The 57,671-nt window shown below is 52.8% G+C and carries 53 protein-coding genes, 1 tRNA gene and 1 other RNA gene (2 of these 55 only partly in view); 44 read left to right on the top strand and 11 right to left on the bottom strand.

What is annotated here, in order from left to right; genetic code table 11:
* A protein-coding gene (serA, locus tag FDW92_RS15145; protein WP_006686878.1) for a phosphoglycerate dehydrogenase crosses the window boundary here: on the top strand, positions 1-383 show its final stretch. Its footprint begins 850 nt before the window's first position; the window shows 383 of its 1,233 coding nt (coding positions 851-1,233); its start codon lies beyond the left edge, outside the window; its stop codon occupies positions 381-383.
* A gap of 380 nt (positions 384-763) precedes the next feature.
* On the opposite strand, the gene FDW92_RS15140 is transcribed toward serA, so the two are convergent.
* The 3 genes from FDW92_RS15140 to zapA all read right to left on the bottom strand — a co-directional run bounded on the left by FDW92_RS15140 (position 764) and on the right by zapA (position 1,934).
* On the bottom strand, positions 764-1,360 hold the full coding sequence (locus FDW92_RS15140) for a 5-formyltetrahydrofolate cyclo-ligase (RefSeq protein WP_042310896.1): 597 nt from the start codon (positions 1,358-1,360) through the stop codon (positions 764-766).
* Between the two features lie 19 nt (positions 1,361-1,379).
* Positions 1,380-1,563: non-coding RNA, 6S RNA (gene ssrS, locus FDW92_RS15135), on the bottom strand.
* Positions 1,564-1,604: 41 nt separating this feature from the next.
* Positions 1,605-1,934, bottom strand: coding sequence for a cell division protein ZapA (gene zapA, locus FDW92_RS15130; RefSeq protein WP_003026980.1), 330 nt, complete (start codon positions 1,932-1,934; stop codon positions 1,605-1,607).
* Between the two features lie 167 nt (positions 1,935-2,101).
* Between zapA and FDW92_RS15125 the strand changes: the two genes are divergently transcribed.
* From FDW92_RS15125 to FDW92_RS15090, 8 genes are all read left to right on the top strand, one after another.
* A complete protein-coding gene (locus tag FDW92_RS15125; protein ID WP_137349424.1) occupies positions 2,102-2,680 on the top strand; it encodes a YecA family protein in 579 nt (192 codons plus the stop codon).
* A gap of 25 nt (positions 2,681-2,705) precedes the next feature.
* Positions 2,706-4,031, top strand: coding sequence for a Xaa-Pro aminopeptidase (gene pepP / locus FDW92_RS15120; protein ID WP_042310892.1), 1,326 nt, complete (start codon positions 2,706-2,708; stop codon positions 4,029-4,031).
* Positions 4,028-5,206, top strand: coding sequence for a 2-octaprenyl-6-methoxyphenyl hydroxylase (ubiH, locus tag FDW92_RS15115; protein ID WP_042310890.1), 1,179 nt, complete (start codon positions 4,028-4,030; stop codon positions 5,204-5,206). Before pepP ends, ubiH begins: the two co-directional genes overlap by 4 nt.
* Before the next feature lie 81 nt (positions 5,207-5,287).
* On the top strand, positions 5,288-6,490 hold the full coding sequence (ubiI, locus tag FDW92_RS15110; RefSeq protein WP_042310888.1) for an FAD-dependent 2-octaprenylphenol hydroxylase: 1,203 nt from the start codon (positions 5,288-5,290) through the stop codon (positions 6,488-6,490).
* Positions 6,491-6,942: 452 nt separating this feature from the next.
* Positions 6,943-8,037, top strand: a complete 1,095-nt coding sequence (gene gcvT / locus FDW92_RS15105; protein WP_042310886.1) for a glycine cleavage system aminomethyltransferase GcvT — start codon at positions 6,943-6,945, stop codon at positions 8,035-8,037.
* A 24-nt stretch (positions 8,038-8,061) separates the two neighbouring features.
* A complete protein-coding gene (gene gcvH, locus FDW92_RS15100) occupies positions 8,062-8,451 on the top strand; it encodes a glycine cleavage system protein GcvH (RefSeq protein WP_006686886.1) in 390 nt (129 codons plus the stop codon).
* Between the two features lie 161 nt (positions 8,452-8,612).
* Entirely contained in the window at positions 8,613-11,486 is a 2,874-nt protein-coding gene (gcvP, locus tag FDW92_RS15095) for an aminomethyl-transferring glycine dehydrogenase (RefSeq protein ID WP_042310885.1), read from the top strand.
* A 78-nt stretch (positions 11,487-11,564) separates the two neighbouring features.
* Positions 11,565-12,308, top strand: coding sequence for an SDR family oxidoreductase (locus FDW92_RS15090; RefSeq protein WP_042310882.1), 744 nt, complete (start codon positions 11,565-11,567; stop codon positions 12,306-12,308).
* 93 nt (positions 12,309-12,401) lie between these two features.
* Here the strand turns inward: FDW92_RS15090 and bglA are convergent, their stop codons facing one another.
* Positions 12,402-13,835: a 6-phospho-beta-glucosidase BglA gene (gene bglA / locus FDW92_RS15085; protein WP_042310880.1), complete on the bottom strand. Its 1,434-nt coding sequence runs from the start codon at positions 13,833-13,835 to the stop codon at positions 12,402-12,404.
* Positions 13,836-13,955: 120 nt separating this feature from the next.
* Entirely contained in the window at positions 13,956-14,684 is a 729-nt protein-coding gene (locus FDW92_RS15080; RefSeq protein WP_042310878.1) for a MurR/RpiR family transcriptional regulator, read from the bottom strand.
* Positions 14,685-14,736: 52 nt separating this feature from the next.
* Here FDW92_RS15080 and yqfB point away from each other — a divergent pair, with 52 nt between their 5' ends.
* On the top strand, positions 14,737-15,048 hold the full coding sequence (gene yqfB / locus FDW92_RS15075; RefSeq protein ID WP_042310876.1) for a N(4)-acetylcytidine aminohydrolase: 312 nt from the start codon (positions 14,737-14,739) through the stop codon (positions 15,046-15,048).
* Between the two features lie 163 nt (positions 15,049-15,211).
* Positions 15,212-15,871 (top strand): hemolysin III family protein, encoded by a 660-nt coding sequence (locus FDW92_RS15070; protein WP_038633489.1) that lies wholly within the window; start codon positions 15,212-15,214, stop codon positions 15,869-15,871.
* A 91-nt stretch (positions 15,872-15,962) separates the two neighbouring features.
* Here FDW92_RS15070 and ygfZ read toward each other — a convergent pair whose 3' ends face one another.
* Complete coding sequence (ygfZ, locus tag FDW92_RS15065) at positions 15,963-16,943, bottom strand: tRNA-modifying protein YgfZ (protein ID WP_042310874.1); 981 nt, start codon at positions 16,941-16,943, stop codon at positions 15,963-15,965.
* A gap of 256 nt (positions 16,944-17,199) precedes the next feature.
* Between ygfZ and sdhE the strand changes: the two genes are divergently transcribed.
* Positions 17,200-17,466, top strand: coding sequence for an FAD assembly factor SdhE (gene sdhE / locus FDW92_RS15060; RefSeq protein WP_016154349.1), 267 nt, complete (start codon positions 17,200-17,202; stop codon positions 17,464-17,466).
* On the top strand, positions 17,447-17,854 hold the full coding sequence (locus tag FDW92_RS15055) for a protein YgfX (protein ID WP_038633481.1): 408 nt from the start codon (positions 17,447-17,449) through the stop codon (positions 17,852-17,854). The genes sdhE and FDW92_RS15055 overlap by 20 nt, the downstream gene beginning before the upstream one ends.
* A gap of 99 nt (positions 17,855-17,953) precedes the next feature.
* Here the strand turns inward: FDW92_RS15055 and fldB are convergent, their stop codons facing one another.
* The gene (gene fldB / locus FDW92_RS15050) at positions 17,954-18,475 is read right to left on the bottom strand and encodes a flavodoxin FldB (protein ID WP_038633478.1); all 522 of its coding nucleotides are present in this window, start codon (positions 18,473-18,475) and stop codon (positions 17,954-17,956) included.
* Positions 18,476-18,587: 112 nt separating this feature from the next.
* On the opposite strand from fldB, the gene xerD reads away from it, so the two are divergent.
* From xerD to lysS, 5 genes are all read left to right on the top strand, one after another.
* Entirely contained in the window at positions 18,588-19,484 is an 897-nt protein-coding gene (gene xerD, locus FDW92_RS15045) for a site-specific tyrosine recombinase XerD (RefSeq protein ID WP_042310871.1), read from the top strand.
* A gap of 23 nt (positions 19,485-19,507) precedes the next feature.
* On the top strand, positions 19,508-20,221 hold the full coding sequence (dsbC, locus tag FDW92_RS15040; RefSeq protein ID WP_042310869.1) for a bifunctional protein-disulfide isomerase/oxidoreductase DsbC: 714 nt from the start codon (positions 19,508-19,510) through the stop codon (positions 20,219-20,221).
* 5 nt (positions 20,222-20,226) lie between these two features.
* Positions 20,227-21,960, top strand: a complete 1,734-nt coding sequence (gene recJ / locus FDW92_RS15035; RefSeq protein ID WP_042310867.1) for a single-stranded-DNA-specific exonuclease RecJ — start codon at positions 20,227-20,229, stop codon at positions 21,958-21,960.
* Positions 21,961-22,051: 91 nt separating this feature from the next.
* A protein-coding gene (prfB, locus tag FDW92_RS15030; protein WP_100194817.1) for a peptide chain release factor 2 occupies positions 22,052-23,150 on the top strand; the annotation gives its coding sequence in 2 pieces (ribosomal slippage) (positions 22,052-22,126 and positions 22,128-23,150; 1,098 coding nt in all).
* Positions 23,151-23,159: 9 nt separating this feature from the next.
* Entirely contained in the window at positions 23,160-24,677 is a 1,518-nt protein-coding gene (gene lysS / locus FDW92_RS15025) for a lysine--tRNA ligase (protein WP_006686909.1), read from the top strand.
* Between the two features lie 85 nt (positions 24,678-24,762).
* Here lysS and idi read toward each other — a convergent pair whose 3' ends face one another.
* On the bottom strand, positions 24,763-25,311 hold the full coding sequence (gene idi, locus FDW92_RS15020; protein ID WP_042310866.1) for an isopentenyl-diphosphate Delta-isomerase: 549 nt from the start codon (positions 25,309-25,311) through the stop codon (positions 24,763-24,765).
* A gap of 166 nt (positions 25,312-25,477) precedes the next feature.
* Here idi and actS point away from each other — a divergent pair, with 166 nt between their 5' ends.
* Positions 25,478-26,236, top strand: coding sequence for an amidase activator ActS (gene actS / locus FDW92_RS15015; protein ID WP_042311163.1), 759 nt, complete (start codon positions 25,478-25,480; stop codon positions 26,234-26,236).
* A gap of 79 nt (positions 26,237-26,315) precedes the next feature.
* A tRNA-Gly gene (locus FDW92_RS15010) sits at positions 26,316-26,389 on the top strand.
* A gap of 146 nt (positions 26,390-26,535) precedes the next feature.
* Here FDW92_RS15010 and FDW92_RS15005 read toward each other — a convergent pair.
* Positions 26,536-27,465 carry a LysR family transcriptional regulator gene (locus tag FDW92_RS15005; protein WP_042310864.1) on the bottom strand — a complete coding sequence of 310 codons (930 nt, stop codon included), beginning with the start codon at positions 27,463-27,465 and terminating at the stop codon, positions 26,536-26,538.
* 154 nt (positions 27,466-27,619) lie between these two features.
* Between FDW92_RS15005 and FDW92_RS15000 the strand changes: the two genes are divergently transcribed.
* The 12 genes from FDW92_RS15000 to FDW92_RS14945 all read left to right on the top strand — a co-directional run bounded on the left by FDW92_RS15000 (position 27,620) and on the right by FDW92_RS14945 (position 40,902).
* Positions 27,620-28,708, top strand: coding sequence for a 4-oxalomesaconate tautomerase (locus tag FDW92_RS15000; RefSeq protein ID WP_042310862.1), 1,089 nt, complete (start codon positions 27,620-27,622; stop codon positions 28,706-28,708).
* Positions 28,709-28,780: 72 nt separating this feature from the next.
* The gene (locus tag FDW92_RS14995; RefSeq protein WP_042310859.1) at positions 28,781-30,025 is read left to right on the top strand and encodes an MFS transporter; all 1,245 of its coding nucleotides are present in this window, start codon (positions 28,781-28,783) and stop codon (positions 30,023-30,025) included.
* Positions 30,026-30,095: 70 nt separating this feature from the next.
* A complete protein-coding gene (locus FDW92_RS14990; protein WP_042310857.1) occupies positions 30,096-30,959 on the top strand; it encodes a fumarylacetoacetate hydrolase family protein in 864 nt (287 codons plus the stop codon).
* 18 nt (positions 30,960-30,977) lie between these two features.
* Positions 30,978-32,045 carry a [citrate (pro-3S)-lyase] ligase gene (citC, locus tag FDW92_RS14985; protein ID WP_042310855.1) on the top strand — a complete coding sequence of 356 codons (1,068 nt, stop codon included), beginning with the start codon at positions 30,978-30,980 and terminating at the stop codon, positions 32,043-32,045.
* Positions 32,046-32,069: 24 nt separating this feature from the next.
* Positions 32,070-32,360 (top strand): citrate lyase acyl carrier protein, encoded by a 291-nt coding sequence (citD, locus tag FDW92_RS14980; protein WP_042310853.1) that lies wholly within the window; start codon positions 32,070-32,072, stop codon positions 32,358-32,360.
* Positions 32,360-33,235, top strand: coding sequence for a citrate (pro-3S)-lyase subunit beta (gene citE / locus FDW92_RS14975; protein ID WP_038633430.1), 876 nt, complete (start codon positions 32,360-32,362; stop codon positions 33,233-33,235). Before citD ends, citE begins: the two co-directional genes overlap by 1 nt.
* A gap of 28 nt (positions 33,236-33,263) precedes the next feature.
* The gene (gene citF, locus FDW92_RS14970) at positions 33,264-34,784 is read left to right on the top strand and encodes a citrate lyase subunit alpha (protein ID WP_042310851.1); all 1,521 of its coding nucleotides are present in this window, start codon (positions 33,264-33,266) and stop codon (positions 34,782-34,784) included.
* Between the two features lie 5 nt (positions 34,785-34,789).
* Positions 34,790-35,329 (top strand): citrate lyase holo-[acyl-carrier protein] synthase, encoded by a 540-nt coding sequence (citX, locus tag FDW92_RS14965; RefSeq protein WP_042310850.1) that lies wholly within the window; start codon positions 34,790-34,792, stop codon positions 35,327-35,329.
* Positions 35,304-36,179 (top strand): triphosphoribosyl-dephospho-CoA synthase CitG, encoded by an 876-nt coding sequence (citG, locus tag FDW92_RS14960; RefSeq protein WP_042310848.1) that lies wholly within the window; start codon positions 35,304-35,306, stop codon positions 36,177-36,179. Before citX ends, citG begins: the two co-directional genes overlap by 26 nt.
* Positions 36,180-36,206: 27 nt before the next feature.
* Positions 36,207-36,755, top strand: coding sequence for an alpha/beta hydrolase (locus tag FDW92_RS14955; RefSeq protein WP_042310846.1), 549 nt, complete (start codon positions 36,207-36,209; stop codon positions 36,753-36,755).
* A 17-nt stretch (positions 36,756-36,772) separates the two neighbouring features.
* Positions 36,773-39,367, top strand: coding sequence for a bifunctional aconitate hydratase 2/2-methylisocitrate dehydratase (acnB, locus tag FDW92_RS14950; RefSeq protein WP_042310845.1), 2,595 nt, complete (start codon positions 36,773-36,775; stop codon positions 39,365-39,367).
* A 95-nt stretch (positions 39,368-39,462) separates the two neighbouring features.
* Positions 39,463-40,902 carry an anion permease gene (locus tag FDW92_RS14945; protein WP_042310843.1) on the top strand — a complete coding sequence of 480 codons (1,440 nt, stop codon included), beginning with the start codon at positions 39,463-39,465 and terminating at the stop codon, positions 40,900-40,902.
* 183 nt (positions 40,903-41,085) lie between these two features.
* Here FDW92_RS14945 and FDW92_RS14940 read toward each other — a convergent pair whose 3' ends face one another.
* Positions 41,086-41,622, bottom strand: a complete 537-nt coding sequence (locus FDW92_RS14940; RefSeq protein WP_042310841.1) for a GNAT family N-acetyltransferase — start codon at positions 41,620-41,622, stop codon at positions 41,086-41,088.
* 804 nt (positions 41,623-42,426) lie between these two features.
* Between FDW92_RS14940 and pgaA the strand changes: the two genes are divergently transcribed.
* The 6 genes from pgaA (at position 42,427) to FDW92_RS14910 (ending at position 49,350) form a co-directional block, all read left to right on the top strand.
* A complete protein-coding gene (gene pgaA / locus FDW92_RS14935) occupies positions 42,427-44,889 on the top strand; it encodes a poly-beta-1,6 N-acetyl-D-glucosamine export porin PgaA (RefSeq protein ID WP_042310839.1) in 2,463 nt (820 codons plus the stop codon).
* A 9-nt stretch (positions 44,890-44,898) separates the two neighbouring features.
* On the top strand, positions 44,899-46,920 hold the full coding sequence (gene pgaB / locus FDW92_RS14930) for a poly-beta-1,6-N-acetyl-D-glucosamine N-deacetylase PgaB (protein ID WP_042310836.1): 2,022 nt from the start codon (positions 44,899-44,901) through the stop codon (positions 46,918-46,920).
* Entirely contained in the window at positions 46,917-48,251 is a 1,335-nt protein-coding gene (gene pgaC, locus FDW92_RS14925; RefSeq protein ID WP_061382400.1) for a poly-beta-1,6-N-acetyl-D-glucosamine synthase, read from the top strand. Before pgaB ends, pgaC begins: the two co-directional genes overlap by 4 nt.
* The gene (gene pgaD, locus FDW92_RS14920) at positions 48,248-48,754 is read left to right on the top strand and encodes a poly-beta-1,6-N-acetyl-D-glucosamine biosynthesis protein PgaD (RefSeq protein ID WP_042310833.1); all 507 of its coding nucleotides are present in this window, start codon (positions 48,248-48,250) and stop codon (positions 48,752-48,754) included. The genes pgaC and pgaD overlap by 4 nt, the downstream gene beginning before the upstream one ends.
* Positions 48,755-48,835: 81 nt before the next feature.
* Positions 48,836-49,066, top strand: coding sequence for a 4Fe-4S mono-cluster protein YjdI (yjdI, locus tag FDW92_RS14915; protein ID WP_032940569.1), 231 nt, complete (start codon positions 48,836-48,838; stop codon positions 49,064-49,066).
* Between the two features lie 11 nt (positions 49,067-49,077).
* A complete protein-coding gene (locus tag FDW92_RS14910) occupies positions 49,078-49,350 on the top strand; it encodes a GNAT family N-acetyltransferase (protein WP_003033869.1) in 273 nt (90 codons plus the stop codon).
* 35 nt (positions 49,351-49,385) lie between these two features.
* Here FDW92_RS14910 and FDW92_RS14905 read toward each other — a convergent pair whose 3' ends face one another.
* Positions 49,386-50,315: a LysR substrate-binding domain-containing protein gene (locus FDW92_RS14905; protein WP_042310830.1), complete on the bottom strand. Its 930-nt coding sequence runs from the start codon at positions 50,313-50,315 to the stop codon at positions 49,386-49,388.
* 391 nt (positions 50,316-50,706) lie between these two features.
* Here FDW92_RS14905 and FDW92_RS14900 point away from each other — a divergent pair, with 391 nt between their 5' ends.
* From FDW92_RS14900 to FDW92_RS14875, 6 genes are all read left to right on the top strand, one after another.
* Positions 50,707-51,312: an ankyrin repeat domain-containing protein gene (locus tag FDW92_RS14900; protein ID WP_042310828.1), complete on the top strand. Its 606-nt coding sequence runs from the start codon at positions 50,707-50,709 to the stop codon at positions 51,310-51,312.
* Positions 51,313-51,438: 126 nt separating this feature from the next.
* A complete protein-coding gene (locus FDW92_RS14895) occupies positions 51,439-52,227 on the top strand; it encodes a DUF2877 domain-containing protein (RefSeq protein ID WP_042311162.1) in 789 nt (262 codons plus the stop codon).
* Entirely contained in the window at positions 52,205-53,752 is a 1,548-nt protein-coding gene (gene fdrA / locus FDW92_RS14890) for an acyl-CoA synthetase FdrA (RefSeq protein ID WP_042310825.1), read from the top strand. The genes FDW92_RS14895 and fdrA overlap by 23 nt, the downstream gene beginning before the upstream one ends.
* Positions 53,752-55,167 carry a DUF1116 domain-containing protein gene (locus FDW92_RS14885; protein WP_042310823.1) on the top strand — a complete coding sequence of 472 codons (1,416 nt, stop codon included), beginning with the start codon at positions 53,752-53,754 and terminating at the stop codon, positions 55,165-55,167. Before fdrA ends, FDW92_RS14885 begins: the two co-directional genes overlap by 1 nt.
* A gap of 120 nt (positions 55,168-55,287) precedes the next feature.
* Complete coding sequence (locus tag FDW92_RS14880; protein WP_038633383.1) at positions 55,288-56,838, top strand: hypothetical protein; 1,551 nt, start codon at positions 55,288-55,290, stop codon at positions 56,836-56,838.
* Between the two features lie 26 nt (positions 56,839-56,864).
* On the top strand, positions 56,865-57,671 hold the 5' portion of the coding sequence (locus FDW92_RS14875; protein ID WP_042310821.1) for a carbamate kinase family protein. Its footprint extends 144 nt past the window's final position; the window shows 807 of its 951 coding nt (coding positions 1-807); the start codon lies at positions 56,865-56,867; its stop codon lies off the right edge, out of view.

Raw genomic sequence — 57,671 nt, 5'->3', positions numbered from 1 at the left:
TCGACAACGTGATCCTGACGCCGCATATTGGTGGTTCCACGCTGGAAGCGCAGGAAAATATCGGTCTGGAAGTGGCGGGGAAACTGATCAAGTATTCCGACAACGGCTCCACGCTGTCTGCGGTTAACTTCCCGGAAGTTTCGCTGCCGCTGCATGGTGGTCGTCGTCTGATGCACATTCACGAAAACCGTCCTGGCGTTCTGACCGCGCTGAACCAGATTTTTGCCGAGCAGGGCGTCAACATTGCTGCGCAGTATCTGCAGACTTCCGCACAGGTAGGTTACGTGGTTATCGATATTGAAGCGGATGAAGATGTGGCGGAAAAAGCGCTGCTGGCGATGAAAGCCCTTCCGGGAACCATTCGCGCCCGTCTGCTGTACTAATTTCCTCTAAATGGGCAGGCGATGACCTGCCCATCCTTCCTCTGATTTCCCGGCCTCAAAATTTCTTTCTGTAACGCCTACATTCTGTTTTCGAGCCTTGCCACAATTGGCAACTAAAGGCAGTGCTGCGTGTTGTACAGCACTAAAAGAAATTTACGATAGGGGCTCAGCATAGTGCTGAAACGGGAAAGCCCCTACCGAAGCAGGGGCTCTAAAAAGGAAAGGGACGATGATGAGATACGTCATCATGCTGCTGATCCTGTTAATCATCGCTACGCCAGCATATTAACAGAGAGTACGCAGGAGGGAGGTTCGCCTCCCTCACCCTTCACCGAGGAATTTAGGTCAAAAAAACGGCGCTGTCAATCGGCAAAAAACGGCTACCACTGCCAAATTTTGGATGGTGTCACCACCGCAGGCAGTGGGATATCCCACTCTTCGACAGGCAGCTTTTCCACTAACTGGCAATCATGTGCGTAGCCCACGGGTTGGATCTTATGCTGTTGCCAGTTTTGCAACGTGCGGTCATAAAATCCGCCGCCCATGCCCAGACGCTGGCCGTCTTCATCAAACGCGACTAACGGCGTAACCAGTACATCCAGCTTTGCCAGTGGCAATACGTCGCGGACATCAAGTCGTGGCTCCTGGATCTTTAAGCGGTTGGTCACCAGCGCACTCTGTGGATGATAGTGCAGGAACAGCAGGTTGCCAGGGCTAAAGGGATGAAGAACCGGAAGGTAGACGCGCTTACCCGCTCGCCACAGCTGTTCAATCAGCGGTTGGGTGTCGAGTTCGCCATCGAAAGAGAGAAACACCGCTACGGTATGGGCAAGAACAACAGGGGGAAAACTGAGCATTCTGGTCGCGGCTTGCTGACCAAAGTGTTGTTGCTGATCGCTGGTAAGCGCACGGCGACGCTGACGAATCAGTGTGCGTATTTCTTGTCGGGATAAAGGGAGTTCAGAAAGTAGTGTCATGGCTGTTGCCAGGTAGAAGGGAATCTCCGAGATGCCGCCGCAGGCTGTAACCCTTGAACCCTTGGTTCAAGGTGAATGCGTCGTCACAGTTTTAAGGCTTCTCGGACGGGCCGAGCATGCTCACCAACCGTGGAGCGCCACATTCTTGTGGTATGAAATATCGGCTCAGGGGACTGGCCCGCTTGCAAACATCTCAGAGAAATTTTGTCTTCACGGTCACTCTACCACAGTAAACCGAAAAGTGTTATTCAAAGTTTTGGCCCGTTTTTTCGGTTATGCGACCCTGATCAAGCAACGCTTGTTCGATGGTCTGTTGCAGCATCCGAATACGTTGTTCCATGCTCGCCGCGTACTCACGCGTCTTCGCTTTTTCCTGAGTTAATTCATAGCTGATGTTCAACGCGGCGATGAAAACCAACTGCTCAGTATTTGTGACTCTAGTGCGAACTTTCAGATCTTGCAATCGCTGATTGAGATCGTCCGCAGCCTGATTCAACGCATCCCTTTGTTCAGGCGGGCAATTCACTCGCAGTGAACGGCCAAATATTTGGATATCGACGGGTTGTGCAGACATGCCACCTTCCTGCTGATTGACTGCGCTGCCTTCGTCTCCAGACCTTGGGTCCGCGAAGGGGCGACACTATAGCTACCCTGGTATCAAGATACAAGCCCTTTTCTGGTCCACCAGGGTCCAAAGTGGTAGCATATCATGAATATTCCTCCCTTTGATGACGAATGCTTATGTCTATACAGAACGAAATGCCTGGCTACAGCGAAGTTAGCCAGTTTTTGAACCAACAAGGGGCTGGATTAACCCCGGCCGAAATGCACGGCTTAATCAGCGGGATGATTTGTGGTGGCAACAACGACAGCTCATGGCAGCCGCTGTTGCACGACCTGACGAACGAAGGTCTGGCCTTTGGTCACGAGCTGGCTCAGGCACTGCTGAAAATGCACTCTGCTACCAGCGATGCCCTTGAGGACGACGGCTTCCTTTTTCAGCTTTTTCTGCCTGAAGGTGATGACGTCAGCGTGTTCGATCGCGCCGATGCGCTGGCTGGCTGGGTAAACCACTTTCTGCTGGGTCTCGGCGTTACGCAGCCTAAGCTCGACAAAGTGACCGGCGAAACCGGTGAAGCGATTGACGACCTGCGCAATATCGCTCAGTTGGGATATGACGAAGACGAAGATCAGGAAGAGCTGGAAATGTCGCTCGAAGAGATCATCGAATACGTGCGCGTAGCCGCCTTGCTGTGCCATGACACGTTTACGCGTCAGCAGCCGACGGCGCCGGAAGTCCGCAAACCGACTCTGCACTAAATACAACAACGCCAAGGAGAGTGTTATGAGTGAGATATCTCAGCAAGAATTCCAGCGTCGTCGTCAGGCTTTGCTGGCACAAATGCAGCCCGGCAGCGCCGCGCTGATTTTTGCCGCGCCGGAAACGACGCGCAGCGCGGACAGTGAATACCCGTACCGCCAGAACAGTGATTTCTGGTATTTCACCGGCTTTAACGAGCCTGAAGCCGTGCTGGTGCTGATTAAAAGTGATGACACTCATAACCACAGCGTTTTGTTCAACCGGGTTCGCGACCTGACGGCTGAGATCTGGTTTGGCCGGCGTCTGGGCCAGGATGCCGCACCGGCAAAACTTGGCGTTGATCGGGCGCTGGCCTTCAGTGAAATCAATCAACAGTTGCATCTGCTGCTCAATGGTCTGGACGCGGTGTATCACGCTCAGGGCGAATATGGCTGGGCCGACGAAATTGTCTGCACGGCGCTGGATAAACTACGCAAAGGCTCCAGACAAAATCTGCACGCGCCCGCCGCGATCATCGACTGGCGTCCGATGGTGCATGAGATGCGCCTGTTCAAATCACCGGAAGAGATTGCGATCATGCGCCGTGCCGGAGAGATCACCGCCCTGGCGCATACCCGCGCGATGGAAAAATGCCGTCCGGGGATGTTTGAATACCAACTGGAAGGGGAGATTCACCACGAATTTACCCGCCACGGCGCGCGTTATCCATCCTATAACACCATTGTCGGAAGCGGTGAAAACGGCTGTATCCTGCATTACACCGAAAATGAAAGTGAAATGCGCGATGGCGAGCTGGTGCTGATTGACGCTGGCTGTGAATACAAAGGCTATGCGGGCGACATTACGCGTACCTTCCCGGTTAATGGCAAATTTACCCCCGCGCAGCGTGAAATCTACGATATCGTACTGGAATCCCTGGAGACCAGCCTACGTCTGTATCGCCCCGGAACCTCCATTCAGGACGTCACCGGTGAAGTTGTGCGCATCATGATTACCGGTCTGGTGAAGCTTGGCATCCTGCACGGCGACGTCGACCAGTTAATTACCGAGAATGCGCATCGCCCATACTTTATGCATGGTCTTAGCCATTGGCTGGGGCTGGATGTGCACGACGTTGGCGTTTATGGTCAGGATCGTTCGCGTATCCTTGAGCCAGGAATGGTGCTTACCGTCGAGCCAGGGTTATATATCGCACCGGATGCCGATGTACCGGCTGCTTATCGTGGCATTGGCATTCGTATAGAAGATGACATCCTCATCACCGAAGACGGTAACGAAAACCTGACCGCCAGCGTGGTGAAGAAAGCGGATGATATTGAAGCCTTAATGGCTGCGGCGCGACTGCAATGAGCGTAATTATCGTCGGTGGTGGCATGGTCGGTGCGACGCTGGCGCTGTCCATTTCCCAGCTCAGTCATGGGACGCTGCCAGTTCATCTGATAGAAGCGAGCGAACCTGAAACTGACCGTCATCCTGGGTTTGACGCCCGGGCGATTGCGCTGGCGGCAGGAACCTGTCAGCAGCTGGCGCGAATTGGCGTGTGGCAGGCGATTGCCGATTGCGCAACGGCAATCAAAACGGTCCACGTCAGCGATCGCGGCCATGCTGGATTTGTTACGCTGGATGCGCAGGAATATCGTCTCCCGGCGCTGGGTCAGGTGGTGGAACTCCACGATGTTGGGCTGCGTCTGTTTGCGCTACTGCGTAAAGCGCCGGGCGTCACGCTACATTGTCCCGATCGCGTAGCCAGCGTGGCGCGTGCGCAGGAACATGTTGAGGTCACGCTGGAAAATGGCGAGGTTATTACCGGTCGCGTGGTGGTCGCCGCTGACGGTACGCGTTCCGCGCTGGCTACCGCCTGCGGCGTGGACTGGCAGCAGCAGCCTTATGAACAACTGGCGGTAATCGCCAATGTCACGACCTCCGTTCCTCACGATGGGCGAGCGTTTGAACGCTTCACGCAGCATGGCCCGCTGGCAATGCTGCCGATGTCTGATGGTCGCTGCTCGCTGGTATGGTGCCACCCGCTGGAGTTGCGTGATGAGATCATGGCCTGGTCCGACGAACGGTTTTGTCGTGAATTGCAAACTGCGTTTGGCTGGCGGCTGGGGCGTATTACCCAGGCCGGTAAACGCAGCGCTTATCCGTTGTCATTAACTACTGCGCTGAAGGCGATGACCCATCGTACCGTGCTCGTGGGGAATGCCGCTCAGACGCTACATCCCATTGCCGGACAAGGTTTCAACCTTGGTCTGCGCGACGTAATGAGCCTGGCTGAGACGTTAACTCAGGCGCAAAACTGCGCGGAAGATATTGGTGATTACGCAGTGCTGGCACGCTATCAGCAACGCCGCGAGCGCGATCGCGAAACGACGATTGGTGTGACCAATAATTTAGTGTATTTGTTTGCCAATCGCTGGGCTCCGCTGGTTGTTGGCCGCAATGTCGGGCTGATGGCGATGGAATTATTCACACCCGCGCGCGATGCGCTGGCGGAGCGGACCCTGGGTTGGGTTGCGCGATAAATATGGCCTGTAGGCCGGATGGCGGCGTAAACGCCTTATCCGGACTACGGTTTTGATTGTTCCGGTTTCCAGGAGTAAACAGTGCAAAGTGTTGATGTAGCAATTGTCGGTGGCGGCATGGTGGGACTGGCGGTTGCCTGCGGCTTGCAGGGCAGCGGGTTACGCGTTGCGGTGTTAGAACAATATGTTCCGCAGCCGTTGGCGGCGGATGCAGCTCCTCAGCTTCGCGTGTCGGCAATCAATGCCGCCAGTGAAAAACTGCTTACTCGTTTAGGCGTCTGGTCAGATATCGTTGCCCGTCGCGCGTGCTGCTATCACGGTATGGAAGTCTGGGATAAAGACAGCTTCGGGCGCATTGAATTTGACGACCAGAGCATGGGCTACAGCCATTTGGGCCACATCGTCGAAAACTCAGAGATCCATTACGCGCTGTGGCAAAAGGCGCAGCGTTCGCCGGATATTACGCTGCTGGCACCCGCTGAAATACAGCAGGTAGCCTGGGGTGAGAACGAGGCATTTCTGACCCTGAAAGAGGGCGCAATGCTGACGGCTCGCCTGGTGATCGGCGCGGATGGCGCTAACTCCTGGCTGCGTAATAAAGCAGACATTCCGCTCACCTTCTGGGATTACCGTCATCATGCGCTGGTGGCGACGATCCGCACGCAGGAAGCCCACGGCGCGGTTGCGCGCCAGGCGTTTCACGGCGAGGGTATCCTGGCATTCCTGCCGCTCAGTGACCCGCATCTGTGCTCTATCGTCTGGTCACTTTCTCCGCAGGAAGCCGAACGCATGCAGCAGGCAAGCGTTGACGAGTTTAATCAGGCGCTGAATATCGCTTTTGATAACCGTCTGGGACTGTGCAGCGTTGAAAGCGAACGGCAGACGTTTCCGCTGACGGGACGCTATGCGCGTCAGTTCGCCGCCCATCGTCTGGCGCTGGTGGGGGATGCGGCGCATACTATCCATCCGCTGGCAGGTCAGGGGGTTAACCTCGGCTTTATGGATGCGGCAGAGCTTATCGATGAGCTTAAGCGGCTACAACGTCAGGGCAAAGATATTGGCCAGTATCTCTATTTGCGTCGCTATGAGCGCAGCCGTAAGCACAGCGCAGCAATGATGCTGGCCGGTATGCAGGGCTTCCGTGAACTGTTTGCTGGTGAGAATCCGGCGAAGAAACTGCTGCGTGATATTGGTCTGAAACTGGCCGATACCCTTCCGGGCGTAAAACCGCAGCTCATCCGTCAGGCGATGGGACTGAACGATCTTCCCGAGTGGCTACGTTAGCGTCCGTAAGGACAATCTTAAGAGTTTGAGACCCGTCACATTTTCCTCTCCCGGCCCTCGCGCCGGGATGCTTCTCTCATTTGAAATAATCTAATTCCACACCTTTTTTCGCATTAGTTTTTTTAATATCACGTTTTTTTCATAACGCCATTTTTGACATTTTTTCCACATTTAATGTTGTTTACTGCTGATTACTCTGCCTTGTTTATGCTTATTATTCTGATTTTTTCGTGTGGTTATGGGTTTTTATTCTGTCGTCGATCTGGCCATTTTTTGCCATAAGCTAATGTGATGGCTAATTTTGCCTTATGGTTTAGCGTCTGTTTCGGTGGTAAGTTCAGGACAAAGAGAACGTTTGCGTCGTAGCCCCTGGAGCGGCTGCGGTGCTGGGTTTCGTGGCGAAAATTTCACCGCGAAAGAGTTGGTAGCCCCGCTTATTCAACGAGGAAAAGATGGCTCAACAGACTCCTTTGTACGAACAACACACGCTATGTGGCGCGCGCATGGTAGATTTCCATGGCTGGATGATGCCACTGCATTACGGTTCTCAGCTCGATGAACACCATGCTGTTCGCACCGATGCCGGTATGTTTGATGTGTCGCATATGACCATCGTCGACCTGCGCGGCAGCCGCACCCGGGAGTTCTTGCGTTATCTGCTGGCAAACGACGTCGCGAAGCTAACGAAGACGGGTAAAGCCCTCTACTCCGGTATGCTTAACGCATCGGGCGGCGTGATAGATGACCTGATTGTCTATTACTTCACTGAAGATTTCTTCCGCCTCGTTGTAAACTCCGCCACCCGCGAAAAAGACCTCTCCTGGATTACCCAGCACGCTGAACCTTACGCCATCGACATCACCGTTCGTGACGACCTGTCGCTGATTGCGGTGCAGGGGCCAAACGCGCAGGAAAAAGCAGCAACGTTGTTTACTGACGAACAGCGCCATGCGGTAGAAGGTATGAAGCCGTTCTTCGGCGTTCAGGCGGGTGATTTGTTTATCGCAACCACCGGTTATACCGGCGAAGCAGGCTATGAAATTGCCATGCCGAATGAAAAAGCGGCTGATTTCTGGCGTGCGCTGGTACAGGCAGGCGTCAAACCTTGCGGTCTGGGTGCGCGTGACACGCTACGCCTGGAAGCGGGTATGAACCTGTACGGTCAGGAGATGGACGAAGGGATTTCTCCACTGGAAGCCAACATGGGCTGGACCATTGCGTGGGAACCTGCCGACCGCGACTTTATTGGTCGTGAAGCGCTGGAAATGCAGCGTGAAAAAGGCCACGAACAGCTGGTCGGACTGGTGATGACCGAGAAGGGCGTGCTGCGTAATGAACTGCCAGTCCGTTTCACTGACTCTTCCGGTAACCAACATGAAGGCATTATCACCAGCGGAACATTCTCCCCAACCCTGGGTTACAGCATCGCGCTGGCGCGTGTACCCGCGGGTATTGGTGAGACCGCGATCGTGCAGATCCGTAACCGCGAAATGCCAGTAAAAGTCACTAAACCTGTTTTTGTGCGTAACGGCAAAGCCGTCGCGTGATTCATCCTTTTTGGAGATTGATTGATGAGCAACGTACCTGCAGAACTGAAATACAGCAAAGAACACGAATGGCTGCGCAAAGAAGCTGACGGCTCTTACACCGTTGGTATCACCGAACATGCTCAGGAGCTGTTGGGTGACATGGTTTTCGTAGACCTGCCAGAAGTTGGTGCCACCGTCAGCGCGGGTGATGACTGCGCCGTTGCGGAATCCGTAAAAGCAGCTTCTGATATTTATGCGCCGGTAAGCGGTGAGATTGTTGCGGTTAACGACGCGCTGAGCGACTCCCCGGAACTGGTCAACAGCGAACCGTATGCCGGTGGCTGGATCTTCAAAATCAAAGCCAGCGATGAAAGCGAAATCGAATCGCTGCTGGATGCCACTGCGTACGAAGCATTGTTAGAAGACGAATAATGTTGTGCCGGATGGCGCTAATGCTTATCCGGCCTACTCACTGCAACGCGAATTATTTTGCGTATTCGTTTTCGCACGCGTAGGCCCGGTAAGCGCAGCGCCACCGGGCAATTGAGTTAGAGACAATCACGATTCACTGCACGTTTCAGGAACCATCGCCCATGACACAGACGTTAAGCCAGCTTGAAAACAGCGGCGCTTTCATTGAACGCCACATCGGACCGGACGCCGCGCAGCAGCAAGAGATGCTGAATGCGGTTGGCGCCGAGTCGTTAAACGCGCTGATCGGCCAGATTGTGCCGAAAGACATTCAGCTCGCAACCCCGCCACAGGTAGGCGAGGCGGCGACAGAATACGCTGCGCTGGCCGAATTAAAAGCCATCGCCGGGCGTAACAAGCGCTTCACGTCCTACATCGGCATGGGCTACACCGCCGTGCAGTTGCCACCGGTTATCCTGCGTAACATGCTGGAAAATCCGGGTTGGTACACCGCGTATACGCCGTATCAGCCGGAAGTCTCTCAGGGCCGTCTGGAAGCGCTGCTGAACTTCCAACAGGTCACGCTGGACCTGACGGGGCTGGACATGGCCTCCGCCTCTCTGCTGGATGAAGCCACCGCGGCGGCAGAAGCCATGGCGATGGCCAAACGCGTCAGCAAACTGAAAAACGCCAACCGTTTCTTTGTGGCGGCTGATGTTCATCCGCAAACGCTGGACGTCGTGCGTACTCGCGCCGAAACCTTTGGTTTTGACGTCATTGTGGATGACGCAGCGAAAGCACTGGATCACCAGGATGTGTTCGGCGTGCTGTTGCAGCAGGTTGGTACCACTGGTGAAGTGCACGACTACAGCAAACTAATTGCTGAGCTGAAATCCCGTAAAGTTGTGGTCAGCGTTGCTGCCGACTTTATGGCGCTGGTGCTGCTGACGGCTCCTGGCAAACAGGGTGCGGATATCGTTTTCGGCTCTGCGCAACGCTTCGGTGTTCCAATGGGTTACGGTGGCCCGCACGCGGCATTCTTTGCCGCCAAAGACGAATTCAAACGCTCCATGCCAGGCCGTATTATCGGCGTATCAAAAGATGCGGCGGGCAATACCGCACTGCGCATGGCGATGCAGACTCGCGAGCAGCATATCCGCCGTGAGAAAGCGAACTCCAACATTTGTACCTCACAGGTACTGCTGGCTAACATCGCCAGCCTGTATGCCGTTTATCATGGTCCGGTCGGTCTGAAGCGCATCGCTAATCGTATCCACCGCCTGACCGATATTCTGGCGGCAGGTGTGCAACAGAAAGGCTTAAAGCTGCGTCATGCGCACTACTTCGACACGCTGTGTGTTGAAGTGGCTGATAAAGCTGCGGTACTGGCGCGTGCGGAAGCGGCAGAGATCAACCTGCGCAGCGATATTCATAACGCGGTAGGTATTACCCTCGACGAAACCACCACCCGTGAAAACGTGGTGCAGTTGTTCACTGTTCTGCTGGGCGACAGCCACGGCCTGAACATCGACACGCTGGATAAAGACGTTGCGCTCGACAGCCGTTCCATTCAGAGCAGCATGCTGCGTGATGACGCGATCCTCAGCCACCCGGTGTTTAACCGCTACCACAGCGAAACCGAGATGATGCGCTACATGCACTCGCTGGAGCGTAAAGATCTGGCGCTGAACCAGGCGATGATCCCGCTGGGTTCCTGCACCATGAAGCTGAACGCCGCCGCCGAGATGATTCCTATCACCTGGCCGGAATTCGCTGAACTGCATCCGTTCTGCCCGCCAGAGCAGGCGGAAGGGTATCACCAGATGATTGGTCAGCTTTCCGAGTGGCTGGTAAAACTGACCGGCTATGACGCAGTCTGCATGCAGCCGAACTCCGGAGCACAAGGCGAATACGCTGGCCTGCTGGCGATTCGTCATTATCACGAAAGCCGTAACGAAGGCCATCGCGATATCTGCCTGATCCCGGCGTCAGCCCACGGTACTAACCCGGCTTCCGCACAAATGGCGGGGATGCAGGTGGTGGTAGTCGCCTGTGATAAGAACGGCAACATCGATCTGGACGATCTGCGGGCAAAAGCAGAACAACATGCCGCGAACCTTTCTTGCATCATGGTGACCTATCCGTCCACCCACGGCGTATATGAAGAAACGATCCGCGAAGTGTGTGAAGTTGTGCATCAGTTCGGCGGCCAGGTGTACCTCGACGGCGCGAACATGAACGCCCAGGTTGGAATCACCACGCCGGGCTTTATCGGCGCGGACGTTTCGCACCTCAACCTGCATAAAACCTTCTGCATTCCGCACGGCGGCGGTGGCCCAGGTATGGGACCGATTGGCGTTAAATCGCATCTGGCACCGTTCGTACCGGGCCACAGCGTCGTTCAGATTGAAGGGATGCTGACCCGTCAGGGCGCGGTGTCTGCCGCACCGTTCGGTAGCGCATCCATTCTGCCAATCAGCTGGATGTACATCCGTATGATGGGCGCAGAAGGTCTGAAGCAGGCAAGCCAGGTCGCGATTCTTAACGCTAACTACATTGCCAGCCGTCTGAAAGATGCCTATCCGGTGCTGTATACCGGTCGCGATGGCCGTGTAGCGCATGAATGTATTCTCGACATTCGCCCACTGAAAGAAGAGACCGGCATCAGCGAACTGGATATTGCCAAACGTCTGATCGACTATGGTTTCCATGCGCCAACCATGTCGTTCCCGGTAGCGGGTACGCTGATGGTGGAACCGACCGAATCTGAAAGCAAAGTGGAACTGGATCGCTTTATTAACGCGATGCTGGCAATCCGCGCTGAGATCGAGCGCGTGAAAGCCGGTGAGTGGTCACTGGAAGATAACCCGTTGGTAAACTCGCCGCACACCCAGAACGAGCTGGTGAGTGAGTGGAACCACGGTTATAGCCGCGAAATCGCAGTCTTCCCGGCTGGCGTGGCGAACAAATACTGGCCTACCGTGAAGCGTCTTGATGACGTTTACGGCGACCGTAACCTGTTCTGCTCCTGCGTGCCGATGAGCGAATATCAGTAACTTTTCCGCGTAGTTAAACAATTTCCAGGCCGGGTAAGGCGAAGCCGCCTCCCGGCTTTTTCATATCTGGAGGTCTCTATGGGAATCGCACTTGTTACTGGCGGCAGTCGCGGTATCGGGCGAGCAACCGCGCTGCAACTGGCACTGGAGGGTTACACGGTCGCGGTTAATTTTCATCACAATATTCGTGCGGCCACCGAGGTGGTGAATAACATCATCGCTTCAGGCGGTAAAGCATTTGCTTTGCGAGCGGATATCAGTGATGAAAGTCAGGTGCTGGCGATGTTTGAATCGATCGACCGTGAAGGGGAATCGCTGACTGCGCTGGTGAATAATGCCGGGATTTTATTTGAACAGACCACAGTGGAAAACTTAACTGCAGAGCGAATTAACCGCGTGCTGGCGACCAATGTTACCGGCTATTTTCTGTGCTGTCGGGAAGCGGTTAAGCGCATGTCGTTTAAGCACGGCGGTCAGGGTGGGGCGATTGTGAATGTCTCTTCGGCGGCATCACGGCTCGGTGCGCCATTCGAATATGTCGATTACGCCGCTTCAAAAGGTGCGGTGGACACGCTCACCACCGGTCTGGCGCTGGAGGTGGCGGCGCAGGGGATCCGCGTAAACTGCGTACGTCCTGGCCTGATCTACACTGAGATGCATGCGTCGGGTGGAGAACCGGGAAGGGTTGATCGCGTGAAGTCGATGCTGCCGATGCAGCGCGGTGGGCAGCCGGAAGAGGTCGCTCAGGCCATTGTCTGGTTGCTGAGCGAGAAGGCGTCGTATGTGACGGGAAGTTTTATTGAGCTGGCGGGTGGAAAATAGCGCTTTGATTGCCGGATGGCGGCGTAAACGCCTTATCCGGCCTACAGGTTAAGTTCCCGTAGGCCGGATAAGCGCAGCGCCATCCGGCAAAAATCACAGATTCTCGCCGTTACTGGCGATCACCGCTTTATACCACTCAAAACTCTTCTTGCGTGAACGCGACATATCGCCAGTGCCGTCATCGTGCTTATTCACGTAGATGAAGCCGTAGCGCTTGCTGTACTGACCGGTGGTGAACGAAACACAGTCGATGCAGCCCCACGGCGTGTAGCCCATCAGATCTACGCCATCATAGGTGACCGCCTTCATCATCTCTTCGATGTGGGCGCGCAGATAATCGATGCGGTAGTCATCATTGATGCTGCCGTCTTCTTCCACTTTATCGTAGGCGCCAAACCCGTTTTCAACGATAAACAGCGGCTTCTGATAACGCTCGTACAGCTCACATAAAGCATAGCGCAGGCCAACAGGGTCAATCTGCCAGCCCCAGTCGGAGGCTTTGACGTGCGGGTTCGGCACGCTACCCTCAAAACCGGAAATGGCATCACCGCTACCGCCTTCCGCTTTCACCGCGTTGGTCATGTAGTAGCTAAATCCGAGATAGTCGCAGGTGCCTTCACGCAGGATTTGCTCGTCGCCGTCTTCCATCCTGATGTTAAATTCGCGACGTTCCCACTCGTTCAACACATAGCTTGGGTAGTAGCCGCGCAGCTGGACGTCAGTAAAGACGTAGCGTTCACGCATTGACTCCTGGGCGAACATGACATCTTCGGGCTTACAGGAGAACGGATAGAGCGGCACCATTGCCAGCATGCAGCCCACTTTCATTTCAGGATTGATGCGACGTGCGGCTTTCACTGCGAGCGCGCTGGCCACGAACTGGTGGTGCAGCACCTGGTACATGGTCTCTTCCGGGTTTTCATGCTCGGTATACACCACACCGGAGCAGCAATAGCCAAACAACGGTGCGCGCCAGTTACGTTGGTTATTGATCTCGTTGAAGGTCATCCAGTATTTGACTTTGTGTTTGTAACGCTCAAAGACGACTTCGGCAAATCGAACAAAGAAATCAACAACTTTGCGATTGGTCCAACTCCCATACTGTTGAACCAAATGTAGCGGCATTTCGAAGTGGGAAAGGGTGATGACCGGTTCGATGTTGTATTTCAGTAATTCATCGAACATGTCGTCATAGAACTTCAGACCTTCTTCGTCCGGCTGGGTTTCGTCCCCATTGGGGAAGATACGGGTCCATGCGATGGAGGTACGGAAACATTTGAAGCCCATTTCGGCAAACAGTTTAATGTCTTCTTTGTAATGACCGTAAAAATCGACGGCTTCGTGGTTGGGGTAGTATTTACCGGGCACGACTTCCTGAGTGATTTCTCGTGGAACGCCGTGTGCCCCACCGGTCAGTACGTCGCAAATGCTGGGGCCTTTGCCACCTTTGTTCCAGCCGCCTTCGACCTGGTGCGCCGCAACTGCGCCGCCCCATAAAAAATCTTTTGCTAAGGTAAGTTTTTTCATCTGCGCTCAGTCTCAAATTAATACAATCTGATTTTGAGTCTAACAAAGGAAACCTAAATGTCACGATATAACAAAATAACGTTAATGTGATTTGTTACATCAAAAAAACAGATTGTTTTTTTACGCTATTCTTTTCGCCAGCTTGCGGCCAAGTGATTCCAGAATATAAATAACAGGGATTTGCGTGGTAATATCGTATACCCCGGCAATGCGCGTTTGTGGAACGTGCCAGGAGAGATTAAAGTCGGCGAGTTTCGCCAGACGTGAGTGTTCATGGCTGGTTACAGACAGCACTTTACAGTTGTGCAGGCTGAACTGGCTGGCAAAACGCAGGATCTCTTCTGTTTCGCCGGAGACGGAAAGCACGATTGCCAGCGCGTTTCTGGCCATGTCATTGGTTACCGGAAAATAAGGGTCGTCAATATGATTACTGAATTTGCCGACGTTGGAGAAAAAACGCGCGCCGTATTTCGCAAGCGCTCCTGACGTTCCTGCACCAACAAATATAATACGTTCGGAAGATAATATAATATCAACAGCCTGATCGAGCAGTTTATCGAATTCGTCGTTATTGACGCTTTTAAAAAAGCTGATAATTTCGCTGGCGCTGAAATTAGCCTGTTGCGGTTCATTCTGCTCTAAATATAATTTGAAGCGTACGCGAAATTCTGAGTAACCTTCACACTTAAGCTTGCGGCAAAAGCGCAGTACGGTGGTAGTGGAAACACCCACGGCATCGGCCAGTTCACGAATGGTCATGTACATGACTTTGTCACGATTTTTGATGACATAGTTGTAGACCAGCATCTCAAGATTGTTGAGACTGGCGATGGCAGCGTGGGAGAACATACTCACAATAGCAAAACTCACTCATCAGACTTCATCTACAGGGAATAATAACATGCAGCCAAATGACATCACTTTTTTTCAGCGTTTCCAGGATGACATACTGGCCGGACGCAAAACCATCACCATTCGTGACGAGTCCGAATCACACTTCAAAACCGGTGACATTCTACGGGTTGGGCGCTTTGAAGATGAGGGATACTTCTGCACGATTGAAGTTGTTGGCACGTCAACCGTCACGCTGGATACGCTGACCGAAAAACATGCCCAACAGGAAAACATGTCGCTTGAAGAACTGAAACACGTGATCGCCGAGATTTACCCAGATCAAACGCAGTTTTATGTGATTGATTTTAAATGTATTTGATTTAATGTGTACGCTTGTTAGCTGAAAAGGTAAAATTAATTATATGATTTTTATGAACTATTTATTTTAATATAAATATTACAGCTAACATGTGTTCACTGGAACCATTCTCAGTTACGCTAGAGGGGCAATAACGAAAGTGTTCGTTTCTCGGGAGTAAGCTATGGTTCAGAAACCATTAATCGCGCAGGGATATTCGCTGGCAGAGGAAATAGCCAACAGCATCAGTCACGGTATCGGGTTGGTGTTTGGGATTGTCGGGCTGGTGTTGTTGCTGGTTCAGGCAGTGGATACCAACGCCAGCGCTATGGCGATTACCAGTTATAGCCTGTACGGCGGCAGCATGATCCTGCTGTTCCTCGCCTCAACTTTGTATCACGCGATCCCCCATCAGAGAGCGAAAGTCTGGCTGAAAAAATTCGACCACTGCGCGATTTATCTGCTGATTGCCGGGACCTATACGCCATTTCTGCTGGTGGGGCTTGATTCGCCGCTGGCACGTGGGCTGATGATTGTTATCTGGAGCCTGGCGCTGCTCGGTATTTTATTCAAACTGACCATTGCGCACCGCTTTAAGGTTCTGTCGCTGGTGACCTACCTGACAATGGGCTGGCTATCGCTGATTGTGGTGTATCAATTGGCAGTTAAACTGGCGGCGGGAGGCGTGACGTTGCTGGCCGTTGGTGGTGTGGTCTATTCGCTGGGCGTTATTTTCTACGTATGTAAGCGCATTCCATATAACCACGCGATCTGGCACGGTTTTGTACTGGGCGGCAGCGTTTGCCACTTCCTGGCGATTTATTTGTATGTTGGACAGGCGTAACCCTTGATTGCGGATGGTGGCTAACGCCTTATCTGGCCTACAAAATGTGCTTGTAGGCCGGATAAGCGTAGCGCCATCCGGCGTTAATCTTTTACTCTTCCAGTGAATACGGCAGCGGCACAATATGCAGCGTTTTTGCGTCATCGCGAACGCGGAACAGGCTGTCAGCTTCCATGTCGTTATTCATCACGACTTGCACCAGTATCTGGCCATCAGCGAGCTGTACTGCGGCAAGTACGGTACCGGTACGACGCCAGTTCTCACCCATTTTCAGTTCCAGGTCTTCGCCTGCTTCCGGCACCCGGCTGGCCGTACCTGCCAGAGTCCACATGGCGCGTTTGTTGGCGCCGCGGAATTTGGCGCGCGCCACCATTTCCTGGCCGGTATAGCAGCCTTTTTTGAAGCTGATCCCGCCCAGAGCCTGCATATTGGTCGCCTGGGGAATAAACTGTCCGCTGTTGGCTGTATCAATGACCGGAATACCCGCTTCGATATCCAGCGCCAGCCACTGTTGACTGTTATTTAACTCCGCTTCGCCGCGCAGTTTCTCAACCAGGCTTTCCGCTGTTGCAACATCAACGATCAGCAGGAAACGCTCGGCAGGGTGTTCGAACCACAGTATTGTGGAAGCACCTTCGGTAATAACCTGTTTATCGCTGTTCGGTAATTCGCTAAAGAGATTGGCCAGCGCCGCTCGTGCCTGGAATCCCGCTACGCCCAACAGAACATGCTCGTCGTCCGGCGCAATCACTACCTTCGAGAAGACCGCATATTTCTTCAGTTCTGTAAGCTGCGCATCGCGCAAGCTGCGGCGTTCAAGCCATGCAAAACCGTCACTGTTACGGAACAGGCGCAGATTGCTCCACATTTTACCTTTGGCATCACAATGGGCTGCCAGCACGTGCTGATACTCGGTCATCTGGCTGACATCAGCCGTGACCTGACCCTGAATATACTTCTCACTGTCGACACCGGTAATGGTGGCGAGCGCCCAGTCATCGAGCGTCATTAGCGTCAGAGGTAAACGCGTTGACGCAAAAGGCTGGCGAGGAGGAAAAGATGTAAAAGCCATAATAATGTCCTGATTTGCTTAACGCCGTGATAATGACTAATGGTAAAAGAGCTATGGCCCATTGCAAGCGGTTTAAACAGGCTATTTGTGCCATATAGTAAGCTTTGCGAGGTGACATCCAAAAATGATGAATCCTTTGACTTAATGCGGTTTTATTTAGCGAACGTGCTTCCATTAGCTGATATTCCCGCAAAAGCGTGTGAAAAACACGTTACAATAGCCGGATACTTCGTTTTCGCGAGACAGGAAGAAGAACATGGATATTAATAACAAAGCACGTATTCATTGGGCATGCCGCCGCGGTATGCGTGAGCTGGACATCTCTATCATGCCGTTTTTCGAACATGAATATGACAGCTTAAGTGACGAAGAAAAACGTATCTTTATCCGTCTGCTAGAATGTGACGATCCAGATTTATTTAACTGGTTGATGAATCATGGGAAACCAGCTGATGCTCAGTTGGAGCAGATGGTGCGACTTATCCAGACACGGAATCGGGAACGTGGTCCAGTGGCAATCTGATTTACGCGTTTCGTGGCGCGCGCAGTGGCTTTCGTTGCTTGTTCATGGGCTGGTCGCGGTATTTATTTTATTGATGCCCTGGCCTTTGAGCTACACCCCCTTATGGATGGTTTTGCTCTCTCTGGTGGTGTTCGATAGCGTACGCAGCCAACGTAGAATTAACGCCTGTCAGGGCGAGATTAGGCTGTTGATGGATGGTCGTCTGCGCTGGCAAGGGCAGGAGTGGACTATCGTGAGCGCGCCCTGGATGGTCAAAACAGGCATGATGCTGCGTTTGCGTTCAGATACCGGGAAACGTCAGCATTTGTGGCTGGCGGCAGACAGTATGGATGAGGCTGAGTGGCGAGACTTACGGCGGTTAATGCTGCAACAGGCGAAGCAGGGGTAATGCCACCGTATGTCTGATGGCGTGCAGCTTTAAGGCTTAGGTTTGATGCGTGAGGTAAGCCGGATAAGGCGTTCACTGCGCCATCCGGCAACACGGTTATCAGGACCAGTGTTCGGCCATTTCCCCAAGAATTTGCTCGCACCAGTTCTGGATGCGTTCATCGCTGAGATCGTACTGGTTCGTTTCATCCAGCGCCAAACCAACAAACAGCTGTCCATCGGCAATGACGGGTTTATCGCTGGTAAATTCATAGCCTTCGGTTGGCCAGTAACCGACAAACTTGACGCCTTTGGTGACCAGTTTATCGTGCAGCATACCCAGCGCATCCAGGAACCATTCGCCATATCCTAACTGATCGCCCATCCCGTAAAGCGCGACAATTTTGCCTTCCAGGTTGAGGTCGTCCAGTTGCTCCCAGACCGCTTCCCAATCCTCCTGAATTTCACCGAAATCCCAGGTCGGGATGCCCAAAATGAGCACATCATACTGCTCCATTAAGGTCGGGGAATCATCTTTGAGGTTGTGCAGTGTCACCAGTTCGGGACCCAGGATATCGCGGATTTTTTCTGCTGCCATTTCGGTGTAGCAGGTACTGGAACCGTAAAAAAGACCCATGTTCATGACGTAAACATCTCAATTCTGCTGTAGCGTTGCGGGTAGTGTAACAGAATCGCCGCAATCCCGGCACAATGAGGCATAATGCATCAAAAATGAGAGTGAATAAGGGGCGCGAGTGGAACAGGATCTGGCGCGCATCGAGCAGTTTCTTGATGCCCTGTGGCTGGAACGAAATCTGGCGGAAAACACATTAAGTGCGTATCGTCGCGATCTGACCATGCTGGTCGAATGGCTGCATCATCGCGGCGTTTCACTGGCGACGACGCAGAGCGATGATCTGCAGGCATTGCTGGCCGAGCGGATGGATGGGGGATATAAAGCCACCAGTTCCGCTCGCTTGCTCAGTGCCACGCGGCGCTTTTTTCAGCATCTGTACCGCGAAAAATTTCGCGAAGACGATCCCAGCGCCTCGCTAGCATCACCGAAGCTTCCGCAGCGTCTGCCCAAGGATCTCAGTGAAGCGCAGGTAGAGCGGTTGTTGCAGGCGCCGCTTATTGAGCAACCGCTGGAGCTACGCGACAAAGCCATGCTGGAAGTATTGTATGCAACGGGCCTACGCGTGTCTGAGCTGGTGGGACTGACGATGAGTGACGTCAGCCTGCGTCAGGGCGTGGTTCGGGTGATCGGTAAAGGTAATAAAGAGCGCCTGGTGCCGTTGGGTGAAGAGGCGGTGTACTGGCTGGAAACGTATCTGGAACATGGCCGCCCATGGTTGCTCAACGGCGTATCGATTGATGTGCTGTTTCCCAGCCAGCGGGCGCAACAGATGACCCGTCAGACCTTTTGGCATCGTATTAAACACTATGCTGTGTTGGCGGGAATCGACAGCGAAAAACTGTCACCGCACGTCCTGCGGCATGCTTTTGCCACGCATTTGCTCAATCATGGCGCTGACCTGCGCGTGGTGCAGATGCTACTGGGGCATAGCGACCTCTCGACAACACAAATTTATACTCATGTCGCAACGGAGCGCTTGCGTCAACTACATCAACAGCATCACCCGCGAGCGTGAGTGCTGACAGGATAGGATAGGTTATGAAAAAACGTTTTATGATGTTCACTCTGCTGGCAACGGCGTTTTCCGGCATGGTACATGCAGACGATGCGGCGATTCGCCAGTCATTGGCAAAGCTGGGCGTCCAGAGCACAGAGATTCAGTCTGCTCCGGTGGCGGGCATGAAAACCGTACTGACCAATAGCGGCGTGCTGTACTTAACTGAAGACGGTAAACATATTATTCAGGGACCGATGTATGACGTGAGCGGCGCAAGCCCGGTGAATGTCACTAACCAGCTGCTGATGAAGCATTTGAACGCGCTGGAAAAAGAGATGATCGTCTACAAAGCGCCGCAGGAAAAACACGTCATTACCGTTTTCACCGATATCACCTGTGGCTACTGCCACAAGCTGCATGAAGAGATGAAAGACTATAATGCGTTGGGGATCACCGTTCGTTATCTGGCCTTCCCACGTCAGGGTCTGGAAAGCCAGGCTGAGCAGGACATGAAGTCGATCTGGTGTGCGAAAGATAAAAACAAAGCCTTTGATGATGCGATGGCAGGCAAGGACGTGAAACCAGCGACCTGTGATGTGGACATCGCTAACCACTATGCGCTTGGCGTGCAGTTTGGCGTTAGCGGCACGCCGGCGATTGTGCTGAGCAACGGCTATGTCGTGCCTGGCTATCAGGGCCCGAAAGAGATGAAAGAATTCCTCGACGCACATGCAAAACAAACCAGCGGTAAATAATTCGCGTGAAACAAAAGATACAACTTCGTCGGCGTGAAGCCGACGAGACAACCGAGCTGCCTGATGACTTGCCGCCATTGTTGCGTCGTTTATACGCCAGCCGCGGCGTGAGAACGGCTAACGATCTGGAGCGAAGCCTGAAAGGGATGCTGCACTGGCAGACGCTGACGGGTGTGGAAAAAGCGGTTGAGATGCTGCATGACGCGTTTGAGAAAAACCTGCGCATTATGGTGGTCGGCGATTTTGATGCAGATGGCGCGACCAGCACCGCATTAAGCGTTCTTTCGCTGCGGGCGATGGGCTGTGATACCGTGGAATACCTGGTTCCCAACCGTTTTGAGGACGGCTACGGCTTAAGTCCTGAAGTGGTCGATCAGGCCCATGCACGCGGCGCACAAATGATCATGACGGTGGATAATGGGATTTCCTCCCACTCCGGGGTCGATCATGCGCATGCGCTGGGTATCCGCGTTCTGGTTACCGATCACCATCTGCCGGGGGAAATACTGCCCAATGCCGACGCCATTGTGAATCCAAACCTTGCGGACTGTCCTTTCCCGTCAAAATCGCTGGCGGGAGTGGGGGTGGCGTTCTACCTGATGCTGGTGCTGTGTAATCATCTGAAGAGTAAGGGCTGGTTTGACGCGCGTGGTATCGCGATACCGAAGATTGTGGAATATCTCGATCTGGTCGCGCTGGGGACAGTGGCGGACGTTGTTCCGCTGGATGCTAACAACCGTATCCTGACCTGGCAGGGCTTGTCCCGTATTCGTGCGGGCGTCTGCCGTCCGGGTATCAAGGCGCTTCTGGAAATCGCCAATCGCGAACCGGCTAAGCTGGTGGCGAGCGATTTGGGTTTTGCGCTGGGACCACGGCTGAATGCCGCTGGCCGTCTGGATGATATGTCCGTCGGCGTGGCGCTGTTGCTGTGCGACAACATTGGCGAGGCACGCGTGCTGGCCAATGAACTGGACGCGCTCAATCAGACACGCAAAGAAATTGAGCAGGGCATGCAGGCGGAAGCGCTGACCCTGTGTGAAAAGCTGGAGCGCAGCAGCGAGACGCTACCGGGCGGCCTTGCGATGTACCATCCTGAGTGGCATCAGGGGGTAGTCGGCATTCTGGCATCGCGCATTAAAGAGCGTTTTCATCGTCCGGTGATTGCGTTTGCTCCTGCTGGCGACGGTACGCTCAAAGGCTCCGGGCGTTCGATTCAGGGGCTGCACATGCGTGATGCGCTGGAGCGCCTGGACACCCTTCATCCTGGCATGATCCTCAAGTTTGGCGGGCACGCCATGGCGGCGGGCTTGTCGCTGGAAGAGGCGCAGTTTGAGCGTTTCCAGCAGCGTTTCGGCGAACTGGTAACCGAGTGGCTGGATCCCGCCTTGCTGCAGGGCGAAGTGGTGTCAGATGGCCCGCTAAGCGCCGCGGAGATGACCATGGAGGTCGCGCAAATGCTGCGTGATGCCGGGCCGTGGGGGCAAATGTTCCCGGAACCGCTGTTTGATGGACATTTCCGTCTCCTTCAGCAGCGTTTGGTGGGGGAGCGTCATCTGAAGGTGATGGTGGAGCCGGTTGGCGGCGGACCTCTGCTGGACGGAATTGCGTTCAACGTTGATACCAGTTGCTGGCCGGACAACGGCGTGCGCGATGTTCAGTTGGCCTATAAACTGGATATTAATGAGTTTCGCGGCAACCGCAGTTTGCAGCTAATAATCGATAATATCTGGCCACTTTAGCGTCACTAATCGCTATAAAAAAGGGCGTGGATTAGTTACAATCCCGCTCTTATAACCGCATTTTGACTAGTCCAATAAAAGAAATCAGACAATGTTTGAAATTAATCCGGTAAATAACCGCATTCAGGACCTCACGGAGCGCTCTGACGTTCTTAGGGGGTATCTTTGACTATGATGCCAAGAAAGAGCGTCTGGAAGAAGTAAACGCCGAGCTGGAGCAGCCGGACGTATGGAACGAACCCGAACGCGCGCAGGCGCTGGGTAAAGAGCGTTCCTCCCTCGAGGCTATCGTCGATACACTCGACCAAATGAGCCAGGGCCTGGAAGATGTCTCCGGCCTGTTGGAACTGGCTGTAGAAGCCGACGACGAAGAAACCTTTAACGAAGCCGTAGCAGAACTCGATACCCTGGAAGATAAGCTGGCGCAGCTGGAATTCCGTCGTATGTTCTCCGGCGAATATGACAGCGCAGATTGCTATCTCGATATTCAGGCTGGCTCCGGTGGTACGGAAGCGCAAGACTGGGCAAGCATGCTGATGCGTATGTATCTGCGTTGGGCTGAAGCACGCGGCTTTAAGACTGAAATTATTGAAGAATCTGAAGGTGAAGTGGCGGGTATTAAATCCGTGACCATCAGAATTGCTGGCGAATATGCGTACGGTTGGCTGCGGACTGAAACCGGCGTACACCGTCTGGTACGTAAGAGCCCGTTCGACTCCGGCGGTCGCCGCCATACGTCGTTCAGCTCGGCGTTTGTCTATCCGGAAGTTGACGATGATATCGATATCGACATCAACCCGGCGGATCTGCGCATTGACGTTTATCGCGCCTCTGGTGCGGGCGGTCAGCACGTTAACCGTACAGAATCGGCGGTACGTATCACCCACATCCCGACCGGGATTGTGACGCAGTGTCAGAACGACCGTTCCCAGCACAAGAACAAAGACCAGGCCATGAAGCAGATGAAAGCGAAGCTTTATGAACTGGAAATGCAGAAGAAGAATGCCGAGAAACAGGCGATGGAAGACAATAAGTCAGATATCGGCTGGGGTAGCCAGATTCGTTCTTATGTCCTTGATGACTCCCGCATTAAAGATCTGCGTACCGGGGTTGAAACCCGTAACACGCAGGCGGTGCTGGATGGCAGCCTGGATCAATTTATCGAAGCAAGTTTGAAAGCAGGGTTATGAGGAACCAACATGTCTGAACAACACGTACAGGGCGCTGACGCGGTAGCCGATCTTAACAATGAACTGAAAACGCGCCGTGAGAAACTGGCGAGCCTGCGTGAGCAGGGGATCCCGTTCCCGAACGATTTCCGTCGCGATCATACCTCAGACCAACTGCATGCTGACTTCGACGCGAAAGAAAACGAAGAGCTGGAAGCGCTGAACATCGAGGTATCCGTTGCTGGCCGTATGATGACCCGCCGTATTATGGGTAAAGCCTCATTCGTTACGCTGCAGGATGTTGGCGGCCGTATTCAGCTGTACGTTGCTCGTGACGATCTGCCGGAAGGCGTTTACAACGAGCAGTTCAAAAAATGGGATCTGGGCGATATCCTTGGCGCGAAAGGTAAGTTGTTCAAGACCAAGACCGGTGAGCTGTCCATTCATTGCACCGAGCTGCGTCTGCTGACGAAAGCGCTGCGGCCGCTACCGGATAAATTCCACGGGCTGCAGGACCAGGAAGCGCGTTATCGTCAGCGCTATCTGGATCTCATCTCTAACGATGAATCCCGCAATACCTTTAAAGTGCGTTCACAGATTATGGCTGGCATCCGCCAGTTCATGGTGGGTCGCGGCTTTATGGAAGTAGAAACCCCGATGATGCAGGTGATCCCTGGCGGCGCGGCGGCGCGTCCGTTCATCACCCATCATAACGCGCTGGATCTGGATATGTACCTGCGTATCGCGCCGGAACTGTACCTCAAGCGTCTGGTGGTTGGCGGCTTCGAACGCGTGTTCGAAATTAACCGTAACTTCCGTAACGAAGGCATCTCAGTTCGTCATAACCCAGAGTTCACCATGATGGAACTCTACATGGCGTATGCGGACTACAAAGATCTGATCGAACTGACCGAATCACTGTTCCGTACGCTGGCGCAGAACGTTCTGGGCACCACCGAAGTGCCTTACGGCGAAGAAGTCTTTGACTTCGGTAAGCCGTTCGAAAAACTGACCATGCGCGAAGCGATTCAGAAATATCGTCCGGAAACCAACATGGCCGATCTGGATAACTTCGACTCTGCTAAAGCGATCGCTGAATCTATCGGCATCAAAGTTGAGAAGAGCTGGGGTCTGGGCCGTATCGTGACCGAGATCTTCGAAGAAGTCGCGGAAGCGCATCTGATTCAACCGACCTTCATTACCGAGTACCCGGCAGAAGTTTCTCCGCTGGCGCGCCGTAATGACGTAAACCCGGAAATCACCGATCGCTTCGAATTCTTCATCGGCGGACGTGAAATCGGTAACGGTTTCAGCGAGCTGAACGATGCAGAAGATCAGGCGCAGCGTTTCCAGGATCAGGTTAACGCCAAAGATGCAGGTGATGACGAAGCGATGTTCTACGATGAAGACTACGTTACCGCTCTGGAACACGGTCTGCCGCCGACTGCGGGTCTGGGTATTGGTATCGACCGTATGGTTATGCTGTTCACCAACAGCCACACCATCCGCGACGTGATCCTGTTCCCGGCGATGCGCCCGGTTAAGTAAGATGTGAAATGCCGGATGGCGGCTGATGCCTTATCCGGCCTACGATTCGTTATGTAGGCCAGCTAAGCATAGCGCCATCAGGCAATTAATTCCCGTTGGCAAACTTGCGCAGTAATCCTCGCGCCTTATCGTTTGAAACCTGCATTACCATCCACGGGCTAAACGCCCACGGCGTCGCGTCAATCCCGCTCAACACATCCTCAAGATCGCTCCACTGGTGATCCATCACTTCATCTGCGTTTAGCTGGAGCGGACTCACGATATGTGCGGCGTACACCGGACACACCTCGTTTTCCATAATTCCGCTCGGGTCCGTGGCACAATAACGAAAATCAGCATACACGGAGCTGAGCGAGTCAATGTCTGTACCCAGTTCGAACCGAGCGCGGCGGACAATAGCGGCTTCGGTGGATTCACCCGATTGGGGATGACCGCAGACAGAGTTGGTCCAGACGCCTGGCCAGGCTTTTTTGTGCAGTGAACGGCGCGTCACCAGCAGTTGTCCCTGGTCGTTAAATATCCAGCAGGAAAACGCAGCGTGCAGAGGCGTTGTGGCGGTATGCGCCGCATACTTTTCCAGCGTCCCGCAGGGCTGACCCTGCTCATTTAATAAAATGACATGTTCCTGTCGCATAGCGTCCACCATCAATCTTAAGCACCCACATTATATGCTTAATTAAGACAGTTTGATTAACAGTGGGTGTGAAATACCAGCGCCGAGGGTTCGTTACGCGATATGATTTGGCATCCGGTTTCTGGCTGCTATGATAAAGCGTCTGAAAATGTTGCGAGGTATTGTTTTGAGTGCAGGACGCCTGAAGAAAAATGGCCTGAGTGTCGCGATGCTGCTGTGTGTCGGTCTGCTGTTATCTGGCTGTTCCGGGAGTAAGTCGTCTGACGCAGGAAGTTATTCCGGCTCCGTATATACCGTGAAGCGGGGAGATACGTTATACCGTATTTCACGCGCCACCGGCACCAGCGTGAAAGAGATCGCTCGCCTGAATAACATTTCCCCACCCTATACCATTGAAGTGGGGCAAAAGCTAAAGGTCAGCGGCGGTGCGAAATCCACTTCTTCCTCTGGTAAAACAAGCTCGAAATCCTCTACCAAAACGGCGGCAGTCAGACCGTCTTCTTCCGTGCCGCAATCGTCCTGGCCGCCGGTAGGACAACGCTGCTGGCAGTGGCCCGCCAGCGGTAAGGTGATTCTGCCTTATTCTACGGCGGACGGCGGTAACAAGGGCATTGATATCTCAGCTGCGCGCGGTACGCCGATTTATGCGGCCGGAGCGGGGAAGGTGGTCTATGTCGGCAATCAACTGCGGGGCTATGGCAACCTCATCATGATTAAGCACAGTGAGGACTACATCACTGCCTATGCGCATAATGACACCATGCTGGTGAACAACGGTCAAAACGTGAAAGCCGGGCAGAAGATCGCCACGATGGGCAGCACGGATGCGACGACGGTGCGTCTGCATTTCCAGATCCGTTATCGCGCAACGGCTATCGATCCGCTGCGTTATTTAACGCCGCAGGGCAGTAAGCCAAAATGCTGACGGTGAATTAATCGCCAGTCAGTCGGTTAGTCCCTTGCCAAGAAGAGCGTAAGGTTTATAATCCCTTACGCACTTCAATGCGGGCGTAGTTCAATGGTAGAACGAGAGCTTCCCAAGCTCTATACGAGGGTTCGATTCCCTTCGCCCGCTCCAAAGTCACTTCCCTTGATGTTTCCACCTGGTCTGCCTGATTCCCACCTTCGACAATTCGTTTTCTTAATGAAATCAATGCGTTGACTTCCTCTGCTGATGCTGTGGGAGAGTTCTCATCGGTCATACATTGGTCGCCCAACGGTGAGTCACAACTGAGTAAACTTGTTGATCCAGGGGCTGCTATTTTCGCCCGACCACAGATGTAATATCAGCTGGCGGAATTTTTCCGCCGCAGGACTAAGGGTTGTTTCACTGCGTTTTACAAGGCCAAGCGTACGGCGTATGACGGGTTCTATCAGTGGACGACTAACAAGGACGTGATGTTCATCGGCCGGCATCGCCAGACTGGGAACGACAGACACACCAAGACCCGCTTCCACCATCCCAAGTGACGTTGAAAGATGACGCACTTCATAAAACCAGTTAGGTTTCCAGGCCATTTTCTCGAAAGCCTGATCGATCAGCGATCGGTTTCCGCTGGAGCGTCTTACCCCAATCAGCTTCATTCCGGCCAGATCGTCCCATGTTACCAGCGATTTATTCGCCAGCTCATTGTCGCGTCGGCATGCCAGAACGAAGGGTTCGTTCACCAGCGGCGCAAAATCGATATTTGGATGTGTGACGTTTATCATATTTATACCGAAATCTGCGTCGCCATTTAAAACTGCTTCCAGGCAATCGCTGGCGCTGTGCTCCAGTATGCGGATTCGGATGTTTGGGTAGTCATTGTTGTAATCTCGTATCACTGAAGGCAGAAAATAGAACGCGGCAGTAGGGATACAGGAAACCGTAATAACACCAGCCTGATGTGTCGCCATCTCTTTAATACTGAGGATGGAGCTTTCATAAAAATCTATTAAATTCTTAGCCTTAGGTAAAAATTCTCTTCCTACTGCCGTGAGCTTAACGCTGCGCGTAGAACGTTCAAACAGCGCGGTTCCCAGGCTATCTTCCAGTTTCTGAATTCTGCGTGTTAAAGCAGGTTGTGAAATGTGAAAAAATTGAGATGCTTTTGTAAAGCAGCCGATTTCTGCAATTTTTACAAACGCTTGTATCCCCTGAAGTTCATGCGGCATAGCTGTATCCCATTCTCGCTTTTATATAACCACCATAACGCACGGGCTATTAATGTGCAAAACGTATTAATCCTGCTTTTTTTGGCATTAGAGTTATCAACCGGAGTGTGAAAACCTTATAGCGTTCCAGACAAAAGCGAAGTGAGATAAACACATGTTAAAGATCCCTTGCGTATTAATGCGTGGCGGTACGTCAAAAGGGCCGGTGATTCTGGCCAGCGACCTGCCTGTGGAAACAGAAGCGCGCGACGCAGTTTTACTCAGTTTGATGGGGGCAGGCCATGAACTCGAAATTGACGGTATTGGCGGTGGAAGCCCGCAAACCAGTAAGGTGGCGATAGTCAGCACTTCAGAAAGCCCTGACGCGGATGTGGATTACCTGTTCGCGCAGGTGATGGTGAACGAACGTCGCGTCGATACCACACCTAACTGCGGCAACATGCTCTGTGCGGTTGGTCCCTTTGCCATTGAAAAGGGGCTGGTGAAGGCGCAAAGCCCGGTAACGACGGTGCGGATCCGCAATCTCAATACCGGAACGCTGGTCGATGCAGAAGTGCAAACGCCTGATTATCGGGTGGTGTATGAAGGCGATACCCAAATTGATGGTGTCCCGGGGACCGCCGCACCCATTGGCTTAACTTTCCTGAACTCTGCGGGTTCTAAAACGGGGAAATTGTTGCCGACGGACAGTGCGACAAACGTCTTCGACGGTATTGAAGTCACCTGTATAGATATGGCGATGCCGATGGTATTGATTGACGCTTCAGCGCTGGGGAAAACAGGAGGGGAATCTCCTGCCGAATTAGATGGCGATAAGGCATTTAAAGAAAAGCTGGAGAGTCTGCGTCGTCAGGCTGGTGCAGCTATGGGCTTAGGGGATGTAGCAAACAAGGTGATCCCTAAACCGGTTCTTCTCAGCCCGGCGCGTAACGGCGGAACGATTCAGGTACGGTATTTCATGCCGCACACATGCCATAAATCACTGGCGATTACCGGATCGATTGGTATTTCGACCGCAACGCTGATTGAAGGATCCGTCGCGGCAAAAATTGTCGCCGATCGTCCAAAGGGGCTCTTCACAAATATCATCGATATTGAACACCCAAGTGGAAAAATATCTGTGTCCTTGTTGAAGGAAGGTAACAATATCGAAAAAACCCGTGCCGCTGTCATACGTACTTCACGCAAGTTATTTGAGGGTGCCGTATGTGTACCGGAAAAAATGCTCACTGAAGTTGAGTAAATAAAATCTAAATAAAAAACATCTGCCTTAAAAAATTACACTCTGTACCCTAACAATAATACCGAGGTTATTATGGCGTTAACTCATGCTAACAATACCCTGAAAGCTTCAGATTCTGTAAAAGCCGATGCGCATATTCGCGTGATTCTGGCCCTGGCATTATCCGGGCTTGCAGAGCTTGCTTCTCTGTTTTTTATTCAGCCACTGCTTCCGACACTTGCTGTGGAATATAATGTTCCTGTCAGCCAGGTGAGTATTATCTTATCAGCAGAAACGGCCTTGCTGGCGATTGGATTGCTGTTTACCGGGACGTTATCCGATCATTATGGCAGAAAACGGTTAATTATTGTTTCCCTCCTGTTAGGCGGTATTCTTACGCTGCTCTGCCCGCTGATGGAATCCTGGGCGATGCTGGTGGCGCTACGTGCGGTAATTGGTCTGGCGCTGAGCGGCATCGCTGCGGCAGCCACCGCCTACATCAGTGAAGAAGTCGCCCCGGTGGCGGCAGGTATTGTAACGGGATATTTTGTCTTCGGTAATTCGATGGGCGGCATGTCCGGTCGTATTGTTGCCAGCCAACTTATTGATCACGTTTCAATAAATGCCATCTTTTACGGTTTTGCGACCAGCTTGATTGTGGTTGCCATTCTGGTTAAGTTTTTACTGCCTGAATCTAAAAACTTCACCCCAACGCAAAACCTTAACGTTACGCGTATGGTGAAAGGGGCTGCATCGCATTTCAAAAACAAAAATCTGGCGCTGGCTTTTGTCATCAGCTTCATTATTTTCGGCGCATTTACCTCGCTTTATAACTATCTGGCCTTCTTCCTGAAAGGGGAGCCGTTCCATATTTCACCGGCAAATGCAGGTCTGCTCTCCTTTAGCTTCGCCCTGAGTTTCTTTACGGCTCCGCAGGCTGGTCGTTTAAGTGCGAAATATGGCGCGATGAAAGTATTGCGCGTGCTATTCCTGATCATGGCCTTAGGCATGCTGCTGACGCTGACGTCGAATGTCATCGCCTTTATTGCTGGCGCGGTGATTTTTACCGGCTGTTTCTTCGGCTGTCACTCTATTGGTTTGAGCTGGGTAAGTAAAAATGCAACGCATGCAAGAGGCCAGGCCGTTGCACTCTATTTATTCTTCTACTACATGGGCGGTTCGGTGATTGGTTTTATCAACGGTTTTGTTTTCCATTCACTGGGCTGGGTGGGGATGACCGGGTTGATTCTGGTATTGCTTGGCGTTGGCGTTGTCGTGGCAACGTATCTGGCAGCCGGTACAAAACCGGTACTGGTGCCCGCCCAGTCCGCAGAATAAAAAGTTTGGCAATTTGTTTACGCCTCAGGGCGTAAACAAAAATAGGCATGTATATCAATCGGGTGTCATCATGAAATTAGCAAGTTATATTCATCAGGGCCGTAAAAGCTACGGGATTTATACAAAGTTCGGCGTTATAGATTTGGGTAATAAAATCGGCCATCAATATGCGACGTTGAAAGACCTTCTTCAATGGGATGCCGTTGACGTCGCAAGGCAATACAACGATTGCCCTGTGGATATTACGCTTGAAGATATTACCTTTTTGCCCGTTATCGAAGAGCCAGGAAAAATTTTCTGCGTTGGGATGAATTACGCTGAAAAAAGAAAAGAGTTTGCCGAGACGAATAATGCCCCGACGCTGTTTATCCGTTTTCCTGATTCGCAAACAGGTCATGCCCAACCTGTGCTTAAACCTGAGTTGTCGAGAGAATTCGATTATGAGGGCGAGCTGGCCGTCATCATTGGTAAACCGGGCTCCCGAATTGATGTAAATAACGCGCTCGATCATGTCGCGGGATACAGTTGCTATATGGATGGCTCCGTTCGTGACTGGCAGCACGCGTGGTTTACCGCTGGTAAAAACTGGAAGCAAACCGGCGCTTTCGGCCCCTATATGACTACAGCGGATGAGATACCCGATCCTCATGCGTTGACCATCCATACCTGGCTGAATGGCATGCTGGTTCAGAACGACTCCACTGGTAGCATGATCCACAAAGTTGCAGATCTTATCGCCTATATCAGCACATTCACCTCCCTCAGCGCCGGTGACGTCATTATTACGGGTTCGCCTGGCGGCGTCGGTAAAAAACGCAATCCTCCGTTATTTATGCATGATGGCGATCGGGTTGAAGTTGAAATCGAAAATATTGGTCGTCTGATTAATACCATTGTGGAAGCCCAACCGCAGCAAGAAGCGTTGCTTGTTTAGACGGTCAGGAGAGAGACGATGTACACCGCCAGAACGCCAGAATTTGAGATTATAAATGCCGGTAACGCTCAGGCCAGAGAGGAAGTTGCCCGCTTCCTGGCACGCAACGGTTTAGGCATTGATGACGATATCTCGCAATTTATTGTTGCACTCTACCAGCGTCAGATTATTGCCTGCACCGGTATTGCGGGTAACACCTTAAAATGCATTGCAGTGGATTCCGGGTGGCGTGGCTCGTCGTTAATCCTGACGTTAATTCATGAGGCCGAACTTCTGGCGGCACAAAATGGCGAACATCAGCTCTTTCTTTTTACCTGTCCGGATAATGTGAAGTCGTTTCGCGGATGCGGATTCTATCCGCTTGTCACCGTCGATAATTGTGCGGCATTAATGGAGAATACGCCGGTCGGTATTCATCGTTACTGCAGCCAGTTGCGTAATCATCATTTCGTGCCGGGAAAAAATATAGGCGCGATCGTGATGAACGCGAATCCATTCACGCTAGGCCATCAATATCTTATCGAGCATGCGGCAAGCCAGTGCGATTGGCTCCATGTTTTCGTGGTTCAGGAAGATGTCTCCGCTTTTTCGTTTAAAGAACGTTTTGCGATGGTCAGGGACGGATCGCGGCATCTTAAAAATGTCACTGTTCATCCGGGGTCTGCATATATTATTTCGCGCGGGACATTCCCAGGCTATTTCCTGAAAGATAAGCAGGTGATAGATAAAGCCTACGCGGCAATTGATCTTATGCTGTTCAGAAATTACATCGCACCTGCGCTGAATATCACTCATCGTTTTGTGGGGACGGAACCATTCTGTCAGCTAACCGCAGAATATAACCGGGCGATGCATCACTGGCTGGAAAACGCAACGAGCACAGCGGCCTGTATCCGCGTACACGAAATAGAAAGAAGAACGGACGGTAATGATGTGCCGGTCTCTGCTTCAGCCGTTCGTCGTTTATTAAAAGAAAACCAAATTGCTGCCGCTAGTCGTATGGTGCCTGCCACCACGCGCGCGTTTCTGAATAACGAGGGGCAACATCAGCCTCGTTTATCCGAATCGTTGTCGGCAGCGGTTTAACCGCATTATCACAGGAAAACTGATATGAAAATTGTACAAGCCGCGATGGCGGGAACGCTGGAGTCCAGTGACCTTATGGTAAAGGTCAGCCCCGTCGAGAGCGGGCTGGATGTGGTCATCCACAGCGAAGTGTATAAGCAGTTCGGCGACCGAATTACCGAAGTGGTGAATGAAACCCTGGCTGCGTTCAACATCGATCAAGGGCAGATCATTATTGATGATAAAGGCGCGCTGGATTGCGTGATCCGTGCCCGTTTACAGGCTGCTCTGCTCAGAGGTTCGGCTCGGGAAGATATTGCATGGGAAAAGTTATAATGAAAAAGTTACGCCGCAGTATGTTATTTATTCCCGGTTCAAGTGCCGCCATGCTTTCTACGGCATATATTTATAAACCGGACTCCATTATGTTTGATCTGGAAGATGCCGTAGCGCTAAAAGAAAAAGACAGCGCTCGCCTTCTGGTATTTCATGCCCTGCAAAACCCGATGTACAAAGATATTGAAACCGTTGTCAGAATTAATCCGCTGAATACACCTTTTGGATTAAAAGATCTGGAAGCCGCCGTCAGGGCGGGCGTTGATGTTATTCGTTTACCGAAAACCGACTCTCCGGAAGATATCCATCAGCTTGAACGCGAAATTGTTCGCATTGAAGAAAATTGCGGACGTCCTGTTGGCTCAACGAAATTAATGGCAGCGATCGAATCTGCCGTTGGCGTTATTAATGCCGTTGCCATTGCGAAATCGTCCGACCGTTTAATGGGGATTGCGCTGGCCGCCTTTGACTATGTGATGGATATGCAAACTGAGCGAGGCGACGGGACAGAACTGTTCTACGCCCGCTGTGCCGTATTACATGCCGCACGCGGGGCGGGTATTGACGCTTTCGATGTGGTGTACGCCGATGTGAATGATGAGGCCGGTTTCCTGAAGGAAGTGGATCTGATTCGACGGATGGGCTTCAACGGAAAATCGCTGATTAATCCGCGACAAATTGAAATTCTGCATAACGCTTACGCGCCAACCCAGGAAGAAGTGGATTACGCACAACGCGTGATTGCAGCTGCAGAGGAAGGGGAGCGCAACGGACTCGGGGTGATTTCGCTGAACGGCAAAATGATTGATGCGCCGATTATCAACCATGCCCGCGTGGTTATCGAACGCAAAAATGCTTCCGGCATTCGTCAGTAATTCCCCATTGCAAGCGACAGGATGAATAATGAAAAACCTAACAGAAACTCTGCATCACATTCCAGACTCCCGTCGTGAGTACGTCGCATTCAGCGGCGCGAACGCAACGACGCCTTATCTTGCTGATAATCAACAAAAATACCAGCGCAAACTTTTTGCCAGCGTGGACGATGTTCTGGCCCGCTGCGATCTGCATGACGGTATGACAGTTTCCTTTCACCACGCCTTCCGCGAAGGGGATAAGGTCATCAATTACGTGCTGGATAAGCTGGCTCAGCGCGGCCTGAAAGGGATCACGCTCGCGTCCAGCTCGTTAATGTCGTGCAATACTCCGCTTATTGAACACATTCGCAATGGCGTGATCGGCAAAATCTACACCTCCGGTATGCGTGGTGATCTGGCGGATGCAATTTCGCACGGCCTGATGGACGAGCCGGTACAAATCCATTCGCACGGCGGGCGGGTGAATTTGATTCAGAAGGGCGAAATTGCCATTGACGTCGCGTTTCTGGCGGTTTCCTGCTGCGATGAATATGGCAATGCCAGCGGCAACGGCGGCAAATCGCAGTGCGGCTCCCTCGGTTACGCCATGGTCGACGCAAAATATGCCAAAAAAGTGGTGTTGCTCACCGAAACCCTGAAGCCTTTCCCCAACTTGCCGGCCAGTATCGTTCAGGATCAGGTTGACTATATTGTGCAGATTGAGAGCGTCGGCGACCCGGCAAAAATCAGCGTAGGCGCCGCCAGGGTCACCAGTAATCCACGTGAGCTGATGATTGCCCGCTCTGCTGCCGACGTGATCGAACACTCAGGTTATTTCCGCAACGGTTTTTCCATCCAGACCGGTTCAGGTGCGGCGTCAACGGCGTGTACGCGTTTTATGGAAACCCGAATGCGCAAGCACAATATTGTTGCCCGGTTCGCACTGGGCGGAATCACCGGCAGCATTGTCGATCTGCATCAGAAAGGGTTAATTGAAAAGATCCTTGATACGCAAAGCTTTGACGGTGCGGCGGCAGCCTCCATGGCGGTCAACCCTGACCATGTGGAAATCTCCACTAACGTCTATGCGAACCCGGCTGCAAAAGCCGCCTGCTGTGACAGAGTGGATGTGGTCATCCTCAGCGCACTGGAAGTAGACACCCAGTTTAACGTCAATGTCCTGACCGGCTCCGACGGCGTAATGCGCGGCGCGTCGGGCGGACACTGCGATGTCGCGGCAGCGGCAAATCTCACTATTGTCGTTGCCCCGCTGATCCGCAGCCGCATTCCTACCGTCGTCAGACAAGTCACTACGCTGGTAACGCCGGGTGAAAGTATTGACGTTCTGGTTACCGATCACGGTATTGCCGTTAATCCGGCGCGCCCGGAAATCCGCGAACGTTTGATCAACGCCGGACTGCCTATCGTCGACATTGAAGCCTTGTATCAACAGGCACTGCTGATCTCGGGCAAGCCTAAGCCGGTTGAATTTACTGACCGAATTGTCGGTGTGGTGCGCTACCGCGACGGCAGTGTGATTGATGTGGTTCGCCAGGTGAAGGAGTAATTCCCATGACGGATAAAGCCTCGAACGCGAATGTTTCTCTGGAACAGGTTCTGGCTTCCCGGGAGCAACGAGCCCGTCGGCAGCAGGCGTGGCTGTTTCAGTCGGATCATACCGTGGTTTCCGTCACGCTGGTCTGGCCGGGCGAGGTGAAGGATACCGCGCTGGCCAGACGCGTGATGGCTGTCGCGAATCAGGCTCTCGGAGAGCTGTTCCACACGCATCAGTGGAAGGTTTGTCGGCATCAGGTGTTACACCCGGTCACCGGGCCGGAAGCGCTCTGGTCGGTCGCGGCTCCCGCGTGGATGATAAAACACGTCACGGCGCATCTGGAAGATAACCATCCTTTGGGACGTCTGTGGGATATCGACGTGTTTTGTCCGAAAAAGGGGCTGCTGAAAAGAAATGCCATCCAGCAGCCGATGCGTAGATGCTTTATCTGTCATGAACCTGCTCATGTTTGTTCCCGTTCGCGATGTCATTCGCAGGCCGAGCTAACGCGCGTGATCGAGGAGTTAACCGATGACTACTTCGCTTGCCAGATTTAACGAACCAGACGTTCAGCGCTCCTTTGCTGAGCTGGCTGTCGAGGCCCTGTACCGGGAAATTAATTTAACCCCGAAACCGGGTCTGGTGGATCGCGTAAACAGCGGGGCGCACAGCGATATGAATTTCGCACTGTTCATAACCAGTATCGCGGCGATTGCCCCCTGGCTGTCACTATTTTTCAACACAGGCAGAGAGACTGCTTATCTTGCTGGCCCACAAACTCTACGGGCGCTAAGGCCGACTGGCCTGGCCTGTGAGCAGGCGATGTTTACCGCCACCGGCGGGGTGAACACCCATAAAGGGGGGATTTTCTCGCTGGGGCTGCTGTGTGCTGCGGCGGGACGTCTTACTCAAAGGCATGAAGCGCTCACGCAACGCAGCCTGTGTCATGAGACCAGCCTTATCTGTACCGGCATTGTTGAGCAGGAATTGGAAAATAGCGGTGTCGCAAAAACGAAGGGAGAGCAGCAGTTTCAGGCATATGGGTTCACTGGGGCAAGAGGGGAAGCCGCCAGTGGTTTCATCACTGTACGCCTGTCAGGTCTTCCGCATCTGCAAACCGCGTTACATCAGGGAGAATCCGAAGAGGTGGCGTTACTGAGGATGTTGCTGGGCCTGATGGCGGCAAATCCGGATACCAATCTGGTTTCTCGGGGAGGAACCGCAGGGCTGAATTACGCCAGACGCTACGCCAGACGATTATTAAAAATACAGCGTCTCACGGCGGATAAATTAGTGAGGGCGTTATTCAGAATGGATGCGGAATTTATCAAACGGAATTTAAGCCCTGGCGGTAGCGCAGATCTTATCGCCGTTGGATGGTTATTGTCGCAATTTCCCGCCGAATAAGCGCGAATAGCGTAACAGGAAAACGTCATGATTGAACAACGCCTGCAGCAACTCAGTAACGTTTATACCCTTATGCTGGTGCCGGGTCTGAGAGACAGCGATGAATATCACTGGCAAAGCTGCTGGGGGCGACGTTTTCCTTTCTGGAGGCGGATTCAGCAAAAAAACTGGCTAGAGCCTGATATTGAAAACTGGGTTTCCGCCATCACCCGCGAGCTGGCGCTTTCCCCGCTGCCTGCCATTCTCGTCGGTCATAGTTTTGGCGCGCTGGCGTCGTGCAGATTACTGCAAACGCGACGGGTAAACGTCGCCGGTGTCGTTATGGTCGCACCGGCGGAACCCGCGTTTTTCGGCCTTGAAGAGGCTATTCAGCCAGCGGCTTTACCCGTTCCCTGCCTGATGTTTGCCAGCAGAAATGATCCCCTGATGCCTTTTTCGCGCGCCCAGTTCTGGGCGGCTTGCTGGGAGGGGCATTTAATCGATATCGGGGAGGCGGGACATATTAATGCCGAGTCTGGCTTTGGCGACTGGCCGTACGGACTCGAACGCTTAACAGAATTTTGTGAACAACTTTAGTTTTAACAGGAGAACCTATGTTAGATGATTATAATCAGCACCTGCATGCGCGTGCTGAATCGGGTATTCCGGCGAAACCCTTAACAGCGCAACAAACTGATGTACTGATTCAGCGTTTAATCAATGATGCACCCGCACATCATCCGGAATTAATTCATTTATTGACCCATAGCGTACCACCGGGTGTCGATCCTGCGGCAAAGTTAAAAGCCGAGTTTTTATTTAAGGTGGCGATGCAGGAATACCGTGTTGACGGGCTTACTCCCGAAGCAGCAACGGCGCTGCTGGGCTCCATGCAGGGCGGCTATAACGTCCAGCCACTGATCGATCTTCTTGAGCATCCTGATCTGGCACCGCTGGCCGCGCAGCAGCTTTCTTCTACGATCCTGATCTTCGAAAAATTCAGCCTGGTTGAGGCCAAAGCACTGAGCGGTAACGTCCAGGCACAAGAGGTACTGCAGTCCTGGGCTGATGCCGAATGGTTTACCCGCCGTCCGGCCATGGCTGAAAAAATCACCCTGAAGGTGTTTAAGGTTTCCGGTGAGACCAATACCGACGATTTGTCTCCTGCGCCGGAGGCGTGGTCACGCCCGGATATTCCGCTGCACGCGCTCTCCATGCTCAGTAACGTCAGGGAAGGGATTGCACCTGATGAACCCGGCGTGCGTGGTCCTGTCCGTCAGTTGGCAGCGCTAAAAGAGGGCGGTTGGCCGCTGGTGTATGTGGGTGACGTCGTGGGGACCGGATCATCACGTAAATCCGCCACTAACTCCATCCTGTGGCACATCGGGAACGATATTCCGTACGTGCCGAATAAACGTAACGGCGGGTTTGTGTTTGGCGGCAAGATTGCCCCTATTTTCTTTAACACCCTGGAAGATTCCGGTGCCCTGCCGATAGAGATGGATGTCTCTGCGCTGACGACCGGGATGCTGATCGATCTTTACCCCTACAAGGGCGAAATTCGTGAAACAGAAAGCCAGCGGCTGGTGACAACCTTTACCCTGAAAACCGAGGTGCTGCTGGACGAAGTGCGCGCCGGTGGGCGCATCCCACTCATTATCGGACGCAGCCTGACGGCGAAAGCGCGTGAATCGCTGAAGCTGGCGCCTTCCGAGGTATTCCGCAAGCCCGCGTTAGTTGCGCCTTCCGCGAAAGGTTTTACGCTTGCACAAAAAATGGTGGGTAAAGCCTGCGGCGTCGCGGGGATCCGACCTGGACAGTATTGCGAGCCGAAGATCGCGACCGTGGGTTCTCAGGACACTACCGGTGGGATGACGCGTGACGAGCTAACCGACCTGGCGTGTCTCACGTTTTCAGCCGATCTGGTGATGCAGTCGTTCTGCCACACCTCTGCATATCCTAAGCCTGTAGATGTTCTACTCCATGAAACCCTGCCGCAGTTTATCACCAGCCGTAACGGGGTTGCGCTGAAACCGGGCGACGGCATTATCCACTCATGGCTTAACCGCATGCTGCTGCCGGACACGGTTGGTACAGGCGCTGACTCCCATACTCGCTTCCCGCTGGGGATCTCCTTCCCTGGTGGTTCCGGGCTGGTGGCGTTCGCTGCCGCGACGGGCATTATGCCGCTGGATATGCCTGAATCTGTACTGGTGCGCTTTAAGGGCGAGATGCAGAAAGGGATCACCCTGCGCGATCTGGTGCATGCCATTCCGCTGTATGCCAAAAAGCAGGGGCTGTTAACGGTCGAGAAAAAGAATAAGCACAATATTTTCTCGGGCCGGATCCTCGAAATTGAAGGGCTGGAAATGTTGAGTGCAGAGCAGGCGTTTGAACTGGCTGATGCCTCTGCCGAGCGCTCCGCTGCGGCCTGCGTTATGCGTCTGGCGGAAGACAATGTCGCGCAATATTTGCGCTCCAATGCGGCCCTGCTGCGCTGGATGGTTAAGCAGGGTTATGAGAACGCCGCCACGCTTGAACGCCGTATTGCTGAGATGGAGGCATGGCTGGCTAGCCCGTCGCTGCTTTCTGCCGATCCTGACGCGGAATATGCTGCTGTCATTGATATTGATCTTAATGAAATCACCGAACCGGTCGTCTGTGCCCCGAACGATCCGGACGATGCCCGGTTACTTACTGAGGTTGCCAGCATGCCCATTGAAGAGGTCTTCATTGGTTCCTGCATGACAAACATTGGTCATTTCCGCGCTGCGGGTAAAATCATGGCCGGTGGCCGCGAAAACCAGGCGCGCTTGTGGCTGGCGCCGCCGACTAAAATGGATGCCCAACAGCTCTCCCGTGAAGGCTATTTTAGTCAGTTTATTAAATCAGGGGCGAGAATCGAGCCAGCGGGCTGTTCCCTGTGCATGGGGAACCAGGCGAGGGTGCGCGAAGGGAGTAACGTGGTATCGACCTCTACGCGAAATTTCCCGAATCGTCTGGGAACGAATACTAAAGTATTTCTTGCCTCCGCAGAATTAAGCACCGTCGCGGCCATGTTGGGTAAAATGCCCACCGTTGAAGAATATTTTAGCTATACCGATAAGCTTCATGACGTACATGAGGATATCTATCGCTATCTCAGTTTTGATATTTTAAGTGAATATCAAATCACGGAAAACGATAATATCAAAATTGTGAATCTGTAATATTTATTATTTGTTTGATAAATGTATTTAGTGTGCGGAGGCTCCTCCCCGGAGCGGCCTCTGTTATTCAGGGACCCTTTTCTCATGGGTGAGATATGCTTAAATCGAATATTTTAAAAACAATACTGCTTGCCGTGATAATATTATTATCAATATTTATCCCTCCGCCTGATGGATTAACCAAAGAGGCGTGGATACTGGCAGGAATATATTTATCCGCTATCGTTGGGCTGGTTATTAAACCCTATCCTGAACCCGTCATTATGCTGGTTGCGGTTGCGTTAACCTGTTTTACCGTGACAAAATTCCCGGATTCACCCGTCAAATCACTGGATGTGCTGAGCGGGTACGCGTCAGGCACCACCTGGCTGGTGTTTAGCGCCTTTACACTGAGTGCTGCATTTGTCACTACCGGCCTCGGGAAACGGCTTGCCTACTGGTTTATCCTTAAATTTGGCAGTACGACGCTGAGACTGGGGTATGTTACCGCCTTGCTGGATTTGGTGTTGGCACCTGCGACGCCCTCAAATACCGCGCGGGCAGGTGGGGTGGTTTTCCCTATTATTAACAGTATCGCGACAGTATTGGGCTCAACGCCAAAAGAGTCACCCAGCAAAGCTGGCCGTTATTTAATGGTCAACGTCTATATGGTCACGAAAACGACCAGCTATATGTTTTTAACGGGCTTTGCCGGTAACGCGTTAGCGCTACAGCTCATTTCAGATATTTTCCATATTCGTATTAGCTGGATCGGCTGGATGCTGGCGGCAGCACCGTTGGGGTTATTGATGCTATGTATCATTCCCTATATCTGCTACCGGGTTGCTTCCCCGGAAATTAAAAAAATTGATAATGTCGCTATTGCGACCAACGGACTTCAAAGTCTTGGGGCAATGAGCCTCAAAGAGAAAGGGCTGGTGGTCATTTTTGTCGCTGCATTATTGGGTTGGATCTTCTCACGTAAACTCGGACTCAATGAATCTGCGGTCGCCATTATCGCAATGGGTGCGGCACTGCTGTTTAATATTATTGGCTGGAGTGATGTCCAGAAAAATAAAGGCGGCTGGAATACCCTGATGTGGTACGGGGGCATCATTGGTCTGAGCGCCACCCTGAGCAAGGAGGGATTTTTCCGCTGGCTGGCCGATTTCATGTCAGCGCATCTGGATTTTCTCAGTGCCGGGAATATGACTATTGTGATTATTGTGTTTCTTAGCGTGCTGGTGCGCTATTTCTTTGCTTCCGGCGGGGCATACGTCGCAGCAATGGTGCCGGTCTTTGCCACTGTAGGTCTGGTTACCGGAACGGCACCTGTTTTGCTGGCGCTTGCCATCCTATTTTCCAACTCCTACGGCGGTTGCATCACTCACTATGGTGGCGCGGCGGGGCCGATTATCTTTGCCGCAGGGTATAATGACATTAAGTCGTGGTGGACAATCGGTACTATCGTGGCATTGAGCACGTTTGTGATTCACATGCTCGTCGGTATTCCCTGGTGGGGGTTCTTGATCCAGCACGGTATGCTGCAGTCTTAATCGCCCGGTGGCGGCTACGCCTGATCTTGCCTGAAATGGCTAAAACCGTAGGTCGGGTCAAGCGTAGCCGCCGCCCGACCACATTACTATTGCGACGGGTTCGTAAACAATAAATTATGTGGCATGCTCTAAGTCCTTCGCCCACTTCAGATTTCCTTTTCCTGAAATCATCCCTTAGAAAGGTTAAATAGCGGCATCTATATCTGCTGGTAGTGTACTGTTCCCTTCCCCCAGAGTTCGTTGCAGCAAAACCGTATCCAGCCAGCGACCATGCTTGAAGCCAACGTCTTTCAGCGTGCCTATTTCTGTAAATCCGACCTGCTGATGGACTTTGAGCGACCCCTGATTATTGCTGTCGCCGACCATGGCAATTAACTGTCGATAGCCGTGCGTTTCGGCCCAGTCAATGACATGGCGCAGTAGCGCTTTTCCCGCTCCCTGACGCTGCGCCGCCGGGTCAATGTAAATTGAATCTTCGAGGGTATAGCGGTAGGCATAACGTTCGCGGTAGCGAGTGAGATAACAATATCCTATGACCCTGTCTTCCTGCAGAGCGACAATCCACGGCAACCCCAGACTATGAATTTTTTCCAGCCGAGCCAGCATTTCGTGGGTATCCGGTGGGTCAGTTTCAAAGCTGCCTGTACCGTGAATAACGTGGTGTGCATAGATATCGCGTATGGCGGGGATGTGTTTTTCTTCTGCATTAACGATTTTCATCGACCAACTCCTGGTGGCATCTTTTTTCAGATTACCTGAAAGTCTGAAAGGAAGGTAAGCGCAAAAAGTTATGCTTCAATCAGGAGCTCACAATGAAATTAAGCTTGTTAATAGTAAGGGTAAAAATAATTGTGGTTAATGCTGTCAATAGCAAGTCAGGGTGATAAATAGAGAAGCTGATAAATTTTCAGACCAATATGGCCGGATGAAAAAATACTATCATTCAATTGTGAATTAATAAACCACTTTGATTTCATGGTATTATCACTGTGCCTAATGTTAATCGTGGCTGTACCTTTAATTTGACTTCATCAATACTGCCTGTAAATTAAAATTACGTTGTCGAGTTTGTCTCATTATTTTTATAGTGATAAGAGTGGTTGCTATCAGAACTTTCTCTATTCATACCAAATAGTTACTGTGCAAACAGTTACGGAGTGTAGCTATGTTACCCAACAATAGTTTGCATCGTCACATGGCTTCGTCACGGAAAATTAATCTAAATCCAGAATGCAATCCCAAGAGTATTAGGATAATTTAGTTTAAAATACTTTTTTTGCCTAAGCATTATCTTATTACATAGCCATGAACTACGTTGAGTGATAAAATTCTCGAGTTTATGCCTCCTTTCCAAGGATTAGAGGGCGAGGCAAAGGTAGTCAATAAGACGAAAGAATTAATTGCTTCATAACCCTATTACGAAATAAGCGGCAGTGCGTCTTACATGGTCGGCAACCGTCAGGGATTGACTGTAACTTATTGAAAACGCTTATTTTTACTCTGATGTAAGATATAAGGGCAGATATGTTAAGTATGCGTCGACATGCCAACTTCATTAAACGTTTTAAGTCTGTAAGCTGTTTATTTACGGTAAGCATTCTTTTCCCGATGCCAATCTCTGCGGCGGTATCAGATTATGATGCTTTAGTTATTGAAGCACGGGGAGGTAATAGTGCACCGCTATTACGTTTCCTTGAGGATCAGGGAAAGAAAAGCGCACTAACGCCCAATCAGGTTGCCGACTGGCTGCAAGTTTCCAGTTGGGTCGATAACAACGATAAAACCACAATTGAAATCTGGCAGCAGTATCGTGGACAGATGAATATACCTGCCCGGGGAAAAGTCGCTGCTGCACGAGCGTATCGCAATCAGAAGAACTGGAATGATTCTTTAGCCGTCTGGGAAAGTGTTTTACAGGAAGAGCCTGATAACGTTGATGTTCGTACCGGCTGGATAATGACGTTGGCGGATGCTCGCTACAATCAGCAAGCCCTTACTGAAGCGAATAAATGGGCGCAGGCACATCCCGGGGCTGATTCTGATGCGCTACTTGCCTATGTCTACCATTCGCAGGGAAAAAACTGGGATGCATTGTTAGTCGCCAGCCAGGCGGATGACGTCGATCCGGGCAACAAAAATGCAAAATCCACATTGCTGTCTGCGCTGTCAGCAAACCGCGTTTCCGGGCCCGCCTTAAATATGGCAGAGGTGGTACCAACGGCAGACCCGGTGAAGCGTCGCCTTGAGCTTGATGCCGCAGCAGAAATGGTACGTTCCTCCTATACGTCCGCACGTAATGAAGAAGAACGGTTTATCGTGGCCGATAAAGCGCTGGCCCGTTATGACCAGTTGCTGGCTGCCTGGAAGGATGAACCGTCCGCGCAGAATGATGTCCGTCGGGCCAGAATTGACCGCATGGGCGCCTTGTTGGTGCGTAAGCGTACTGCCGAAGTTATTCAGGAATATGATTCGCTGTCCGCAAGTGGTGAAGTGCCAAACTATGCTAAACGCTGGGTGGCATCAGCATGGTTGAGCGAACGCCAGCCGGAAAAAACCGAAGCGATGCTAACGAGCATCTATTATCCGAACGGACCGATTCCGGTTACGCCGCTCGGTCCTGAGGATCAACAGGATCTGTTCTACGCGCATATCGATAATGAAAACTTTGATGCGGCGAAAAAGCAGGTCGATGCGTTAATCAAAGACAGCCCGTACCTGCGACGCATCTATGGTTCGCCAACGCCGCAGCCTAACGATAACTGGCTGCTCGGACAGTCGCTGCTGACGCAATATCATATCGCAGCCAATGAACTGCCGGAGGCAGAAAAACTCGCTGAGCATCTGGCACGCACAGGCTCAGGTAACCAAGGGCTGCGCATATCCTATGCTTCTGTTCTTGAAGCCCGTGGACTGCCGCATGCGGCGGAGAAAGAGCTGAAGCTGGCGGAAGTGATTGAACCCAGTAACCTGGAACTGGAGCGTCAGCAGGCTTATGTGGCGCTGGATCTCCAGGAGTGGAAGCAGGCCGATGAACTGACGGATGACGTTATTGCTCGCAGCCCGGATGATGAAGCGACGCTGCGCCTCGCGCGTATTCGTGATGTGCATAAAATGTCGGAAGTACGTATTAGCGGCACGCAGGGGATCTCGTCCGATAGTCCGGTCAGCGGTAAGAATGATTTCAACATCAACACGGCGATTTACAGCCCGCCAATTGACGACAACTGGCGACTGTTTACCGGATTCAACTTCGCTACCGGTGAATTTGAGGAAGGGAAGGGCATCAGCCGCGATCTGGCGGCGGGTGCAGAATGGACTTCCCGTGATTACTGGGCCGAAATGGAAGTGTCTGGCCGAAATTATGGTGATGGTCAGAAGATTGGTGGGCGTCTATCTGGCTGGCATGACTTCAATGACAACTGGCGCGTTGGCGGTTCGGCCGAGCGTCTTTCGCGCAACACACCACTGCGCGCGCTGCGTAGCGGCGTGTATGCCAACGGCGGCGATATGTTTGTCCGCTGGTATCAAAACGAACGACGTGAATATCAACTGTCGTTTGCCGCATCACATTTCTCGGACGGTAACGATCGCATCGAATACGGGCTGAGCGGAAAAGAGCGCATGTGGACTACACCGCGCTTCACGCTGGACTTTACGCCGGGCATTGGCGGGAGCACCAACACCAAAGAAAATGTGCCGTATTACAACCCGAAGAGTGATTTTTCGGTTGTCCCTGGCCTGAGCGCGGAGCAGGTTCTTTACCGCCACTATGACACAGTCTGGACGCAGCAAGGTCTGGCTGGCGTAGGTGGCTACTGGCAGCAAGGTGAAGACGCAGGCGCTATCGTCCAGGTGGGGTACGGACAACGGCTGAAATGGAACAACGTCGTAGATGGCGGGGTGATGCTGGTTTGGGATAAACGCCCCTACGACGGTAAACGTGAGCGGAATATCTCCCTCGCTTTCGATTTAAATGTCAGGTTTTAAGGATTGTTCATGCTGAAAAGATGCCTGTGGCTTAGCGCATTAATCGCTGGCTGGTTGATGATTACCGCGTGCAGTAGCGCGCACAATACAACGCCTCGCTATGTTCCTCCCGCAGAGAGAACGCCGTTGACGGCAGATCATCCATGGCCGAAAAACAGCTTCCTGGTGCTCGGCTACCATGATGTTGAGGATGGCGCAGCCGACCAGCGCTACCTCTCCGTACGCACCAGCGCGTTGAGCGACCAGATGGCCTGGCTGCGTGATAATGGCTATAACCCGATCAGCGTGCAGCAAATTCTGGACGCCCATGACGGTAAAATTGTGTTGCCGGAAAAAGCGGTCTTACTCACCTTTGACGACGGATACAGCAGTTTTTATACCCGCGTCTGGCCGCTGCTGAAAGCCTACAACTGGCCTGCGCTCTGGGCGCCAGTGGGCAGTTGGGTTGATTCTCCAGCCAATAAAAAAGTCGATTTTGGCGGCTTGATGACGGCGCGAGATAAATTTGCCACCTGGAAGATGGTCGAGGAAATGGGCAAATCGCCGTTGGTGGAAGTGGGCGCGCACACCTGGAACTCGCATTTCGGTGCTGAGGCGAACCCGCAGGGAAGTAAAGAACCTGCGGTGGCGAACCGCCTTTTCGATAAGAAAACCGGAACTTACGAAACCGACGAACAGTACAATCGTCGCATTAATACTGATATCTCGCTGATTACCAATAAGATTAAATCGGTAACCGGGAAATCGCCGCGCGCGTGGGTATGGCCTTACGGTGCGGCTAACGGCACGACGTTAAACCTGGCCAAAGAGCATGGCTATAAGATGGCCTTTACGCTAAACGAAGGGCTGGCGAACGCCGCGTTTCTGGATGATATCCCGCGCGTACTGATCTCTGATAATCCGTCCCTCAAGCGCTTTGCCAGCCAGGTCGCTCAGGTACGTGAACCGCAAACGATGCGCGTCATGCACGTCGATCTGGATTACGTATATGACAAAGATCCTGCCCAGCAGAAGCGAAACATCGACAAGCTGATCCAGCGCGTTTATGACATGCGCATTTCTCATGTCTTCCTGCAGGCGTACGCCGATCCTAAAGGCGACGGGAATATTCGGGAACTCTATTTCCCTAACCGTTGGCTGCCGATGCGTGCCGATCTGTTTAACTATATCTCCTGGCAGTTACAAACGCGGGCCGGGGTGACGGTGTATGCCTGGATGCCGGTACTGGCTTTCGACCTCGATGCGTCCATTCCACGCGTGACGGCATGGGATCCGAAAACAGGACGCACTGCGATCAACCGCGAGAATTATGTGCGTCTGTCTCCCTGGGACAGCGAAGCGCGTAAACGCATTACTGAAATCTATGAAGATCTGGCAAAGCACGCCAGTTTCAAAGGGATTTTGTTCCACGACGATGCTTTCCTGACGGACTTTGAAGATGCGTCACCGGAGGCGTTAGCCGCCTACCGCGCCGCAGGTCTTCCGGGAAGTATTGAGCAAATCCGTAGCAACCCTCAGACCTTCGAGCGCTGGACGCGCCTGAAAAGTAAGATGTTGATCGACTTTACTAAGCAGCTGACGCAATCGGTACGCAATATTCGCGGTCCACAGGTAAAAACCGCGCGTAATATTTACGCCTTACCAGTGCTGGAGCCTGAAAGTGAAGCATGGTTTGCACAAAACCTGAATGATTTCCTCAATACCTATGACTGGACGGCGCCAATGGCGATGCCATTCATGGAACAGATCCCGGCTAATGATGCCAACGCCTGGCTCGACAGATTAGTGAATGCCGTTGCACAAACGCCCGGCGCGCTGGACAAAACCGTGTTTGAGCTGCAGGCACGAGACTGGCGCAAATCCGGGGACGAAGCAGAAATCAGTGGAAAACAAATAGCTGAATGGATGCGCCAGCTGAAACTTAGTGGTGCAGGTAACTACGGCTATTATCCGGATGATTTCATCAGCGACAAACCTGAGATGTCAGAGATTCGCTCGACGTTCTCCTCATACTGGTACCCGCAAAAATGACCGATCGCATTATTGCTTTCCTGATACTTTGCCTGATGTTCAGCCTGCCGTTTGGCGTGGCTGTCATCTTTACAGGTGAAGTCATGTTGAACTTCGTCTTCTTCTGGCCTTTATTCATGTCTGCATTATGGATAAGCGGCGGGGTCTATTTCTGGTTTTATCGTGAGCGTCACTGGAAATGGGGAGACGATACACCGCCACCAACGCTGGAGGGAAATCCGCTGGTTTCCATTCTGATCCCCTGTTTTAACGAAGGGATTAACGCGCGTGAAACCATTGAGGCTGCACTGGCACAGCGATATAAGAATATCGAAGTGATTGCCATCAACGATGGTTCGACGGATGACACGCACGACGTACTGGAACAACTGGCAGTGGAATACCCCAGCCTGCGGGTGATTCATCTGGCTGAAAACCAGGGTAAAGCACTGGCGCTCAAGACCGGTGCGGCCGCAGCGCGCAGTGATTACCTGGTGTGCATTGATGGCGATGCGTTACTGGATCGCGATGCCGTGGCGTATCTGGTGGCGCCGCTGATCCAGTTCCCGCGCGTTGGTGCGGTGACGGGGAACCCGCGTATTCGAACCCGCTCTACGTTAATCGGTCGTGTGCAGGTCGGTGAATTCTCTTCCATTATCGGCTTGATTAAGCGCACTCAGCGAGTCTATGGGCAGATCTTTACCGTTTCCGGCGTCGTTGCGGCGTTTCGTCGTCGCGCACTGGCCGAGGTCGGCTACTGGAGCCCGGACATGATCACCGAAGATATCGATATCAGTTGGAAGCTGCAGTTGCGCCACTGGTCGGTATTCTTTGAGCCGCGCGCGCTGTGCTGGATCCTGATGCCTGAAACGTTAAAAGGGCTGTGGAAGCAGCGCCTGCGCTGGGCGCAAGGTGGGGCGGAGGTGTTTATCGTTAACATGCGTCGTCTGTGGTCGTGGGAGTTCCGCCGTATGTGGCCGCTGTTTTTCGAGTTCTGCTTTTCTACCGCCTGGTCGTTTGCCTATGCGATCAGTATCGTGCTGTTCCTGTTGGGACTGATGATTCCGATGCCGGACTCGTTGTATGTACAACATCTGTTCCCGCCAGCCTTTACCGGACTTATTCTCGGTGTGGTCTGCTTAATACAGTTTGCGGTGAGTCTGATGATTGAACGACGCTATGAAAAAGGCATTGGCGCCTCGTTGTTCTGGATTATCTGGTTCCCTGTGGTGTACTGGATGCTAAGCCTGTTCACTACGCTGGTGGCTTTCCCGAAAGTGATGCTTAAACGCAAACGCGGCAGGGCGCGCTGGGTGAGTCCTGACCGTGGAATTGGGAGGATCGAATCATGAGCCAGCCACTGATCTTTACGGAACGGCGTCTACTGCCGCGCATCATCGACGTGCTGTTGACGGTCATCGCCTGGGTTGGTTTTTTATACCTGATCTATAAAGGGCTGATCACGGCCCTGGCGCATTCACCGTATATGGGCGTGCGTCCCTTTTTCACCACGCTGGATACGGTCACGTTTTATATCCTTGTCGCGCTGGTCAACGGACTGGTGCTGATCGGCTGGGCGAAATACAACCAGTTTCGCTTTCGGGTGGAGCGTCGCAGCCGTAGACCAGGACTGGAACACCATGAGCTGGCAGAAAGTTTACGCATTACCCGTGAACTGGTTACGGAGTTGAACAAAGCGAGGGTGCTGACGGTCCATCATCATGAGAATGGCGAAATCAGTCATATCGATGTGGACAAGCACATCGCCGATAACCGCCTGCCGCCGCCGACGCCTGCAATGCTGGAATATTTGCCGCCGGAGCGGGAGCCATCGTTACAAAAAGGGACTGAGTGATATTTCTGCTACCCGCCACTTCCTTCAGACTCGCATCGGTCTATGATTAGACTCAGACAATAAAAAATGCGAGGCAATGTCGTGGAAAAGGAACTACTTGATGCAGGCTACCGGGCCTATACCGGCGAGAAGATTGACGTCTACTTCAATACGGCGATATGTCAGCATTCAGGAAACTGCGTGCGGGGAAGCGCGAAGCTTTTCAATCTGAAACGCAAACCCTGGATAATCCCCGATGAAGTGGATGTCGCGACGGTTATTAAGGTCATCGATACCTGCCCAAGCGGTGCGCTGAAATATCGCCAGAAATAAGTGAGGGAATCATGGAAATTCTTGCAGGCCACAACAAATTTTATGTCAACGATGCCGAAGGCAATCAGGTTGCCGAGATTGTCTTTGTGCCGACGGGCGAGCATCTGAGTATCATTGAACATACCGATGTTGACCCCAGTCTGAAAGGTCAGGGCGTCGGCAAACAACTAGTGGCGAAGGTAGTGGAGAAAATGCGCGCTGAAAACCGCAAAGTGATTCCGCTGTGCCCGTTTGCCAAACATGAATTTGATAAAACCCGCGAGTACGACGATATTCGCGCCTGAAGTCTGATTTTCGCCGGATAGACTTATCCGGCATATTAGTCCCGATGCAGCAAATCCTGATAAATGCCCGTCAGTACCCCTTGCGGGCCAAACTCTTTTTTAATCCACTGGGTTACTCGACCGGTTGCCGAATGCTGGGTCGCCAGCAGCATCCGTGAATCCTGACGTGGATTGTGGATCTGTCGCGTGACCAGCAGCGACTTTTCCATCGCTTCGCGCACCATATAGTCCGGTAAAAAACCGATGCCTTCGCCCAGAATTTGGCACTGACATTTGGTATTAAAATCGGGAACCAGAATCGACTCCTGACCGTGTAACAGCCACCCGACCTTTTTGTTAATGGTGTGGGCGGTGTCTTCCACCATAATGTTCGGATACAAACGCAGCTGGCTCTCAGAAATCGGTTCAGGCATGAAAGCCAAGGGATGATCCGGGGCAATGGCGAACGACCAGCGAATAGCGCCGATCTCGGTATAATCAATCCCGCCGCCGTCCAGTAACGTATCGGGCGCGCCAATGGCGATATTGGCAAGGTTGTTGATGATCGAATCCCAGACGCCGTTATACACCTCGGTGGTGACGGTTATCTGGCAGGTAGGGAACTGTTTCTTGAGTACCTGCAGCAGTCGTGCCGTATGCTGTGGGGTGTACAACAACTGGTTAATACAGATGCGCACCCGGGCTTCAATGCCCTGAGCGATGGTATCAATGCTACGCTTAATCGCGTGGAAATCGTTGAGCAGGTCGGTGGCCTTGCGAAACAGATAGCGACCAGACTCAGTCAACTCAATGCTACGGGTGCTACGCGTAAACAGCACCACATCAAGCCCCATCTCCATGCGTTTAATGGTATAGCTAATTGCTGATGTGGTTAAGCCTAGCTCCTCCGCAGCTTTGCTGAAGCTGCTGTAGCGGGCAGCCATAGTAAATGCCAGCAGATTTTCCTCGGTAAAAATGGAATTCATCTTTTCTCCCTTCAGGCAACCAACACGCCCCGCCACATAATGATTGTTGAATGTATTTGTAATCCTTATACAGAGCAATCAGTTTTGAACAGAATTTAACACTAGTTTTACATTTAATTTGAAGGTAATCACACTTCTGCATATTAATTGCAGGCCGCTATCCGTGCAGCATACCGCCCGATTTGCCGGACTATTAATTAGTGGCAAAAAACGCCCCAGCCATAAGGGAAAGATTGCACTACAGCACGGTTTCCTCTCATTGTTAAATTTTATTCAATAATTGCCACGCTTACGATGAATGAAATTTAAGCGGATGTTATTCTCTACACTCTGTTGCTATTCTCAGCTTATCGGATATTTAAAAAGTCTAAAAAACTGCAGGAGAGCAATTATGTCAGAGAAAGAACTCATTACTGAATTTCTGCTGGCGGCAGAGCAAGGTAATGCCGATGGATTAAAATCCTGTCTGGCAAAAAATGTGGATATTAATGCCACGAACCGCCAGGGACGTACCGCTATTATTATTGCCAGCCTGAATAAGCATTATGACTGTGTTTCTTTATTGATTGCCGCCGGTGCCGATATTAATAAACAGGACCAAACCTGTTTTAATCCTTTCTTGATTAGCTGCCTGACTGACGATTTAACGCTGCTGCGTACCGTATTGCCTGCTAACCCCGACCTTAACTGCCTGAGTCGTTTTGGCGGCGTAGGCATTACGCCTGCCAGTGAAAAAGGTCATGTGGAGATTGTGCGCGAACTACTGCTGCGTACTGATATCAATGTCAACCATACCAACTTTGTTGGCTGGACGCCGCTTCTGGAAGCCATTGTGCTTAATGACGGCGGCGCGAAACAGCAGGAGATCGTCAAGCTGCTGCTCGATCATGGCGCGAATCCGCATATGACGGATAAATATGGTAAAACCCCGCTGGAACTGGCGCGGGAGAAAGGTTATCACGAAATTGCCGAGCTGCTGATTGCTGCCGGAGCCTGACAGAGGAGCGCCGCTATCGCTACGCCATCACGGCGATGCGTACAGGCGCTAACCGCAGATAGCGCGTTTCTCGCTTTCCGGGGGACGGGGCAAGTTGAACAGGTTTTTTCCCGCGCGGTGAACCTGTTGATACCTGGCCAGCAGCGACTGTTGACGTTGCTGAGTGAAGGTTGTGATAACGCGCCTAATAGCTGTCGGCTGGCGCTGACGCATTGCGCGGACCTGTTTCTCCCCGGTGAGCAGGTCAGATTTACCGAGTCGGGGATAGCCGTTGGCAAAGATAAATGGATAGAGACCTCTGGTTGCCTGCCGTGGCGCATACCACAGTGGACGCCAGATGCAGTAACCCTTGCCGCAGTCCGCTGGCAGCGCTGGGAAGAGGTAATCCGCCAACAGTTAAGCAGCGACGACACATTATTTTTGTATCAGGGGGACAACCCGTTTTATCAGGAAATCACCCGTCAATTACTCAACCGCCGACAAACACTAATAGCGGCGCTATATACGGGAGTAAATATTTCTACAGCGGCCAGCCATTTAATTGGTCTGGGAATTGGCCTGACGCCATCATCCGACGATTATTTAGTGGGCTTAAGCGCCATTTTATTAATCCCTGGTCATCCGCTGGAGAAATATCGTGGGGATTTTTTAGCGGCATTACAACGCGCCGGAAATAATACGACGCTACTTAGCAAAATAACGCTCGAAGAAGCTTTGCATCAACGTTATCGGGAAAGCGTCGTGCGGCTGCTGCAGCATATTATTACTGAGCAACAACCCGTTTCTACGCAATATATTACTGACATTAAAAATATCGGCTCAAGTTCTGGCTGCGACATGCTGTATGGCATGGCGGACGCCTGCGCCCTGAGCCACAGGTCCGGAGGGAATTATGTCGATCAGGATAGTTGTTAAAAAGAACACGTATTTTGATTCCGTTTCACTGATGTCTATCTCCACACGTGCAAATAAGCTCGATGGCGTTGAGCAGGCATTCGTGGCGATGGCCACGGAAATGAACAAGGGTGTGCTGAAGAATCTCGGCCTGCTGACGCCTGAACTGGAAGAGGCAAAAAGTGGCGATCTGATGATTGTCATTAAAGGTGCCAGCGAGGCGGCGAACGACCAGACGCTGGTGGCAATTGAAGATCTGTTTACGCATAAAGAGCAGGGCGGCCAGCATGAAGCGCGCTATGCCACGGTTGCTAGTGCCAAGAAGCATGTGCCTGACAGTAACCTGGCGGTGATCTCGGTCAATGGTTTGTTTGCGGCGCGTGAAGCGCGTCAGGCGCTGCAAAATAACCTCAACGTGATGCTGTTCTCGGACAACGTTTCTCTTGAGGATGAACTGGCGCTAAAACAACTGGCGCACGAAAAAGGGCTGTTGATGATGGGGCCAGACTGCGGAACCGCCATTATTAACGGCGCGGCGCTGTGCTTTGGCAACGCGGTACGTCGCGGCAACATTGGGATTGTTGGTGCGTCCGGTACCGGTAGCCAGGAACTGAGCGTACGTATTCACGAGTTTGGCGGCGGGATTTCCCAACTGATTGGCACCGGTGGTCGCGATCTAAGTGAGAAGATTGGCGGCCTGATGATGCTTGATGCGATTGGCATGCTGGAAGCCGATCCGCAAACCGAAATCATTGCGCTTATCTCTAAACCACCTGCCCCAGCGGTGGCGCGCAAGGTGCTGGAACGTGCGCGCGCCTGCCAAAAGCCAGTCGTGGTGTGCTTCCTCGGACGCGAAGCCGCGCCTGCGGATGAAAAAGGTCTGCAGTTTGCACGCGGTACCAAAGAGGCGGCGCTGAAAGCGGTGCTGCTGACCGGCGTGAAAAAAGAGAGCCTGGACCTGCATCCGCTCAACTGGCCGCTGATTGAAGAGGTCCGCGCCCGCCTGACCCCGCAGCAAAAGTATATCCGTGGCTTATTCTGCGGCGGCACGTTGTGTGATGAGGCGATGTTTGCTGCCATGGAAAAACACGCGCAGGTTTACAGCAACATTCATCCGGATCCGGCGTTCCGTCTGAAAGATCTCAACCGCAGCGTGGCGCATACCTTCCTTGATTTCGGTGATGACGATTTTACCAACGGTAAACCACACCCGATGATCGATCCCACCAACCGTATTAATCGTCTGTTGCAGGAGGCGCGCGATCCTGAAGTGGGCGTGATCGTGATGGACTTCGTGCTTGGATTTGGATCGCATGAAGATCCGGTCGGGGTGATGCTGGACGCGATCGTTGAAGCCAAAGCGATCGCCGCCGCAGAGGGGCGTCCGCTGGAAATCCTCGGCTATGTGCTGGGAACCGATCTCGATACGCCGTCGCTGGAAAAACAGTGCCAGATGCTGACCGACGCCGGGGTTATCTGGGCGAGCAGTAGTACCAACACCGGGTTGCTGGCGCGTGAATTTATTTGTAAAGGGGAGGAAGCCTGATGAGCCAGACACTGTTTAACCAGCCGCTGAACGTGATTAATGTCGGCATCGCGATGTTCAGCGATGACCTGAAAAAACAGAATGTGCCCGTGACTCAACTCGACTGGACGCCGCCGGGTCAGGGCAATATGCAGGTCGTGGCCGCGCTGGATGACATTGCTGATTCGCCGCTGGCGGACAAAATCGCGGCCGCTAACCAGCAGTCGTTGGAGCGCATCATCCAGTCGCATCCGGTGCTGATTGGTTATGACCAGGCCATCAACGTGGTGCCGGGCATGACCCGCAACACCATTTTGCACGCCGGCCCGCCGATCCGCTGGGAAAAAATGTGCGGCGCGATGAAGGGCGCGGTAACCGGGGCGCTGGTGTTTGAAGGGCTGGCGAAAGATCTGGATGAAGCCGCCGAACTGGCCGCCTCGGGAGAAATCATCTTCTCTCCGTGCCACGAGCATGACTGTGTTGGCTCGATGGCGGGGGTGACGTCGGCGTCGATGTTTATGCACATCGTGGAGAACAAAACCTACGGCAACCGCGCATATACCAATATGAGCGAGCAGATGGCGAAGATCCTGCGCATGGGGGCGAACGATCAGAGCGTTATCGATCGACTGAACTGGATGCGCGATGTGATGGGACCGATGCTGCGTGATGCTATGAAGCTGGCGGGTGAAATCGATTTGCGTCTGATGCTGGCGCAGGCGTTGCACATGGGCGATGAGTGCCATAACCGTAACAACGCCGGGACAGCGCTACTGATTCAGGCGCTAACGCCGTGGATTATCCAGACCGGTTATCCGGTTGAGCAGCAGCGCGAGGTATTCGAGTTCGTCCTCAGCAGCGATTACTTCTCCGGGCCGACCTGGATGGCGATGTGTAAAGCCGCGATGGATGCCGCACACGGCATTGAATACAGCACCGTGGTCACGACGATGGCGCGTAACGGCGTCGAGTTCGGTCTGCGCGTCAGCGGGTTGCCGGGGCAATGGTTTACCGGTCCTGCGCAGCAGGTGATTGGTCCAATGTTCGCGGGCTATAAGCCGGAAGATTCCGGGCGTGATATCGGCGATAGCGCGATTACCGAAACCTATGGCATTGGCGGTTTTGCCATGGCGACGGCGCCTGCCATTGTGGCGCTGGTCGGCGGTACGGTCGAGGAGGCGGTCGATTTCTCTCGCCAGATGCGCGAAATCACCCTCGGTGAAAACCCCAACGTTACCATTCCGCTGCTCGGTTTTATGGGTGTACCGACCGCTATCGACATTACGCGCGTGGGCAGCACCGGCATTTTGCCAGTGATCAACACCGCCATTGCGCACAAAGATGCGGGGATCGGCATGATCGGCGCCGGAATCGTTCACCCGCCGTTCGCCTGTTTTGAAAAGGCGATCCTCAACTGGCGTGACCGCTACTGCTAATAACAACAACCGGGGCTAACGGCGTTAGCCCCACAGTAGCAAAGCGTTAAACGTTGCTTACCTGCAGGGCTGGGCGATCTCCGCGATCGCAAACGATGCTTAACCTGTTAAGGATATTCCATGAACAGCATAAAACTAGAATGGAAACGTGGTGACTGGGCGGCTTACTTCGGGCTGATGACCAACAACCTGACGAACCTGCTGACAATGATGGGGCTGCTCATTTTTGTCGTCGGGATCCCTACCGAAATTGTCTATGGTCGCATTGCGCCTGCCTTTGGTCTGGCGGTGCTGGTGGCCAGCGTCTGCTACGCCTGGTTTGGCCTGCAAATGGCAAAACACACCGGACGTAATGACGTAACGGCGCTGCCGTCCGGTCCCAGCGCACCGTCGATCTTTACCGTGACCTTCCTGGTGCTGATGCCGGTTTATCAGCAAACCAAAGATGCCAACTTCGCCATCCAGATAGCGCTGGTATGGTGCTTTGTGGAAGCATTAATCCTGGTGGGCGGCTCCTTCCTTGGCGAGACCATCCGCAAGATGATCCCACGAACGGTACTGCTCTCTTGTTTATCCGGCCTGGGCCTGCTGCTGTTGGCGATGAACCCAATGCTGCAGGCATTTGAAGCGCCAACCGTTTCTTTCATCGTCCTGCTGCTGATCTTTATTAACTGGTTCGGTAAGAAGCCAATTTTTGCCCGCATTCCTACTGGTTTGCTGTTACTGATTGCCGGTACGGCCCTGGCGTGGATCTCGGGTTTGCAAAGCCCGGAAGCGATTAAAGCGTCGATGTCTTCTTTTGGCTTTAACCCACCGGAAATTCATGTCGACAGCTTCCTGCAAGGTTTGCCGCACGCGCTGCCGTATCTGGCTTCTGCGGTTCCTCTGGGTCTGGCGAACTACATTTTCGACCTCGAGAACATTGAAAGTGCGCATGCCGCGGGCGATGAGTACAACACCCGTAAGGTCATGATGGCGAACGGTTTTGCTTCCATGCTCGGCTGCATGCTGGGCAACCCGTTCCCGGTGACTGTGTATGTCGGCCATGCGGGCTGGAAAGCGATGGGCGCCAGCATCGGCTATACCCTCGCTTCGGGGATCACTATGTTCCTGGTGCCGCTGTTTGGTCTGGGGGCGTTTATGCTCGCCATTATTCCGATGACTGCGATAGTGCCAATTTTGGTGTTTATCGGCGTGGTGACCGCCAACCAGGTGGTGCGAGAAACGCCCAAAGTCGAGGTTCCCGTTATCTTCATCTGCCTGTTCCCGTGGATCGCTAACTGGGCGCTAACCATCGTTAATAGCGTGATGGGCGCGGCCGGTACGTCAGCCGGTAAGCTCGGTAGCGACCTGCTGCACAGCAAAGGCGTCTATTACGACGGGCTGGTGCATCTGGGAAGCGGCGCGCCGCTGGCCAGCATGTTGTGGGGCTGTGTCGCCATCTTCGCCATTATGAATAAGCCGTTGCGTGGGGCGATTGCCGCTGCCTTTGGCGCCCTGCTGTCGCTGTTTGGTGTGATCCACTCCCCGGCGGTCGGCTTTGCAGAGGGCAGTTCGATGATGTTTGTACTGGCCTACCTGATGATGAGCGGCATGTTTGTCCTCAAGCACGTGCTCGACAGTCGTGAAGCGGTGACTGCGCCTGAGCAACAACCGACGAAATCCACCTGAATCGTCTGCAAGCGGAAGATAACACTATGAAAGAACTTGTGGTCGTTGCCATTGGCGGCAACAGCATTATCAAAGATAACGCCAGCCAGTCGATTGAGCACCAGGCTGAAGCGGTGAAAGCAGTTGCGGACACGGTGCTGGAAATGTTGGCCTCGGACTACAACATTGTGCTGACGCACGGTAACGGACCGCAGGTGGGACTGGATCTGCGGCGGGCGGAAATCGCACACGAGCGTGAAGGGTTGCCACTCACCCCGCTGGCAAACTGCGTTGCCGATACGCAGGGCGGTATTGGTTATCTGATCCAACAGGCGCTGAATAACCGTCTGGCGCGGCGCGGTGAGCAGAAGGCAGTTACGGTGGTCACGCAGGTGGAGGTCGACAAAAACGATCCGGGCTTCGCGAATCCAACCAAACCTATCGGCGCGTTCTTTAGTGCAGCCCAGCGCGATGAACTGCTGCGGGTCAATCCGGGCTGGCGTTTTGTGGAGGATTCCGGGCGCGGCTACCGTCGGGTGGTCGCTTCGCCAGAGCCGAAGCGCATCGTCGAAGCGGAGGCGATTAAGGCGCTAACCCGGCAAGGCTTTGTGGTGATTGGCGCGGGCGGCGGCGGGATCCCGGTGGTGCGTGGTGAGCAAGGTGATTACCAGAGCGTGGACGCAGTGATTGATAAAGATCTTTCCACAGCGCTGCTGGCCCAGGAGATTAACGCCGACATTCTGGTGATCACCACCGGCGTCGAGCAGGTGTGTATTCACTTCGGTAAACCCAACCAGCAGGCGCTGGATACGGTGGATGTCGCCACGATGACCCGCTACATGCAGGAGGGGCAT

Origin of the sequence: Citrobacter sp. wls706 (assembly GCF_005281305.1) — a bacterium.
GTDB lineage: Bacteria > Pseudomonadota > Gammaproteobacteria > Enterobacterales > Enterobacteriaceae > Citrobacter > Citrobacter werkmanii.
This window is presented reverse-complemented; position numbering and strand designations above follow the sequence as displayed.

Coding starts and splice junctions, on each gene's coding strand:
- FDW92_RS14945 (WP_042310843.1), top strand. CDS start 39,463: ATGCTTAAATCGAATATTTTAAAAACAATACTGCTTGCCGTGATAATA.
- FDW92_RS14940 (WP_042310841.1), bottom strand. CDS start 41,622: ATGAAAATCGTTAATGCAGAAGAAAAACACATCCCCGCCATACGCGAT.
- citE (WP_038633430.1), top strand. CDS start 32,360: ATGAAAAAGTTACGCCGCAGTATGTTATTTATTCCCGGTTCAAGTGCC.
- bglA (WP_042310880.1), bottom strand. CDS start 13,835: ATGAAAAAACTTACCTTAGCAAAAGATTTTTTATGGGGCGGCGCAGTT.
- zapA (WP_003026980.1), bottom strand. CDS start 1,934: ATGTCTGCACAACCCGTCGATATCCAAATATTTGGCCGTTCACTGCGA.
- FDW92_RS15005 (WP_042310864.1), bottom strand. CDS start 27,465: ATGCCGCATGAACTTCAGGGGATACAAGCGTTTGTAAAAATTGCAGAA.
- pepP (WP_042310892.1), top strand. CDS start 2,706: ATGAGTGAGATATCTCAGCAAGAATTCCAGCGTCGTCGTCAGGCTTTG.
- gcvT (WP_042310886.1), top strand. CDS start 6,943: ATGGCTCAACAGACTCCTTTGTACGAACAACACACGCTATGTGGCGCG.
- fdrA (WP_042310825.1), top strand. CDS start 52,205: ATGTCGATCAGGATAGTTGTTAAAAAGAACACGTATTTTGATTCCGTT.
- FDW92_RS14995 (WP_042310859.1), top strand. CDS start 28,781: ATGGCGTTAACTCATGCTAACAATACCCTGAAAGCTTCAGATTCTGTA.
- FDW92_RS14955 (WP_042310846.1), top strand. CDS start 36,207: ATGATTGAACAACGCCTGCAGCAACTCAGTAACGTTTATACCCTTATG.
- FDW92_RS14885 (WP_042310823.1), top strand. CDS start 53,752: ATGAGCCAGACACTGTTTAACCAGCCGCTGAACGTGATTAATGTCGGC.
- FDW92_RS15140 (WP_042310896.1), bottom strand. CDS start 1,360: ATGACACTACTTTCTGAACTCCCTTTATCCCGACAAGAAATACGCACA.
- yqfB (WP_042310876.1), top strand. CDS start 14,737: ATGCAGCCAAATGACATCACTTTTTTTCAGCGTTTCCAGGATGACATA.
- dsbC (WP_042310869.1), top strand. CDS start 19,508: ATGAAAAAACGTTTTATGATGTTCACTCTGCTGGCAACGGCGTTTTCC.
- fldB (WP_038633478.1), bottom strand. CDS start 18,475: ATGAACATGGGTCTTTTTTACGGTTCCAGTACCTGCTACACCGAAATG.
- pgaD (WP_042310833.1), top strand. CDS start 48,248: ATGAGCCAGCCACTGATCTTTACGGAACGGCGTCTACTGCCGCGCATC.
- citX (WP_042310850.1), top strand. CDS start 34,790: ATGACGGATAAAGCCTCGAACGCGAATGTTTCTCTGGAACAGGTTCTG.
- sdhE (WP_016154349.1), top strand. CDS start 17,200: ATGGATATTAATAACAAAGCACGTATTCATTGGGCATGCCGCCGCGGT.
- FDW92_RS14990 (WP_042310857.1), top strand. CDS start 30,096: ATGAAATTAGCAAGTTATATTCATCAGGGCCGTAAAAGCTACGGGATT.
- FDW92_RS14905 (WP_042310830.1), bottom strand. CDS start 50,315: ATGAATTCCATTTTTACCGAGGAAAATCTGCTGGCATTTACTATGGCT.
- FDW92_RS15000 (WP_042310862.1), top strand. CDS start 27,620: ATGTTAAAGATCCCTTGCGTATTAATGCGTGGCGGTACGTCAAAAGGG.
- ubiH (WP_042310890.1), top strand. CDS start 4,028: ATGAGCGTAATTATCGTCGGTGGTGGCATGGTCGGTGCGACGCTGGCG.
- FDW92_RS14900 (WP_042310828.1), top strand. CDS start 50,707: ATGTCAGAGAAAGAACTCATTACTGAATTTCTGCTGGCGGCAGAGCAA.
- ygfZ (WP_042310874.1), bottom strand. CDS start 16,943: ATGGCTTTTACATCTTTTCCTCCTCGCCAGCCTTTTGCGTCAACGCGT.
- FDW92_RS14880 (WP_038633383.1), top strand. CDS start 55,288: ATGAACAGCATAAAACTAGAATGGAAACGTGGTGACTGGGCGGCTTAC.
- FDW92_RS15070 (WP_038633489.1), top strand. CDS start 15,212: ATGGTTCAGAAACCATTAATCGCGCAGGGATATTCGCTGGCAGAGGAA.
- idi (WP_042310866.1), bottom strand. CDS start 25,311: ATGCGACAGGAACATGTCATTTTATTAAATGAGCAGGGTCAGCCCTGC.
- citC (WP_042310855.1), top strand. CDS start 30,978: ATGTACACCGCCAGAACGCCAGAATTTGAGATTATAAATGCCGGTAAC.
- citF (WP_042310851.1), top strand. CDS start 33,264: ATGAAAAACCTAACAGAAACTCTGCATCACATTCCAGACTCCCGTCGT.
- citG (WP_042310848.1), top strand. CDS start 35,304: ATGACTACTTCGCTTGCCAGATTTAACGAACCAGACGTTCAGCGCTCC.
- FDW92_RS15090 (WP_042310882.1), top strand. CDS start 11,565: ATGGGAATCGCACTTGTTACTGGCGGCAGTCGCGGTATCGGGCGAGCA.
- citD (WP_042310853.1), top strand. CDS start 32,070: ATGAAAATTGTACAAGCCGCGATGGCGGGAACGCTGGAGTCCAGTGAC.
- lysS (WP_006686909.1), top strand. CDS start 23,160: ATGTCTGAACAACACGTACAGGGCGCTGACGCGGTAGCCGATCTTAAC.
- gcvH (WP_006686886.1), top strand. CDS start 8,062: ATGAGCAACGTACCTGCAGAACTGAAATACAGCAAAGAACACGAATGG.
- pgaA (WP_042310839.1), top strand. CDS start 42,427: ATGTTAAGTATGCGTCGACATGCCAACTTCATTAAACGTTTTAAGTCT.
- FDW92_RS15080 (WP_042310878.1), bottom strand. CDS start 14,684: ATGTTCTCCCACGCTGCCATCGCCAGTCTCAACAATCTTGAGATGCTG.
- acnB (WP_042310845.1), top strand. CDS start 36,773: ATGTTAGATGATTATAATCAGCACCTGCATGCGCGTGCTGAATCGGGT.
- FDW92_RS15125 (WP_137349424.1), top strand. CDS start 2,102: ATGTCTATACAGAACGAAATGCCTGGCTACAGCGAAGTTAGCCAGTTT.
- pgaB (WP_042310836.1), top strand. CDS start 44,899: ATGCTGAAAAGATGCCTGTGGCTTAGCGCATTAATCGCTGGCTGGTTG.
- FDW92_RS14910 (WP_003033869.1), top strand. CDS start 49,078: ATGGAAATTCTTGCAGGCCACAACAAATTTTATGTCAACGATGCCGAA.
- pgaC (WP_061382400.1), top strand. CDS start 46,917: ATGACCGATCGCATTATTGCTTTCCTGATACTTTGCCTGATGTTCAGC.
- gcvP (WP_042310885.1), top strand. CDS start 8,613: ATGACACAGACGTTAAGCCAGCTTGAAAACAGCGGCGCTTTCATTGAA.